Here is a 57390-nt window from a genome sequence, read left to right as displayed (position 1 = left end):
CCGCGTTCGCCACCCGGGCCTGCGCCCGCGCCGCCGCCTCGGGGCCCGAGCCGAACCGGTCGGCGTCCGCCCCGCAGTGCCACTCGCTGTAGCTGACGTCCTGGAACTGGAGCTGGAACGCCCGGAAGCCCAGCGCCCACATCGCGTCCAGCTTGCGTGTCAGCGCCCGCACGTCGGCGTCCGAGGCGAAGCACATCGCCTGGCCCGGGGCCACCGCCCAGCCCAGCGAGACGTGGTTGCGCCGCGCCCGCTCGGCCAGCTCCCGGAACCGGGCCCGCTGCCGCGCCGGGTAGGGCTCACGCCAGCGGGCCTGCCGGTAGAGGTCCTCCCCGGGGGCGTACAGAAAGCGGTTCTGCTTGGTGCGCCCCATGAAGTCGAGCTGCGCCAGCCGCTGCCCGTGCGTCCAGGCGGTGCCGTAGAAGCCCTCGGTGATGCCGCGTACGGCGGTGCCGGGCCAGTCGCGGACGACGGCCGACGCGATTCCGCGGTCGGGGCGCAGGAGCTGCCGCAGCGTCTGCGCGGCGTGGAAGAGGCCGTCCTCGCCGGTGCCGGTGAGGGAGATGCCGCCCCGGCCCACGGACAGCTCGTACCCCCCGGAGGGCAGGGCGTGGCGGTCGCCCCGGCGGACGGGCTCCGTGCGCGCCCGCACGACCAGGGCGCCCGGCCCGGCCGTGTCCGTGATCCGGCGCGCCCCGGCCTGTCGCAGCAGCTCGCGCAGGGTAGCGATCGCATGGGGGTCCCCCCTGCTCGAGCGAAGCCGAGAGCTTGGGGGAGGGTCCGCCTGTGCGTCGGCGATCAGGGCGACCTCGTCCGGCACCGCGACCGGGGCGCCGTTCGCGCGCAGCGACTGCGGGCGCGGCCAGACGGAGAGGTCCGGCCCGGCGGTGTCGGGGGCGGGCGTCGCGGTCGTGCCCGGGGGAGACGGAGCCGCCATGGCGGCGGGCGGGGCGACGAGGCTCCCGGCGACGACGGCGACCGCGAGGGCCACGGTCCGCTTCCCACGCCGCAGTCCCACGGGCCCCCTCCAGATGCGTTCGACCGGCGGAACGAGCCCACCACCCGTCCGGCGAGGGTGTCAACGAGAGTGGCCGTTGTAGCCGAAATGCCGGAATCTTGACTGTGTGGAGGGGAGTGGAATGTGAGCAGAAGCACGATGTCGGGTCCGGGGTGTCTGCCTTCGCGTCGACTGGGTAGGGCTGCGATGACCCGTTGAAGTCCCACCCGACAAGGAGGCCCCCGTGGCTGCGATGACTTTCCTTCCGCTCCCGGCCCCGTCCAAACCCGTGGCGGACCCGTCCGCCGACCTCGACGACACCCGTCACGACGACCCGCGCTACTGCGTTTTCAGTTCCGAGAGCACCCACACCGAACTGCCGCTGACCAGCGAGCCCCCGCTGCCCGACGCCGAGCCCCTCACCAGTGAGCCGCCGCTCGCCGAAGCCGCCCCCCTGACCAGCGAGCCCCCGGCCTTCGTCCCGGACTTCACGAGGATGTAGATGACCGCACCCCGGCCGGCCGACCCGCCTTCCGAGGACCTGTCCCGCCTCGCCGTCCTGCACGGCGTCGCCACTTCCTACAGCCCGTCCCCGGACCGCTCGGTCACGGCCTCGGCCACCGCGGTCACCCTGACCCTGGCCTCCCTCGGCGTGGACGCGAGCACGCCCGGCGCCGTCCGCGCCGCGCTCGCGGCCCGCGAGGGGGAACTGGCCGAACGGCTGCTGCCGCCGACCGTGGTCGGCTGGAGCGGCAGCCCCCCAGCCGCCCTGGCGGCGCTTCCCGAGGGGACCCGGCTGCGTATCGACACCGAGCAGGGCGAGCGCCGCACCGCGGCGGACGGCCTCCCGCCCGGCGTGCACCGGCTGACCGCCACCGCTCCCGACGGCCGCACCGCCACCGCCCACCTGATCGTCGCGCCGCCCCGCCTGCCCGCCGCGCCCGGCCGCTCCTACGGACTCCTCGTCCAGCTCTACTCCCTGCTGTCCCGCCGCTCCTGGGGCATGGGGGACCTCGGCGACCTCGCCGAACTGGCCGGCTGGGCCGGGCGGTCGCTCGGCGCCGGATTCATCCAGGTCAACCCGCTGCACGCGGCCGTACCCGGAGCCCCCACCGACCCCTCCCCCTACCGCCCCTCCTCGCGCCGCTTCCCCGACCCCGTGCACCTGCGCATCGAGGACGTTCCCGAGGCCGCCTACGTCCAGGACCCCGACCGCCTGCGCGTCCTGCTGGAGAGATCCGGCCGGCTGCGCGAAGCGGTGCTGCGGCAGGGCGCGTTGATCGACCGGGACGCCGTGTGGGAGCTCAAGCGGGAGGCGCTGGACCTGCTCGGCGAGGTCCCCCTCGGGCCGGGCCGGCGCGCCGCCTACTGCGACTTCCTCGCCGCACAGGGCCAGGCGCTGGAGGACCACGCGACCTGGTGCGCGCTCGCCGAGGTGCACGGCTCCGACTGGCACCGCTGGCCGACCGGCCTGCGCGATCCGCGTTCGGCCGAGACCGCCCGGGCCCGCAACGGCCTCATGGACCGCGTCGACTTCTGGTCCCGGCTCGCCTGGCTCACCGACACCCAGCTGACCGCCGCGCAGCGCGCCGGGCGCGAGGCCGGGATGCCGGTCGGGATCGTGCACGACCTCGCGGTCGGCGTGCACCCCGGCGGCGCCGACGCCTGGGCGCAGCAGGAGTACTTCGCCGCCGGCATGTCGGTGGGCGCCCCGCCGGACGCCTTCAACGCCCGCGGCCAGGACTGGGGCCTGCCGCCCTGGCGCCCCGACCGCCTGGCAGAGTCCGGCTACGCCCCGTTCCGCGAGCTGCTGCGCGCCCTGTTCCGCTATGCCGGAGCACTGCGCATCGACCACGTCATGGGCCTGTTCCGCCTCTGGTGGGTCCCCCAGGGCCACCCGCCCACCGAGGGCACCTACGTCCGCTACGACGCCGAGGCCATGCTCGCCGTCCTCGTCCTGGAGGCCTCCCGGGCCGGGGCGCTGGTGATCGGCGAGGACCTCGGCACCGTCGAGCCCGGCGTCCGCGAGACGCTGCGCGAGCGCGGTGTGCTCGGCACGTCCGTGCTGTGGTTCGAGCGCGACTGGGACGGCGACGGCCACCCCCTGCCCCCCGACGGCTGGCGCGCCGACTGTCTGGCCACCGCCACCACCCACGACCTGCCCTCCACGGCCGCCCGCCTCACCGGCGAGCACGTCGAGCTCCGCGACAGCCTGGGGCTGCTGACCCGCCCCCTGGAGGAGGAGCGCGCCGAGGCCGCCGCCGACGCGGGGGAGTGGCTGTCCCTCCTGTCCCGGCTCGGCCTGCTGGAGGGCACCGGCGGCGGCAGCGACACCTCGTCGGAGGAGGCCCAGATCCAGGCCGTCCACCGCTTCCTGCTGCGCACCCCGGCCCGCATGGTCGGGGTCTGGCTGCCCGACGGCGTCGGGGACCGACGCCCGCAGAACCTCCCGGGGACCTGGGACCAGTATCCGAACTGGCGGCTGCCGATCGCGGACGCGCAGGGGCGGCCCGTGACGCTGGAGGATCTCGCGGCCTCGCCGCGGCTGCACGCGCTGATGGAGGTCCTCAGGGACGGCGGCGCATGAGCCGGGGGCTCTTACGGCACCCCGGGCGCGCGGGCCCGGTCGGCGTTGGATATTTTGACACCGTGGACAAGAAGAACGCCCTGCGCGCCGGCGCCCTGGCAGCCGGTACGACGCTGATGATGCTGCTCATGTCGTCCCCTGCGAGCGCGCTCACCCGCGACGACGGTGACGACCCCGGCCCGGGCCTGAGCGTCATCGAGACGCTGGGCCTCTTCGTCGTGGCCCCGATCGTGCTGTACCTGATCATCCACGGTCTGGTGATGATCAGCGACAAGTCGCACCAGAAGAAGGACCCGACCAGCTCCAACATCGCCACCAAGGCCGAGGCGAAGAGCGAAGTCAAGGCCTGACCAGCGTTCTCCCCGAGGGCGTCGTCGCGAGCACCGCGACGGCGCCCTCGTCGCGTCGGGCCCCGTCTAGGCCCGGTCCGTCCCCGCCAGCAGGTCCCGCAGCAGATCGGCGAGCTGCCCGGCCCGCCGCGGGCCCAGAGCGGACAGCGCATCCGTCTGGACCGCCAACCCCGCCCCGACCGCCTCGTCGACCAGCGCGAGGCCCTCGTCGGTGAGCGTGACGTGCAGCCCGCGCCGGTCGTGGGGGTCGGGGGAGCGACGCAGCAGCCCTGCCCGTTCCAGCTTGTCCAGACGCCCCGTCATGCCGCCGGTGGTGAGCATCAGCGTCGCTGACAGCTGCCGGGGCGAGAGCGTGTAGGGCTCGCCGGAGCGGCGCAGGGTCGCCAGGACGTCGAACTCTCCGCGCGAGATGCCGAACGCCGCGTACGCCTGCCCCACCCGCTCGCCGATCGCGTGGGAGAGCCGGTTGATCCGGCCGAAGACCTCCATGGCGGCGGTGTCGAGGTCGGGCCGGACCGTCGCCCACTGGCCGATGATCGCGTCGACGGGGTCCTTGCGCGGCTCGGAACGTTCGCTCATGCCCTGAGTATCGGCCGCACCTCGGTCACCCGCAAGAAAGTAGCTTGACGGAAAGTTGCTTAGTGCTAAGCTACTTTCTGCTGACCTACTCAGAAGGGTGTCTCCCATGGCCCTCTCCCGCCCGGCCCTCATCACCCTCACCGCCCTCGCGCCCGTCTCCTGGGGCACGACCTACGCGGTCACCACCGAGTTCCTCCCGCCCGACCGGCCCCTGTTCACCGCCCTGGTGCGCGCCCTGCCCGCCGGTCTGCTGCTGCTCGCCCTCGCCCGGGTGCTGCCGCGCGGCGCCTGGTGGTGGAAGGCGGGGGTGCTCGGCGCGCTGAACATCGGCGCCTTCTTCCCGCTGCTGTTCCTCGCGGCGTACCGGCTGCCCGGCGGTCTGGCGGCGGTCGTCGGCTCGGCCGGCCCGCTGTTCGTGGCCGGGCTCTCGGCCCTGCTGCTCGGGCAGCGGCCGTCGGCGCGCACGCTGGTGACCGGGGCTGTGGCCGCGTTCGGGGTCAGCCTCGTCGTCCTGCGGGCGGCCGGCGCCCTGGACACCCTCGGCCTGCTGGCCGCCGTCGCCTCCACGGCGTCGATGTCCACCGGCACCGTGCTGACGAAGCGGTGGGGACGCCCCGAGGGCGTCGGACCACTGGCGCTGACCGGCTGGCAGCTGACCGCGGGCGGCCTGCTCATCGCGCCGCTAGCCTTCCTGGCCGAGGGCGCCCCGCCGGCGCTGGACGGCCGTGCGCTCGGCGGCTACCTCTACCTCGCCCTCGCGAACACGGCCCTCGCGTACTGGCTGTGGTTCCGTGGCATCGGCCGCATGACCGCCACCCAGGTCACCTTCCTCGGGCCGCTCTCCCCGCTGACCGCCGCCGTCGTCGGCTGGGCGGCGCTCGGGCAGGCACTGACGCCGGTGCAACTGGTGGGCATGGGGCTGGCGTTCGGGGCGACGGTGGCGGGGCAGTTCGTGACCCGGCCGTCGCGGACCCTGGACTACGCCCGGCGGAACGCTCGCACGGAGCCGGCGGACCTGCGGGACGGCCCTGCTGTCGTGTAGCCACCGCAAGTGGCGTGGAGCGTCGAGCAATGACGTGAGCCCGAACCCGACCCGGGACCGGACCTGCGATGATCGGTTCATGCGCGCGGCCCGGCTCCTCTCCCTCGTTCTCCTGCTGCAGAACCGGGGCAGGCTGACGGCCGACGAGCTCGCGCACGAGCTGGGCGTCTCGACCCGGACCGTCTACCGGGACATCGACTCACTGGGCAGTGCGGGCATCCCGGTCTACGGGGACGCCGGGCACCGTGGCGGCTACCAGCTGCTCGGTGGTTACCGGACCCAGCTCACCGGACTGCACGCCGACGAGGCCGAGTCGTTGTTCCTGGCCGGGCTGCCCGGCGCGGCGGACGACCTGGGACTGGGCGAGGTGCTCGCGGCGGCACAGCTGAAACTGTCCGCGGCGCTCCCGACCCCCCTGCGGGGCCGAGCCGACCGGATCCGGGAGCGCTTCCACCTCGACGCCCTCGGCTGGTACCGGGAACAGGACTCCCCACCCGCTCTGGTAGCGCTCGCCCATGCCGTGTGGAACCAGCGGCGCATCCGGGTGCGCTACCGCCGCTGGGCCGAGCCGCAGGAGGTCGAGCGCGAACTCGACCCCTACGGCCTGGTCCTCAAGGCGGGCGTCTGGTACCTCGTCGCAGCGGTGGACGGCGCGGTGCGGACCTATCGGGTGTCGTCGATCCTCCGACTGGACGTCGGGGAGGACGGCTTCGAGCGCCCCGACGGCTTCGACCTGACCGCCCACTGGCAGAACTACCTCACCGCCTACGACGCCCGCAGGCTGCGGCTTCAGGCCTCCCTGCGGATCGCCCCGTCGCTGCTCGCCGCACTGCCGGACCGCCTGGACGCGGCACTGGTCCGCGCCGTCGAAGCCTCGGCAGGTCCGCCGGACGGTGACGGCTGGGTGACAGCGACGGTACCGCTGGAATCGGTCGACCTGGCGGTGCCCATACTCCTGTCACTGGGGCCGGACATCGAGGTGCTGGCCCCCGAGGGACTGCGCTGCAAGATCGCGGAGACGGCGGCGGCCGTGCTCGACCGGTACCGGCCGGCGGACACATCGGGCCGGGACGGTGCCGGCGACCTCAGCAGCAGTCCGGCGGACAGAGTCGCCAGCAGTGCGAGGGCGGCAAGGACCCCGAAGCCGTAGCGCGTGTCACTGTGGTCGGTGACCATCGCGACCAGGAACATCACCCCGACCGTAGCCGCCAGCCCGCCACCGTTCGCCAGCCCGAAGGCCCTGCCCACCGAGGCATCGTCGGCCGAGGCCATCAGCATGGTGCGGGAGGCGATCCGGGCCTGCCCGAAGAAGAACGCGCCCAGTGGCACCCCGACGAAGTATCCGGCGATCCCGAACTGGCTCTGCAGTACCAGGCAGACATCGCAGAGCAGAAAGCCCACGACGGCGATGTGCAGGTCCGCACCGCGTCTGCTGACGATCCGGTAGGCCCCGGCGGCCGCCAGGAAACCGAGGCTCCCGAGGGCGTCCACGAGACCGAAACTCCCTGCGCCCAGGTGGAGTTCACCGATCACAGCCGTGGGCAGCAGGGCGTTGAAGACCGTGACGACCACGCTCCCCTGGGCGTAGAGCAGGATGAAGCGGCGCATCCGCAGCGGCCCACGCGTAGCCGCCCGGACCGGCGCCTCCTCCCTGGCGGCGGTGGCCGTCGGCACCCGGTCCGGGCGACGCCCCACCGCGGCGACGCAGAGCGCCGAGACGATGAAGGTTCCGGCGTTGAACACCAGCAGTGGCACGGCACCGAACGCCTGGACGCACAGCCCGCCGACAGTCGCCGAGAGCAGCATCCCCGCCTGGGTCGCCATCTCGTAGCGGGCGTTGAACCGCCGCAGCCTGTCCGCCGGAATCCGTTCCTTGATCAGCGCGGAGCTGGCCGGGAAGAACAGGGCACCGACCATGGCGAGCGCCAGATTGGCGCCGTAGATCCCGGATCCCGGGGCACCACCGCAGGCCAGCCACAGCGGCAGCCCGAGGGCCAGCGTCGCGCTGGTGACATCGCATCCGATCCACAGAGCTCGTCGGTCGAAGCGGTCGGCCAGCCGGCCGAAGAACGGCGACAGCAGGGCCTGTGGCCCGGCGACGGCGATGAACAGCCAGCCGACGGCCATCATGGTCTGCTGCTCCCTGATCATGAGCAGCGCCCCGACGATGAGCTGGACATTGTTGCCGAGAGCGGTGGCGAAAGCAGCGGGAACAAGCAGCCGCTCGGCGCGGCGGGAGTGGTGGTTGAGGATCACGGCACCACTATCCGAAGGTTCGCTGACATCTTGTGTCAGTGAAGTTTTCGCACGACAGGCTCCCGTCGGGCGACGTCATCCTGACCGGGGTCCGATGGTGTCCCGCCTGGAACCACGGTCGTCACGCCGGGACTTCGGGTGCCTCTCCACGCGAGGTGTGCGGGGGCCGGGCACCCTCGACCGCATGGAGCATCCGTGCGTACTCCGCTGTGGGCGGAGGACAGACGAAGGGGCGCCCGGTGCACCGGACGCCCCTTCTGTCACCGGGGAGGAGCCGCCCGGGTTACTCCCCCGCCGCCGCGTCAGCCCGCTGGGCCCGCAGGGCGCGCTCGACGCCCGCGCGGGACTCCGAGACCAGGCGGCGCAGGGCCGCGCTCGGCTCGGCGGAGTCCAGCCACGCGTCCGTCCTGTCCAGGGTCTCCTGCGACACCTGGACCGTCGGGTAGAGACCGACGGCGATCTGCTGGGCCATCTCGTGGGAGCGGGACTCCCAGATGTCCTTGACCACCTCGAAGTACCGGTCCGCGTAGGGGGCGAGCACCTCGCGCTGGTCGGTCTGGACGAAGCCGCCGATGACCGCCTCCTGCACGGCGTTCGGCAGCTTGTCGGAGTCCACGACCGACGCCCACGCCTCGGCCTTGGCCTCCGCGGTCGGGCGGGCCGCACGGGCCGTGGCCGCGTGACGCTCACCGGCCGCCGTCCGGTCCCGCTCGTACTCGCCCGCGATCTCCGCCTCGTCGAACCGGCCGACCGCCGCGAGCCGCTGCACGAACGCCCACCGCAGCTCCGTGTCGACGACCAGGCCCTCGACGGTCTGCGAGCCGTCCAGCAGCGCGTCCAGCACGTCCAGCTGCTCCGGCGTGCGGGCCGTCGCCGCGAACGCGCGCGCCCACGCCAGCTGGTGGTCGCTGCCCGGCGCCGCCGCCCGCAGATGGGCCAGCGTCGCGTCGGTCCAGCGGGCCAGCAGTGCCTCGCGGGCGGCCGGGTCGGCGTACAGGTCGATCGCCAGCTTCACCTGGCGGTGCAGCGACTGCACGACACCGATGTCGGACTCCTTGCCGATACCGGACAGCACCAGCGACAGGTAGTCGCGGGCCGCCAGCTCCGCGTCCCGCGTCATGTCCCAGGCCGACGCCCAGCACAGCGCGCGCGGCAGGGAGGACTCGAAGTCGCCGAGGTGCTCCGTGACGAAGGCCAGCGACCGCTCGTCCAGGCGGACCTTCGCGTACGACAGGTCGTCGTCGTTGAGCAGGATCACGGCCGGGCGGCGCTCGCCCACCAGCTGCGGCACGGCGGTCAGCTCGCCGTCGACGTCCAGCTCGATCCGCTCCCGGCGGACCAGCTTGCCGCTCGCCTCGTCGAGGTCGTAGAGGCCGACGGCGATCCGGTGCGGGCGCAGCGTCGGCTCGCCCTTGGCGCCGGCGGGCAGGGCCGGAGCCTCCTGGCGGACGGCGAAGGACGTGACGACCCCGTCGGCGTCCGTCTCGATCTCCGGGCGCAGCACGTTGATGCCGGCCGCCTGGAGCCACTTCTCCGACCACGTCTTCAGGTCGCGGCCGGAGGTCTCCTCCAGCGCGCCCAGCAGGTCCGACAGGCGCGTGTTGCCGAAGGCGTGACGCTTGAAGTACGCCTGCACACCCCGGAAGAACTCGTCCATGCCGACGTAGGCGACGAGCTGCTTCAGGACGCTCGCGCCCTTGGCGTACGTGATGCCGTCGAAGTTGACCAGGACGTCGTCCAGGTCGCGGATCTCGGCCATGATCGGGTGGGTGGACGGCAGCTGGTCCTGCCGGTACGCCCACGTCTTCATGGAGTTGGCGAAGGTCGTCCACGCGTGCGGCCAGCGCGACCCGGGCGCGTGCGCCTGGCAGGCGATGGAGGTGTACGTGGCGAACGACTCGTTCAGCCACAGGTCGTTCCACCACTCCATGGTCACGAGGTCGCCGAACCACATGTGGGCCAGCTCGTGCAGGATGGTCTCGGCGCGCACCTCGTACGCCGCGTCCGTCACCTTCGAGCGGAACACGTACTGGTCGCGGATGGTCACCGCGCCCGCGTTCTCCATCGCGCCCGCGTTGAACTCCGGCACGAACAGCTGGTCGTACTTCTCGAACGGGTACGCGTAGTCGAACTTCTCCTGGAACCACTCGAAGCCCTGCCGGGTCACCTCGAAGATGGCGTCCGAGTCAAGGTACTCGGCGAGGGAGGGCCGGCAGTAGATGCCGAGCGGGACGGACTGGCCGTCCTTCTCGTACACGCTGTGCACCGAGTGGTACGGGCCGACGATCAGCGCCGTGATGTACGTCGAGATGCGGGGCGTCGGCTCGAAGACCCAGACGTTGTCCTGGGGTTCCGGAGTCGGCGAGTTGGAGATGACGGTCCAGCCCTCGGGGGCCTTCACGGTGAACTGGAAGGCCGCCTTGAGGTCCGGCTGCTCGAAGCTCGCGAACACCCGGCGGGCGTCCGGCACCTCGAACTGGGTGTAGAGGTAGGCCTGGTCGTCGACCGGGTCGACGAACCGGTGCAGGCCCTCACCGGTGTTGGTGTACGCGCAGTCGGCGACGACCCGGAGGATGTTGCGGCCCTGGAGCAGCCCGGGCAGGGCGATCCGGGAGTCCGCGAAGACCTCGGCCGGGTCGAGGGAGTCCCCGTTCAACGTCACCTCGTGCACCGCAGGCGCCACCAGGTCGATGAACGACTCCGCGCCGTTCCCGGCCGTCACATCGAAGCGCACCGTGGTCACGGACCGGTAGGTGCCGCCCTCCTGCGCGCCGGAGAGGTCGAGTTCGATCTCGTACGAGTCAACGGCGAGCAGCTGCGCCCGCTGCTGCGCCTCTTCGCGGGTCAGGTTTGTGCCAGGCACGCGGTCATCTCCTCGTTATGGGTGGGTTGCGTCATCTTTCCACGGCGGCTCGGCGTCAGGCGACGACCCGGGCGTCTCCTAGGGATACCCCTCGGGCGGTGAGGGCCCGGGCGAACGCGCGTACCCCCGCGGACTCCCCGTCCCGGTGCCACACCAGGCCGAGCGCGGACTCCGGAACGCCCTCCACCGGCACGAACGTCACGTCCTCGCGCCGGTGGTACGCGGCCGTGGGCCGGCACAGCAGCATCCCCGCGCGTCCGGCAGCGACCTGCGTGAGGCCCTCCTGGAGGGTGGTCACCGCCGGGCCGGGCACGGCGGTCGGGGCGTGCGCGGCACGCCAGTAGGCGGGCGCCGGGGGAGCGGCCGTGACCAGCGGGGCCGCCGCGACCTCCGCCGCGCTCACCTTCTCGAGGGACGCGAACGGGTGGTCCCGGCCGACCGCGATCGTCTGGGGCCGTCTGGAGAAAACCGGTCCCAGCACCAGGTCCGGCTCCTCGACGGGCAGCAGGACGACCGCCGCGTCCACGGTGCCCACCCGCACGGCGCCGAACGGGTCGGCGAGCGGAATCTCCACCAGATCCGTCACACACTCCGGGTGCGCGGCCCGGAACGCACGCACCGCCGCCGTCAGCCGGGTGTCCGCCGTCCCCTGGAAACCGACCCGCAGCGCGCCCTCGACACCCCGGGCGGCGACCCGCGCGTCCTCCACGGCATCCCGCAGCCCGCCGTACGCCGGGCGCAGCCGCTCGACGAACCGTTCTCCGAGCGGGGTCAGGGCGACCCGGCGGCTCGTACGGTGCACCAGCCGGCCGCCCACCCGCCGCTCCAGCGCGCTCAGCAACTGGCTCACCCGGCTCTGCGAGACGTACAGCCGCTCGCCGGTCCGCCCGAAGTGCAGCTCCTCGGCCAGTACCAGGAAGCACTCCAGTTCGCGCAACTCCAGCCCCGCCACCGGCGTTCCCCTCCCGTCTCGATCGATGAGTCCCGCTCATGGAAGGGTGAGAGCTTCGCCGTTGTTCCCGGCCGGGCGGCGCAAAAGGGTGGAGGCATGCCTTCCACGACCTCCGTTGCGGAGACCACCGCCCTCGCGCCGACCCGCCCCTGGCCCGCCGTCCTCGCCCTCGCCACCGCCACCTTCTCCGTCGTCACCACCGAGATGCTCCCCGTCGGCCTGCTCACCCCGCTCGGCGACGGCCTGGGGGTCTCCGCGGGCACCGCCGGGCTCGCCGTCACCCTGCCCGGTCTGGTCGCCGCGGCGAGCGCGCCGCTGCTGCCGGTCGCGGTCCGCCGTGCCGACCGGAGCACGGTGCTGTGCGCCCTGCTGCTCCTGCTCACCGCCGCCAACCTGCTCTCCGCGCTCGCCCCGCACATCGCCGTCCTGCTGGTCGCGCGTGCCCTGGTCGGGGTGTGCATCGGCGGGGTGTGGGCGATAGCGGCCGGACTGGGCACGCGGCTGATGCCACCGCACCGGGCGGGCCGGGCGACCGCGCTGATCTTCAGCGGGATCGCGGTCGCCTCGGTGCTGGGCGTCCCGGCCGGCACGTTCCTCGGCTCGCTCGCGGGCTGGCGCTGGACCTTCGCGGCACTGGCCGGCGTGACCCTGGCGGTGACGGCGGCGCTGTTCCTCGTGCTGCCGCCGCTCCCGCCCGGCACGCCCGTCGGTCCGGGCACGTTCGTGCGGCTGGTGCGCACGCCCGGGGTCGGCCGGGGCCTGCTGGCGGTGGCGCTCCTGGTCACCGGGCACTTCGCGGCGTACACGTACGTCCGCCCCGTGCTGGACCGGGTCCCGGAACTCGGCGCGGGAACGGTGAGCACCCTCCTGCTCGCCTACGGTCTGGCGGGCGTCGCCGGCACGTTCGCGGGCGGCGCACTGGCGGCCCACGACCCCCGCAGGGCCCTGCTGGTCATCGCGGCCGGACTCGGCGCGGTGGTCCTGCTGCTGATCCCGGCGGCGGGATCACTGGTGGCCTCCACGGCCTTGCTGGTCCTGTGGGGCCTGGTCTACGGAGGAGTCTCGGTCTCCGCCCAGAGCTGGCTGTCGGCCGCGGCGCCCCGGGCGCGGGAAGCGGGGTCGGCGCTCTTCGCGGGGGTCTTCAACACGGCCATCGCGCTGGGGGCCTTCACCGGCGGCCGGACGGCGGACGCGCTGGGGCCCGCCGCGGTGCTGGGGGTGGGCGGCGCGCTGGCGCTGCTGGCCGTGCCGGCCGTGCTGAGCGCGGGAACGCGACGTCCGGATCCCGCCGGTGACGCGGCCCCGCGCGAACGAGTCTGATGGGTATGACGACGACCACGTACACGGCACGTGCCATCCCCCCACGCGCCCTGAAAGAGCTGCGCGCGACGGACGACGCGGGCCGTCCCGCCGCCCCCTTCACCGACCCCGAGGGCGACGCGCCCCTGCGCTGCTGCCTGCGCCGCAGCGAGCCGGGCGAACGCATCGCGCTGGTGTCCTACGCCCCCCTGCGCCGCTGGGCCGCGCAGACGGACGTGACCCCGGGCGCCTATGACGAGGTGGGCCCCGTCTTCATCCACGCGGAGGAGTGCGAGGGCCCGGCCGGAGACGTCCTCCCCTTCACCGGGGCCCACCGCACGGTCCGCCGCTACTCCGCGCAGGGCCACATCCTGGGCGGGCGGCTCGTCGAGGAACCGGCCGCCTTCGAGGAGGCCCTGACGGAAGCGTTCGACGACCCGGCCGTGGCACTGATCCACGTCCGGGCCGTCGAGTACGGCTGCTTCCTCTACGAGGTGCGCAGGGGGTTCGAGGAGGGCAGGGGGTTCGCTGGGGGCAGGGACTAGCCCTGCAGCTCCGCCGCCACCAGCTCCGCGATCTGTACGGCGTTCAGCGCGGCGCCCTTGCGGAGGTTGTCGTTGGAGACGAAGAGGGCCAGGCCGTTGTCCACCGTCTCGTCGCGGCGGATGCGGCCGACGTAGGACGGGTCCTTGCCGGCGGCCTGGAGGGGCGTCGGGATGTCGGAGAGCTCGACGCCCGGGGCGTCCTTCAGCAGCTCCGCCGCGCGCTCCGGGGAGATCGGGCGGGCGAAGCGGGCGTTGATCTGGAGGGAGTGGCCGGAGAAGACCGGGACGCGCACGCAGGTGCCGGAGACCTTCAGCTCGGGGATCTCCAGGATCTTGCGGGACTCGTTGCGGAGCTTCTGCTCCTCGTCGGTCTCGTTCAGCCCGTCGTCGACGATGTTGCCCGCGAGCGGCAGCACGTTGAAGGCGATGGGGCGCTTGTAGACGCCCGGCTCGGGGAAGTCGACCGCTTCGCCGTCGTGGGTGAGCTTCTCGGCGTCGGCGACGACCTTCTGCGTCTGGCCGTGCAGCTCGGCCACGCCCGCGAGGCCGGAGCCGGAGACCGCCTGGTACGTGGCGACGACGAGGGCCTCGAGACCCGCCTCGGCATGCAGCGGACGCAGCACCGGCATCGCGGCCATGGTCGTGCAGTTCGGGTTCGCGATGATGCCCTTGGGGCGGTCCTTGATCGCGTGCGGGTTGACCTCGGAGACGACCAGGGGCACCTCCGGGTGCTTGCGCCACGCGGAGGAGTTGTCGATCACCACGGCACCCTGGGAGGCGACCTTCTCGGCCAGCGCCTTGGACGTGGCACCGCCCGCCGAGAACAGCACGATGTCGAGGCCGGTGTAGTCGGCGGTCGAGGCGTCCTCCACCGTCACGCCGTCCAGCTCCGACCCCGCGGAACGGGCCGAGGCGAACAGGCGCAGCTCGGTGACCGGGAAGTTCCGCTCCGCGAGGATCCTGCGCATGACCGTGCCCACCTGTCCGGTGGCTCCGACGATTCCGACCCTCACGGTGACTCCCTCTCCTGCGTCTCTTCACGTACTCGTTGCTTGGCCGAGGCTTTTCCATCATGCGGCCGACCACGGCCCGCCTGTCCACTTCTTTCCCCGGTCTGCCCGGAGAGTGGGACGGCTCGTCCCACTCCATGGTTGCGGACCTGCGGTGTCGACCCCGCTGAGCTGGAGGAATTCGTCCGGCAGGGGTCGTGCGCCGCAAGCTCGCCTGCCCATGGCGGTCCCGGCCACACGGAAGTGTGATGTACGCCTCGGCCGACCGCGACCGCGACCGGATCCGGGCGGGCCGTCGCGGATCCCGGCGGACCGCGTCGGAACCAGGCCGAAAGACCACCGAACGTTCCGGGCCGTCCCGGCGTCGTAGGAGAAACACGGCTAGGGGGGTGGCTTGTGCTGTTGCGCGGGAGGGCCCGGCGCGCCCGGGAGGCGCACGCCGGGTCCGGCGACGTTCCGCCGAGACAGGGCGATCGCCGGAGCGAGACCGATCCGCTGGACGCGGCACAGGAGCGCCGGGTGCGGGCGGTGCTCGCGCTCGGCGGGGTGCCGCAGGCGGACCTGCCGGACGGGGTGCAGCAGGTCCGCCTGCGGCTGCTGGAGCGGGCCGCGAGCGGCCGGGAGGCGCCGCGGGACGTCTCGGCGTGGGCGGCGGTCGTAGCCTCCAACCTCGCGATGGACTGGCACCGGGCCAAGCGCCGCCAGGAGCGGCTCGGGGAGAGGCTGGCCGCCCTGCGCCAGACGGAGCATCCCTCCGGCGAGGACAGCAGTGTGCTGTCCGTCGCCGTCACCCAGGGCCTGGACGAGCTGCCCGACGCCCAGCGGCAGGTCGTCGTCCTGCGCTTCTACGCCGACCTGCCGGTCCGGTCCATCGCCGAGCAGCTCGGCATCCCGGAGGGCACGGTCAAGAGCCGGCTGCACACGGCGGTACGGGCCCTGCGCGCCCGCCTGCACGAGGACGAGGTGGTGTGACGTGACCGCCCAACAGGACCAGACCGGGCACGACGGGACCGATGCGCTGATGGCGGCGATCACCGGCGAGGCGCCACCGCGCGAGGCCCGCGCGAGCGAGACCTTCATGACCGAGTACCGGGCCGCGACCGCCGACGTGGCGTTGCTGCGCGAGCAGCTGGGCCTCATCGCGCACGCCCTCGCCGGGCCCCCGGAGGTACCCGCGTCCGAGACCGGCGGCGCCTCCGTGACGCCGCTGCCGGCGCGCCGTAAGCGGCCCGAGCCCCTGGCCGTGGCTCTGAAGGGCCTCGTCGCCGCCGTCGGGGCCAGTCTGGTGATCGGCATGGGCTGGCTCGTCGTCCAGAGCGGCGACATGAGCGCCGGGAGTGATCAGGGCGGGTCGTCCGCCGCCGACAGCTCCGCAGGCCGGCCGCAGACCGAAGGGGGCGCCAAGCTCGGCCACGCCGGGTACCTCGCCTGCGCCCGGACCGTGGTCGAGGGCACCGTCGCCGAGGTCGAGACCCTTCCCGGTACCGGCCAGGACCGGATCACCCTGGACGTGACGCGCTACTACAAGCCCGACAAGGGCCGGGCGCGGATCACCTTCCCCATGGAGACCGGCGCCGAGCCCTCGCTCCGGGACGGTGAACACGTGCTCGTCGGTTTTTCCGCCGGGCAGGCCCTGCCGGACATGTGGGCGACGGGGGAGAAGGAGATCGCCCGTGACCGGGCGTGGATCACCGACGCGCTGCCCGCCTCACGCACCCTCCCGTGCCCGTGAGCCGCAGCAAGAAGGGGCGGGCGCCCGTACGGACGCCCGCCCCATAGCTGCCGTGGTGCCGCTACGGCAGCACCTTCTCGATCTTCACGCTGCCCAGGCCCGCGACCGTGCCGCGCGCGTTGACCAGCTGGACCTGGCCGAAGAACTCACGCCCCTCGGGAGCGGCCGCCGCGGCGGTGACGCTGCCCGAGACCGTCGCGGAGTCACCCGAGCCGAGCTTCACCGGAGCCGACCCGTCGACGGTGACGCTGCCGAGGGAGGGGGAGAAGAACACGTCCCGGTAGTCGTACTCCGTGGCGCCGGCCGGCACCGAGTAGCCGACGACCTCGATCGAGTACTTCCCGGCGGCCGGGGCCGGGATGGAGACCGACTCCTCCGAGTCGCCGTCGGCGGAGCTGCCGACCTGCGTGCCCGACGCGTCGTAGACGGCGAGGTCCAGGTCCGCGGCGTTGTCCGAGACACCGCCGATGGCGACATCCAGCGACTTGGCGCCCGCGGGCACCTCGACCGTCGTGGTCTGCGTCTCGCCCTGCTTGATCGAGGGGCGGGCCGCCTTGGCCGAGCCCAGGGGGCCGCCCACCAGCTTGCCGTCGAGCGCGGCGAAACCGTTCGTCACCTTCCAGGAGGCGGCGGCCGGGGTGCCGACCTTCGCCTCGGGCACGGTCACGGTCTCCGGGTCGAAGACCGCGCCGAGCACGGCGACGTCCAGCTTGTACGGGTTGTCGAGCAGCGGCGACGTACGGCGCGACTCGACCTCGATCTCCCAGACGCCCGGCTGCGGGTCGGCGTAGGAACGCACGTCCGGACGGCAGGTGTTGGCCGGGTTGTCGTAGTTCGGGTAGCAGTTGACCGTCGAGGACGGGTCCGACGGCGTGCCGTACGGGTGGATGGAGATGAACCGGGTCTGGCTCTTGTCCTTCAGCCCGCTCATCGCGACCTCGAGGGTCTTGGCGCCCTCGGGGACGGTGACGAAGTAGTGCTGTGTGCTGTTGCGCTGCACCGAGCCCGACGCGGAGAAGGTGTGCTTCAGCGGCGCGGCGACGACGACCGTGCTGAGGACCTGCTCGTCGATGCCCTCGGTCTTCGGGTCGTCGACCTCCAGGATCGCGCTCTTGAGGCCCGCGGACTTCGGCGCGGCCTGGACCTTGACGGTCACCGGCTGGTTCAGCGGCAGCTTCACCTCGTCGGAGCCGACGATGCGGAACGTGCCGCCCGCGTTGTTCTCGAAGTGCAGCTCGTGGCGGATCGCCTTGTCGGCGCCGGACGTACGGGTAAGGGTGATCTCGTACGTCTTCTTCTGCCCGGCCTTCAGGCCGCCCTCACGGTCGTACAGGCCCGTGCCGAAGCCCGGGGTCTTCAGGAACTGGTCGATCGCGGTGTCGACCGGAGCCTTGACCGAGTAGGTGTGGGCGGTGGCGTCGTCGCGGATCGCGTCCCAGGCGTCGGGGATGTTCATGAGGCCCACGCCCTCCTCGTACGCCTGCACACCCTTGATGTGGTCGGCGGTGGAGGTGAGGGCCGTGCGCAGGGTCGCCGGCGTGAGGTCGATCTTCTTCTGCTTCGCGGCCGAGATCAGCAGCGCCGCGGCGCCCGTGGCCTGCGGGGAGGCCATCGAGGTGCCCTGGAGCATCGAGTAGCCGGCCGGCAGGGAGTAGCCCGCCTCGGCGACCGGGGAGCCCGGAAGCCAGGTCTGCGTGGTGTTGATCGCGGCACCCGGGGCGACCAGGGTCGGCGTGAAGCCACCGTCCTCACGCGGGCCGCGCGAGGAGAACGGCATCATCGCGTACTTCTTCTCCACGACCGAGCCGTAGTTGGCGGCCCAGGTCTCCTTGGAGACGGACGCGCCGACCGAGATGACCTTGTCGGCCAGGGCCGGGTCGCCGATGGTGTTGGCGCCGGGGCCGGAGTTGCCCGCGGAGATCACCAGCTGGACGCCGTAGGTGTCGATGAGGCGCGTGTACAGCTCGGCGCGCGCGTTGTTGCCGTCGTTGAGCGCCGGCAGGCCGCCGATGGACATGTTGACGATGTCGACGCCGCGCTTGGTGACGAGGTCGATCATGCCCTCGGTGAGCGCGACGTTGGTGCAGCCGCCGGACCAGGTGCAGGCGCGCGAGGACACCAGCTTGGCGCCGGGAGCGGCACCGTCCATCTTCCCGCCGAACAGGCCGTTGGCGGCCGTGATGCCGGCGACGTGCGTGCCGTGCTCGGACTCGATGACGCCGATGTTGACGAAGTCGGACTTCTTGCCGACCCAGGAGCCGCCCAGCGGGTCCATCGGGACGTCCTTGCGGATCTCCACGACGAACGGCTGCCGCTCGGCGACGTCGGTGGCCGGGTCGTCGGTGCCGAAGTACCCGACCTGGTGGCCGTCCTTGTACGGCTTCATCGGGGCGTCGTCCGCGAAGTCGTTGTTGTTGTTCAGGTCGACCCGGACCGTGCCGGCCTTGGCGTCGTACAGCACGCCCCAGACGTCGGTGGTGTCGCCGTCGCGGTTGGCGTCGCCCTTGGCGTCGCCGCCCGTGGTGTACGACTCCTTGAAGAGGCTGACGGCGTACGAACCGGCCGGCGCCTTGTACGACTGGCCCTGGTAGCTGAAGGCCGGGCCGGACACGGCCGAGACCATCGGGCGCCAGGTGCTGTCGTTGTCGATGATCGGGTCGGTCGCCGTCACCCAGTCGACGATCTTCCGCTCGCCTGTCGTCGTCTTCTGCAGCGCCGGGTGGCCGAGGTCCACGCCGGAGTCCAGGATGCCGATGGTGACGCCGCGGCCGTCGGCCTTGGGGTGGTCCTCGACGAAGTCGACCGCGCCCGTCTCGAACGACGGGTTGTACGGGTTCTCGGCCGGGGTCTTCTTCCCCGGCGCCGGGTACGTCCCCTTCGCGGCCTTGGCGCCCTTCGCGGTGTCCGCGCTCGGCGTCGGGTCGTCCAGCGGGATCTCCTCGCGCAGGTCGATGCCGTGCACGGAGGACAGCTTCGCGGCGGCGGCGATCGCCGAGTCCGCCTTGGCGGTCGGGACGGTGGCCCGGACGTAGCCCAGCTTGTCGTCGGCCCGGCCCACCGAGCCGCCCTTGACCGCGTCCAGCTGCCCGGCGACCTGCTCGGTCTTCCCGGGCACGGTGGCGATCATCATCGTGACGGTCTTGTCGCCGTCGGCCTTGGCCTCCGCGAGCAGGTCCGCGTCGTCCGAACCGAGCTTGGCGTGGGCGGACTTGACGCCCGGGTCGGCCGGGGCGTCCGCGCCCGGCCCGTCGGCGGAGAAGGCCATCGGGATCGGCCCGGCCGCGGAGAGCGCGGCCACGAGACCGGCGGCCACGGCGATGCGGGCCACGCGTCTCGGGCCCGATATCTGATCGCGCGGGGTGGGAGGGGTCATCGGCATCCCTTGTAGGTAAAGGAACGAGCGGGAAGCGACCGAGGCCCGATCGGTCCTGGTCGCAGATGGTCCGAACGGCGAGCCCGGACGATCGCACAGCCTTACGCAAGGTGAAGTCCTTTGGGGAGTGTTGACCCAAACGAGATGGATGTATGGGGAAAACCCGCGATGCGATTTGTGGACATCAGTCCCGAAGGTGGCGAAGAAATCGGTTAACGTCCCGGAGTGCGACAGAAGTTGAGGGTGGCGGCCTACGCCATATGCGTCCGGGACGGACAGATCCTCCTCGCCCGCTCGCCCGCCTGGGACGGCACGCTCGAGTGGGTCGTGCCGGGCGGCGGCATGGAGCACGGCGAGGATCCCTACGACACCGTCCGGCGGGAGGTGGAGGAGGAGACCGGGTACCGCATCGAGGTGACCGGGCTGCTCGGTGTGAACTCCTCGCAGCACGTCTTCCGCAGCCGCTTCGGACCCCCCGTCGACCATCACGGCGTCCGGCTCGTCTACGAGGGCCGGATCATCGGCGGCGAACTGCGCAACGAGGTGAACGGCTCCACCGACCTCGCCGCCTGGCACGACCTGGACGCGGTCCCCGGGCTGGTGCGGATCTCGATGGTCGACATCGCGCTGCGGATGTGGCGCGAACGCCCGGCCACCGGACGGCTGGCCGACCTGCAGAACTAGGTGCAGTACCCCGGAAGATGAACGACGCGTGACCGGCTCCGGGCCGTATCCGGAGCAGGCGGCGACGCGCAGGGTAGTCCAAGATCCACGTTCGGTGATCGGCGCTGCGCGTTGCCGCCTCGTTCACGCCCAGGTCATCCCCGCTGCCAACGATCCAGTACGAGCGGGGTGTTCACGTCGTGAACGCCCCGCGACCACTGCCGACGCGTTCGCACTCGGGGAGAGAAGCGCATGTCGCGCACACGCTCAGTCGCCGGCTCCGGCCAGGGCATCCACCGTCGTTCCGTCCTCGCCGCCACCGGCGCGGTCGCCCTGGCCGGGGGTGTCGGCTACGCGCTGCGGCCCAGCGACAGCCAGGCCGCCACGGGCACTCAGCAGGCCACCGAGGCCGTCGCCGCCTCTTCGCGGCAGGCACCGGCCGCACCACTGGCCCCCTACACCAAGGGCACCACCGTGGCGTCCGTCGCCGCCCCGCGCGGCGGCTCCGGCTACCGGCGCCTGGGCGACGGAGCCGGCTGGCGGCGGGTCGTCCGCTCCGACCTGGCCGCGCCCAAGCCCGGCCGGGCCGGACGCCGTACCGCGCTCGCCGCGTTCGTGCAGCTCACCGACCTGCACATCATCGACGCCCAGCACCCGCTGCGCCTGGAGTACCTGCGCTCGGCCGACATTCACGCCTGGCGGCCGCACGAGGCGCTGACCGTGCAGGGCGCGATCGCGCTCGTGGAGCGGATCAACGCGCTGCGCGGCGCCCCCGTCACCGGCGCCCCGCTGCACTTCGCCATGACCACCGGCGACAACACGGACAACAACGCCAAGTCCGAGCTGGACTGGTACCTGAAGATCATGAGCGGCGGGCGCATCACACCCAACACCGGGGACGCGCGCCGCTACGAGGGCGTCCAGAACAGCGGCCTCAAGCAGTACTGGCAGCCGGACGCCGCCGTCCGCGACAGCGACAAGCAGGCAGGCTTCCCCCACCTCGACGGCTTCCTGAAGGCCGCGATCCGCGAGGTGCGCAGCCCCGGCCTCAACCTGCCCTGGTACTCGACCGTCGGCAACCACGACTCCCTGCCGATGGGCTGCTACGGCTCGCACGGCGACTCCTACCTCACCGAACTCGCCGTCGGCGGCAAGAAGCTGATGAACGTGACCGCGGCCGAGGCGCAGCGGCTCCAGACGCAGATCAAGAAGGCCCGGGACCCCAAGGGCGTCAGCTACCACGACTTCCTCAAGTCCCATGCCCGCTCCATGCGTTCGGTCACCCCCGACGAGCGGCGCGCCCCCTTCACACCGGCCGAGTATCTGAAGGCGCACCTGGACCCGGCCCACCGCGGTCTCGGCCCGGCCGGACACGGCTACTCCTCCGCCAACCTGGACGCGGGCACCCAGTACTACTCCTTCCGCATCTCCGACGACGTGATCGGCATCAGCCTGGACACCACCGACTCCGGCGGCCACTACGAGGGCTCCATCGGCACGGCCCAGCTGAAGTGGCTCGACAAGACGCTGCGGGACAACAAGGACTCCTACGCGGTGGTCTTCAGCCATCACACCAGCAAGACGATGACGAACCTGCGCAGCGACCCGGCGAGGCCCGGCGAGCGCCGCCACGACGGCCAGGAGGTCCTCGCCCTGCTCGGCGGCCACCCCCGGGTGCTCGCCTGGGTGAACGGGCACATCCACAAGAACGTCATCACCCCGCACGCCCTGGCGAGCGGCGGCTCCTTCTGGGAGATCTCCACGGCCTCCCATGTCGACTTCCCGCAGCTCGCCCGGATCATCGAGCTGACCGACAACAAGGACGGCACCATCTCCCTGTTCACGACCCTGGTCGAGTCCTCGGCCCCGCACCGCACGGACTTCTCCGACCTCTCCCAGACCGGCCTCGCGGCCCTCTACCGCGAGCTGTCCCTCAACGCCCCCGGCGCGAGTACGACCCTCGGCGGAGACCCGGAGGACCGCAACACCGAGCTGGTGCTCAAGAAGGGCTGAAAGCCGCTCAACCGTCCCGCGCCGATCAACCCCGGCCGTGCGGCCGTGGTCCCTCCTCCTGGCACGACACGACACGACACGACACGACACGACTCGACAGGTTGTGACAGGGGGAACGGGGACATGAACAGACGAGCGCGTACGGCGGCCCTGACGGCGGCGACGGCGGTGGCCCTGTCGGTGGCCATCGCGGCTCCGGCACTGGCGGCGGCACCGGCCGGTGCGTCCGGCGGTCATGAGGCGACCCGGCGGGCGATGCGGGCCGCGGTCGCCGACGGGGTCCCGGGGGCGACGCTGACGGTACGGCAGGGGCACGGCACCTGGGCCGGTACGGCAGGCGTCGGCAACATGGACACGGGCAAGCCGCGTTCGGTCCGCGACCACTACCGGGTCGGCAGCATCACCAAGACGTTCGTCGCCACGGTCGTCCTCCAACTGGAGGCGGAAGGGCGGCTGTCGCTCGACGACACGGTGGAGCACTGGCTGCCGGGCGCCGTGCGGGGCAACGGCCACGACGGCGGCCGCATCACGGTCCGGCAGCTCCTGAACCACACCAGCGGCGTCTTCGACTACCTGGAGGATCCGGACTTCCAGCAGACCTACATGACCCCGGACGGCTTCATGAAGCACCGCTTCGACGAGGCGGCCCCCGAGGACATGCTCGCCGTCGCGATGAGGAACCGGCCGTACTTCGAGCCCGGAGCGTCGTTCGCGTACTCCAACACCAACTACCTCCTGGCCGCCCGGGTGATCGAGAAGGCCACCGGCAACGACTACGGCGAGGAGATCGACCGCCGGATCATCGCCCCCCTGCACCTGACGTCCACGTCGGTCCCCACCACCCGGGTGACGCTCCCCCGGCCCAGCAGCCGGGGCTACTCCAAGCTGTCCCGGGAGACGACGGGCCCGACGTACGACGTCACGGAGCTGAACGCGCGCATGGCCTACGGCTCGGGCCAGATGGTCTCCAGCTCGGCCGACCTGACCCGCTTCTACTCGGCCCTGCTCGGCGGCAGGCTGCTCCCGACGGAACAGCTGAAGAAGATGAAGACGACGGTCCCCTCCAGCCGTGAAGGCAGCCGCTACGGTCTCGGCCTGGTCGACCGCAAGCTCGGCTGCGGCGTCCACGTCTGGGGCCACGACGGCGGCATCTACGGCTCGATCTCGGACGCGGTGACCACCGGGAACGGCCGGCACTCCCTCGCCGTGAACTTCAACGGCGACTGGTCGGGGAGCACCGACGCGATCGTCGAGGCGGAGTTCTGCGGTGACGGGGTGAGCGGTCCGGCATGACAGCTCGTCATGGCCCGGGGAGAACAGGGACATTCCGACGCCCCTTCGCTGGACTGCACGGCCGCCCGGCGAGGGGGTGACGCGCCCCGCCTGCACGCCTGCCCGGCTCAGCGGCCTGCGGCCGGAGAAGGGTGAGGCCGGTGAAGGGAGCAGATGGGCGGCTGCCTCCTCTGCCGACCTGGGGAGGCGCGCGTGGGGGCGGCCCAGGCGCTCCGATTGCCGCCCCCTGTCCAGCCCCCTGGGGCTCCGCCCACTCGGCGATGGCCGCTGAGCCGTGGCCGGGACGGGAGTGGCCCGGACGGCTGCTTCGGAGGCGGCCGTCGGGGGACGCCGAGGAGGGGCCGCCGGTGTGCCCCGGCGGCCCCTCCTCTCCCCTCCTGGTGCTGCCACGGTTCGTCACTACCGGGGCAGCACCACGACAAGTGCCGCCGGTTCCCGGTCGACCGAGGCCATCAGGGCCGTGCGGATCACCGTCGCCTGCTGTTCCGGGGAGTCGCGGAGCTTGCGCGGCGTGATGTGGACGACCGTGATCCCCAGTCGTTCCAGGTGCTCGCGCTTGCGGGCGTACTCGGACCACAGGGCGTCGTCGTCCTGCCGGGGCGCCCGGGTGTCGAGTTCCACCGCCACCGCCTGGTCGGGCCAGTACGCGTCGAGTCCGCCGAGGTAGGGGCCGCCGGGCAGGCGCAGGTCGACGTTCCAGACCGGGTCGGGAAGGCCGTACTCGCCGATCATGCGGTACAGGCGGTCCTCCGCGCGGGCCCGGCCCTCGGCGAGCAGGGACTCCACCGCGTCCACCACGTGCGGGCGGCTCAGCAGCTGGGCCCGGTTCAGCTCACGGACCACCGCCGTCGGGTCGCAGTGGGCGCCCCGGACCGCCTCCGTGAGCAGTCGGCGTACGGTGACGGCGTCGGCCAGTTCGGCCACCGCGTCGGCCAGCGCGCGGGCCACCGGTGCCACCGGCACCCCGGTGACCTGGTCCGGGTCGGGCACGACGGGCGTGCGGACGATGCGCGCGCAGCCGGTGGAGCGCAGCCGCCGCATCCGCGGGACCAGGACGTCGATCGCGTCCAGGGACGGCAGCGGGGGAGTGGAGGAGAAGCCGTGCAGCGTCAGCGCGGCCAGGCCGGTGATCATCACTTCGGGGTAGGCGGGGGCGTGCGGTCGGCTCGCGCCGGGCTGGGCCGGCACCCCGGTGCCGCGCTCCCGCGCCGCGTACATGAGCACCGCGTGCAGCCGCTCCTCGCTGGTCGGCGGGCCCGGGTGGAGCAGGACCACGCCCGGGAGGAGAAGCTGCCAGGGGCCGCCCGCACGGCACTGCTCGTTCGTCTCGGCCGTGGAGACACCGTGCGCGCGGAGCTGGGCCGTCGTCAGCACGCGGGGGCGGCCACCGCCCGACAGGTCGTGCAGCGGGCGGGGGGAGAGCGGGGCGTTGTGGGTCATGACCCGCAATTTCCCGCGTTCCGACCCACTTTGAACCGCTGTTACAGGTCCGTCGACAATTGCGGACAACCTGGCACTAAAGGACGGATGTTCGGATGCCGAAACCCCCTGGTCCGTTCGGGTGCGGGCCAGGGGTTACGGCTCAGCGGGCACTCGTCTCGTAACGAAGGCGGAACGCCCCGATCTCAGGCCAAAGCTACTGGTCAGCGGCCTCGTCGCACGCCTGTCCACGCAACGCCCGTGCCAGGTCGTCACGGGATTCCAGCACCAGCCGGCGCAGCGCCGGGGCCGCCTCCTTGTGGGCGTCCAGCCACGCGTCCGTGGCGTGCAGCGTCTCCTGGGACTGCTGGAGGGAGGGGAACAGGCCCTGCACCACGTGCATGCCGATCTGGATCGACCGCTCGGCCCACACCCGCTCGATCGCCGCGAAGTACTTACCGGCGTACGGCGCGATCAGCTCCCGCTGCGAGCCCTGGGAGAAGCCCGCGATGGTCGCCTCGACCATGGCGTTGGACAGCGCGTCCGACTCCACGACCTGCGCCCACGCCTGCGCCTTGACCGCCTCGGACGGGCGGGCGGCCAGGCAGCGCACCTGGTGGCGCTTGCCGGACGCGGTGTCGTCCCGGGTCAGCTCCTCGGCCAGCGCCTTCTCGTCCACCACCCCGTGCGCGGCCAGCGGCTCCAGGAACACCCAGCGCAGCTCCTGGTCCAGGTCGAGGCCTTCGACCGCCGCCGTGCCCGCGAGCAGGTCCCGCAGCAGCTCGAAGTCCGCCTCGGTGGTGGCGGTCCGGGCGAAGAAACGCGCCCAGGCGAGCTGGTGCTCGCTGCCCGGCCCGGCCGCGTACAGCTCGCGCCGGGCGCCCTCGGCGAGCAGTGCGGCGGCCGTCTCACGCCGGGTGGGCGCCGTGTAGTGCGTGACCGCCGACTCGGCCCACGCGTGCAGCATCTGCACGACGCCGATCTCGGACTCGCGCCCGCCGAACCGCAGCACCAGGTCCACGAAGTCCCGCGCCGGGAGCAGCGCGTCACGCGTCATGTTCCACAGCGCCGACCAGCACAGGGCGCGCGCGAGCGGGTCGGTGACCGCGCCCAGATGCTCGCGCAGGGTAGCCAGCGAGGTCTCGTCGAAGCGGATCTTGCAGTAGGTCAGGTCGTCGTCGTTGACCAGGACCAGATCGGGCGCCTCGGCACCGGCCAGGTCCGCGACGACCGTCCGCGCGCCGTCGACGTCGGTCTCCACGCGCGCGTAGCGCTCCAGCGCCCCGCCGTCCGTCACCCGGTACAGGGCCACGGCCACCCGGTGCGGCCGCAGCTCCGGATGCGACTCGGCCGCCTCCTGCACCACCGCCAGCTCCTCGACACGGCCGTCCGCGTCCAGCAGCACGTGGGGGGTCAGCGAGTTCACCCCGGCCGTCTGCAGCCAGGACCGCGACCAGGCGCTCATGTCCCGGCCGCTGGTCTCCTCCAGCACCGACAGCAGGTCACCGAGGCGCGTGTTGCCGTAGGCGTGCCGCTTGAAGTAGCGCCGGGCGCCCTCCAGGAACGCCTCCTCACCGACGTACGCCACGAGCTGCTTGAGTACCGAGGCGCCCTTGGCGTAGGTGATGCCGTCGAAGTTGAGCTTGGCGTCCTGCAGGTCGCGGATGTCCGCCGTGACCGGGTGGGTGGAAGGCAGCTGGTCGGCGCGGTACGCCCAGGCCTTGCGGCGGTTGGCGAAGGTGATCCAGCCGTTGCCGAAACGGGTCGCGCCGACCAGGGAGAACGCACCCATGAAGTCCGCGAACGACTCCTTCAGCCACAGGTCGTCCCACCACTCCATGGTGACCAGGTCGCCGAACCACATGTGCGCCATCTCGTGCAGGATGACGTTGGCCCGGCCCTCGTAGGAGGCCTGCGTCACCTTCCCGCGGAAGATGAACTCCTCCCGGAACGTCACCAGCCCAGGGTTCTCCATCGCGCCCAGGTTGTACTCGGGCACGAACGCCTGGTCGTACTTCCCGAACGGGTACGGGAAGTCGAAGTGGTCGTGGAAGAAGTCCAGGCCCTGCTTGGTGACCAGGAACACGTCGTCGGAGTCGAAGTAGGGCGCGAGGCCCTTGCGGCACAGGGTGCCGAGGGGGATCTCCAGCGTCGTGCCGTCCGCGAACGTACGCGCGTAGGAGTCCGTCACGTAGTGGTACGGGCCCGCCACCACACAGGTGATGTACGTCGAGATCGGCTTGGTCTCGGCGAACCGCCACACCCCGTCGGTCTGCTCGCCGGCCCCGTTGCTCCACACCGTCCAGCCCTCGGGGGCCCGCACCTCGAAGCGGTAGGGGGCCTTCAGGTCGGGCTGCTCGAAGTTCGCGAAGACCCGGCGGGAATCGGCCGGCTCGTACTGCGTGTACAGGTACACCTCGCCGTCCTCGGGGTCGACGAAGCGGTGCAGGCCCTCGCCGGTGCGGGAGTAGGCGCACTGGGCGTCGACCACCAGCTCGTTGTCCGCGGCCAGGTCCTCCAGCGTGATCCGGGAGCCGTCGAAGACCTCTCCCGGGTCCAGATCACGGCCGTTGAGCGAGACGGCCGTCACACTCGGCGCGATCAGGTCCGCGAAGGTGCTCGCCCCGGGCTCGTTGCAGCGGAAGCGGATCACCGTGACCGAGCGGAAGGTGCGGGGCCCGTCCCCCCGGTCCTCCCCGACCGCGGACCGCAGATCGAGGGACACCTCGTACCCGTCGACGCTCAGCAGGGCGGCCCGCTCCCGGGCCTCGTCGCGGGACAGATTCTCACCGGGCACAGGCGGCACTCCTCAGATGTCGTGGGGTACGGCTGAACAGGACCGATCCTGCCACGCGCACCTGACACGGGGCAGCCGGGAATGAGGCGAGCGCTCACCGGCGTTGCCGGAGAAACGGTTGCCTTTCGAGGAGAGACATGTCGGACAAGACCCCCGTCGACTTCTGGTTCGACCCGCTGTGCCCCTGGGCCTGGATGACCTCCCGCTGGGTGCTGGAGGTGGAGAAGGTCAGGGACATCGAGGTCCGCTGGCACCTCATGAGCCTCGCCGTCCTGAACGAGAACAGGCTGGACGAGCTGCCCGAGGAGTACCGCGAGCTGCTGGAGACCAAGGCGTGGGGCCCTGTCCGGGTCGTCATAGCGGCGCAGCAGGAGCACGGCCCCGAGGTCCTCGGCGATTTCTACACCGCGCTCGGCACCCGCATCCACAACCAGGCCGAGGGCCCCGGCAAGGAGACGGTCGCCGCCGCCCTGAAGGACGTGGGCCTGCCCGAGTCCCTCCTGGAGCACTGGGACTCCACCCCGTACGAGCCGGAGCTGCGCGCCTCCCACAAGGAGGGCATCGACAAGGTCGGCCAGGACGTCGGCACGCCGGTCATCGCCGTGCCCGGCCCCGACGGCGAGCAGATCGCCTTTTTCGGCCCGGTCGTCACCCCGGCCCCGCAGGGCGAGGAGGCCGGCCGCCTCTGGGACGGCACCCTCGCCGTGGCCTCGGTCCCCGGCTTCTACGAGATCAAGCGCACCCGCACCAAGGGCCCGGACTTCTCCAACCTGTAGGGCTCACCGCGAGGCGTCGGCTCCCGGGTTCTGCAACTCCTCCGGGAGTCGGCCCCCGCCGGCCTGATGATCCCAGGGCTGATACCACCGGCAGCCCGCGGCGGTGCAGCGCCACAGGTCCGTGCGGTTGGTCCCCAGGGCCTTGCGCTCCTCGGGCTTGAGCGGCGTGAACACCTGCGTGCCGCTGCCCTTGCAGGTCGGGCAGTGCTTGTCCTTGAAGAACATCAGCTCCTCCTCGCGATCACCGCCAGGTCCGGGAAGTCGGTCACGACCGCATCGACCCCCATGCGGTAGTACAGCGCGTATTCGGCGAACGCGTCCCCGAAATCGTTCGCTCCGCTCCCGCGCCGGAACCGCTCCGGCAGGAACTGGTTCTCCGCGCGGAAGGTGTACGGCCCGATCCGCAGCCCCGCCGCGTGCGCGTCCGCGACGAGCGAGGTGCCGACGAGCGACGCCTTGTCCGGCCCGATCCAGTCCGCGTACGCGGCGATCTCCGCCAGGCCCGCCGGCGTCATCATCTCCTTGTAGGTCCTCCCGGGCAGGTCGTACGGCCCGCCCGTCGTCCCCAGCGCCTGCCACAGCGGCACACCCAGGCCCGTCATGCGCTGCAGGCTCGTCGGCTCGAAGGACTGCACGACACACTCGCGCCGGCCGAGCCGGTTGCGCCGGATCGCGGCCGCCAGCTTCGGCTCCAACGGCAGTCCGAGGGAGCGGAAGTACGTCGGGTGCTTGGTCTCCGGGAACACCGCGACCGTCCGGCCGTGCTCCCGTGACAGCCGCCGCGCCAGGTCCACGACCTCCTGGAAGGTCATGACCTCCGCGCGCCCGTCGAAGACCGTGTTGCGGTTGCGGACCGCGGGCAGCCGTTCCACCGCCCGTAGCGTCTTCAGCTCGGCCAGCGTGAAGTCCTCCGTGAACCAGCCGGTGACCGGCCGCCCGTCGACCGTCTTCGTCGTACGGCGGTCCGCGAACTCCGGGTGCCGGGCCACGTCGGTCGTCTGGGAGATCTCGTTCTCGTGCCGGACCACCAGCACATGGTCCTTCGTCGGCACCAGGTCCGGTTCGATCCAGTCGGCGCCCGTCTGCACGGCGTACGTGTACGAGGGCGCCGTGTGCTCCGGGCGCCAGCCGGCCGCGCCGCGGTGACCGATGACGACCGGGCCGCCGCCCGTGCGGGGTTCGGCCGCCGCTGCGGTGCCCGTCGCGGCCGTGGCGGTTCCCGCGGCCGCCGCCAGCAGGAGGGATCTCCGTCCGAGCTGCATGCAACTCCCTTTCGTCGATGGCATGTTCACAGTCGGGCCCGTGCTCGGGCCGGCCGGTCCAGGTGCTCCTCGTGCCCCGTCGTGTGTGGGTTCCACGGCCGGTGGGCGGCCCGTGGTGCCGAAGGCCGCCGCCGTGACCACGGACGTGCCCCCATGGACACCGACGTACATGCGGCTCTCCTGCCGGTCCTCAGGTCAGGCAGTGCGCGAGCGGCTCCCCGCGCGCCCAGCGGCCCACCTCTTCGGCGGCGATCCGGGCGGCCTTCTCCGCGACCGCCCGTGACGCCCCCGCCGGCCGGACAGGAGGTTGATGGCCTCCAGGAAGCTGGTCACGACCGTCAGCGGCGTGACCTCGGCCATGCGCAGCCGCCCGGCCATCTCCAGCGTGGACGTGGACTTCAGCGTCTCTACCCGTCGTCCCGGTCGCTCCGGCCGGTCGGCCTCGAAGACCCGGCGGCGAGGGCGTGGAAGCGCCGGCGGTCGTGTACGTGCGTGTCCATCCGTACCTCCGCGTGGAGCCTGGTTGACACCCTCGGTCGACTCGTCAACCGAGGGTGTAACGGCTGCGGTTGGGCGTCAATCCCTCGCGCACGGGAAGATATCGGGACACAGTGAGAAGTTCACCTGCTTCATCAAAGATCCGGCTGCGACGGCGTGGGAGGTTCCGGATGGTGGTGGACCGTGCAGGCGAGGGGGAGGGCGCGGACACGGGTGCGGGCTGGCTGGGCGTCGACCTGCGCACACGGAGCGTCCGCGCGCCGCTCGTCACCGCCGACGGCACGGTCCACGGCAGCGGCTCGGCCCCGCCGACGGGACGGCGGGACGGTGGGACGGCGGGCGGCAACCCCGTCGGCTGAACCGGGATACTTCCGCCTCATGAGTACGACCCTCCTGCTGGTCCGCCACGGACAGAGCGTCTGGCACGCGGAGAACCGCTACGCCGGCATCAGCGACATCGACCTCACCGACACCGGCCGCGACCAGGCCGACGCCCTCGGCCGCTGGGCCGCCGCCCACCCCGTCGACGCGATCTGGACGTCCCCGCTGTTCCGGGCCGTCGCCACCGCCGAGCCCGCTTGCCGCGCCCTCGGCCTCACCGCTCAGAGCGAACCCCACCTGCGCGAATGCGACTTCGGCGTCGTCGAAGGCCGTACGCTCGCCGAGTTCGAGGCCGAGGACCCCGAGTGGGCCGCGGCCTACCGCGCCGACCCCGTCGAGCACTCCTTCCCCGGCGCCGAGGACCCGCTGGCCGTGGCGGCCCGTGGCGTGCGCGCCCTGCGGGACATCGCCGCGGCCCACCCCGGTGAACGCGTCCTGGTCGTCGCCCACAACACCCTGTTGCGGCTGGTGCTGTGCACCCTGCTGTCGATCCCGGTGAGCGAATACCGCAGAGTGCTCCCGCGACTGCGGAACGCGGCGATCAGCGAAGTGCGCATGAACCCCGACGGTTCCGCCGCACTCCTCTCACTCAATGTGCCCTGCGAGGCTCATGTGCCGTAGCACCATGGGCACATGACGCAGATCGACACATCGGTGCCGCACTCGGCCCGGATCTGGAACTACTGGCTGGGCGGCAAGGACAACTACCCGGTGGACGAGGCGGCCGGTGACGCGTACACCGCCGTCTTCCCCGGCATCGTCACCATCGCCCGCGGCAGCCGCGCCTTCCTGGGCCGCAGCATCCGGTACCTCGTCCAGGAGGCCGGCGTGCGGCAGTTCCTCGACGTCGGCACCGGCCTGCCGACCGTCGACAACACCCACGAGGTCGCCCAGCGGCTCGCCCCGGACGCGCGGATCGTCTACGTGGACAACGACCCGCTGGTCCTCGCGCACGCCCGCGCCCTGCTCACCTCCACCCCCGAGGGCGCGACGGCCTACGAGCCCATCAGCCTCTTCGAGCCCGAGGAGATCCTCGCGGCGGCCGGCAGGACCCTCGACCTCACCCGCCCCACGGCCCTGATCCTCAGCGGCATCCTCGGCCACGTGGCCGACTACGACCAGGCCCGCGACCTGGTCCGCCGCCTCCTGGCCGGACTGCCCACGGGCAGCCACCTCTCCCTCAACGAGGGCTCCCGCGGCACCGACCCGGCCTACGAGCGTGCCCAGGACGCCTACAACGAGACGGGCGCGGTCCCGTACTTCCTGCGGCCGGTCGAGCAGATCGAGGCGTTCTTCGAGGGCCTGGAACTGGTCGAGCCGGGCGTGGTCCCGGTGCCGCTGTGGCACCCCGAGCCGGGCGCTGCCACGGACCCGATCGGCCAGCACGGCGGCCTGGGCCGCAAGCCGTAAACGCGGCGAACGGACAGAAGCCCCCCGCGAGTCACGTCCTCGCGGGGGGCTTCCTCTTACCGCCTGCCGTGCGTGAAAGGTGAGAAGACGATCACGAGGCAGGACGCTTCACGGCCTCAGGGGGCCAGCAGCAGCACGTCCGCCCTGGACTTGGCGGCCTCGTGACGCCGGGCGACGTCCTGCCAGTTGACGACCTGCCACATCGCCTCGATGAAGTCGACCTTCTGGTTCTTGTACTGCAGGTAGAAGGCGTGCTCCCAGGCGTCGAAGACGAGGATCGGGGTGGCGCCCTGGCCGACGTTGCCCTGGTGGTCGTAGACCTGCTCCACGATCAGCCGCCCGCTCAGCGGCTCGTAGGCGAGCACGCCCCAGCCCGAACCCTGCGTGGTCGCGGAGGCCTTGGTCAGCTGCGCCTTGAAACCGGCGAACGACCCGAACGACTCGACGATGGCGTCGGCGAGCTCCCCCACACCGTCGGCGGCCAGCGGCTCACCGCCGCCGTCCTTCGGGCCGGTCATGTTCTGCCAGTAGATGCTGTGCAGGATGTGCCCGGAGAGATGGAAGGCCAGGTTCTTCTCCAGCCCGTTGACCGACCCCCACGTCTCCTTGTCCCGCGCCTCGGCCAGCTGCTCCAGGGTGTCGTTGGCGCCCTTCACATAGGCGGCGTGGTGCTTGTCGTGGTGCAGCTCGATGATCTCGGGGCTGATCACGGGGGCGAGCGCGGAGTAGTCGTAGGGCAATTCAGGCAACGTGTAGACGGGCATGAGCGGGATCCCCTCCGGACTCTTATTGCAACAGACTTGCAAGTACACGCTAGCAGCAAGAGAGGTGATGTTCGGTAGGCGCGCGGAACAGCGGTGCGCAGTGGACGGGGGCGACCTACTATCGGGTTTCGTAGGGGAAGGGGGCAGCCATGGGGCCCGAGATCGCCGAACTCGCCAGAACTGCGGGAACGACGATGGTGACGCTGATGGCCGGCCAGGCCTGGGAGTCGGCCCGCGAGGGTCTGGTCTCCCTCTGGCAGCGCTTCCAGCCCGACCGTGCGGAGGCCGTCGGCGGCGAATTGGAAGCCAGCCGCGAGGACCTCCTGCTCGCCCAACGGACCGGTGACGCCGACACCGAGTCCGAACTCACTGCCGAGTGGCAGGCGCGGGTCCGCCGACTCCTGATCGCCAGGCCCGAAGTGGCTGACGAACTGCGTCGCATCCTGGCGGAGTTGAGCCCTGGGGCCGCAGAGGCACACTCGGTGACCGACATCCGGCTGCGCGCCGAGGCCTCCGGCAGTGGCCGGGTCTACCAGGCCGGACGCGACCAGCACATCACCGAACGATGAGCGAACTCGGCGCCCGGGCCTCCGGGCAGGGACGGATCTTCCAGACCTCCGGCGACCAGTACATCGAGGAACACCACCATAACTACGGTGCCGGTGCGGGCGGCCCGCTGTTCGGACGGGTGGCCGGGCCCCCGGCGGATGCCGGGCCGACCGCTCCCGACTCCGTACGGATGCCGCTGGTCGGCCGGGCGCCGGGCATCCTGCGCGACCGTGAGCAACTCCGCGAGACGCTCGGCGCGGCCGTCGCCGGATCCGGCGGTGAGGTGCACGTCGTGCACGGCATGGGCGGCTGCGGCAAGACCGCGCTGGCGTACTGGCTCTTCAACGAGGCGGTACGCGAGCACGGGCGGGTGGGCTTCTGGGTCAACGCGTCCGAGCGGATGTCCCTGCGGGCAGGGATGCTGGCGGTGGCGGGGGACCGTGGCGCGGCGACGGAAGAAGTGGCCGCTGCTGCTGCCGGTCAGCGGGCTGCTGCTGATTTGGTCTGGCACTACCTCGAAAGGTCCGTCGAACCCTGGCTGCTCGTCCTGGACAACGCGGATGATCCGACGGTCTTGGAGTACGGTGCGTGGCTCCGGCCCAGTGACCGCGGCACGGTACTGGTCACGACCCGCCATGCCACGTCGCCGATATGGCGGGGACCGAGTGTGACCCGACATTCGCTGGGCGTCTTGCCGCTTGAGGACGCGGCCCAGGTCCTGTGCGACCTTGCACCGGATGCGGGGGGCCTGGAGTCGGCACGGAAGGTGGCCGCGCGTTTGGGCCGACTACCGCTCGCGCTAACACTGGCTGGGTCCCATCTTGCCCATCAACTTCTGGAGTCGTGGTCCATGGACGAGTACGACCGCAAGCTTGGTGAGGAGTCGACGGCGATCGTGGACGGAGGCGCGGCCGGAAACGGCGGCGGACAGTCACGCCATCTGGTGGGTCGGACATGGCAGATATCCCTGGACGCGCTGGCGGCACAGGGATTGCCGGAGACGACGACGTTGTTGCGGCTGTTGTCGTTCCTGGCGGCGGATCCGGTGCCGTTGAGTGTGCTCGCGTCAGTGGCTCGGGGCGAAGTCGTGGCCGAAGAGTTGGAGCCCGGTCTGACCGCAGGGAAGTTGGAGCCCGCCTTGCGTGCGCTGCTTGATCACTCGCTGGCCGAGCTCGTTGAGGCGGGTGGGGAGCGGTGCGTGCAGGCACATGGAGTGTTGCTGGACAGCGTGGCCGCAGGGATACCAGAGGGACAGCGCTTTGTTCTGGCGGATGCGGCAGCCGAGTTGTTGACAGCCACTCTGCCCAAGAGGGGCACTGAGTCTGGGGCCTTGAACCGACTCGCCGTGCTCGCGCCGCACGCCATAAAACTGTTCGAGAGGTCGCCAAGTGAGCGGACTGCCATGTTGGCGGTGCGGACGGTATGGCAGGTGTTCGACTCAGGAGGCTTCGCAGCGGCCTTGGAGCTTGCTCCCGAGGTTGCGCGGCGTAGCGAGACAGTCATGGGTGCGCAGCACCCGATCACCCTGGATGCTCAACACGTGGAAGCCATGGCCCTCAACCGCATGGGTCACTATCCCGAGTCCGAGGCGCTGCACCGCTCAGTTCTCGGTAGCCGCGAACTTGTCCTGGGGCCGGATCACCCTGACACGTTGCGCAGTTGCTACAGCCTGATTTGGCCGCTCTTCCTGACGGGGCGGGGCGAGGAAGCCGAGCTCTGGGCTCGACGGGCCCTTGAGGGACAGCGGCGTGTGCTGGGGGAGGAGTCTCCGGAGACGCTGTACACCTGGGCGAATGTAATCGAACTGCTTCCGCACATTGGAAAGGGGCAGGAGTTTGTTCCCGAGGCAGATGAGCTTCTGGGCGCTTGCGAGCGTGTCCTGGCCTCGGACCACCTGACGACACTGATCGCCCGGCACAACTACGCTGAAGGCTTGAGGGTCCTGGGGCGTTACGAAGAAGCCGAGCCGCTGGCTCGTCGGGTGCTTGACGACCGCATCCGCCTCCAGGGGCCCGATCACCCTGTGAGTCTCGCCGCACTGTCGCTCGTAGCTCGGATTGCGCACGGAATGCATCGGTATGACGAGGCCATCGCGATACTCAAAGAGGTCATCGAGCGTCGCGAACGGGTGCTCGGACCAGGGCACCCGTTCATCGTGGACAACCGTGTGTGGCTCCTCGAATGGCAGGCTGGCGCCCGCCGTTGATCAGTTTCTGGCGGCCCTGGCCCGCTGCCACCCGTACCCCACCGCCGCCAGGAGCAGCACCATCCCGCCCGTCGAGTACAGCTGTACCCGTGTGTCCGGCTCCCGGGCCATCAGGACGAAGACCGCGGCCATGCCGGCCAGGGCGACCCAGGTCAGCCACGGGAACGCCCACATGCGCACGGCCAGCTTCTCGGGCGCCTCGCGCTCCAGGCGGCGGCGCAGGCGCAGCTGCGAGACGGCGATGAAGATCCAGACGACCAGGATCACCGCGCCGATCATGTTCAGCAGCCAGGCGAAGACGTCGTTCGGCCGCCAGTAGCTCAGCAGCACGCACAGGAACCCGAACACCGAGGACGCCAGCACGGCGATCCGCGGCACTCCGCCCGAGACCCGGCCAAGACCCTTCGGGCCCTGCCCGCGCTCCACCAGCGAGTAGGCGATGCGGGAGGCCCCGTAGACGTTGGCGTTCATGGCGGACAGCAGGGCGACCAGGACGACCACGTTCATCAGCTGGCCGGCGCCGGGGATGCCGAGCTCGTCGAGGGCGGCGACGTACGGGCCCTTCTCGACGACCGCTTCGGAGTCCCAGGGCACGAGCGTGACGATGACGGCCATCGAGCCGATGTAGAACAGCGCGATGCGCCACATCGCCGTGCGGACCGCGCTCGCGACGCCCTTGACGGGGTTCTCCGACTCGGCGGCCGCGATGGTGACCGTCTCCAGGCCGCCGTAGGCGAAGACCGACGCGAGCAGGCCGATGACCAGGCCCTCGCCGCCGTTCGGCAGGAAATCGGTGAGGTGGCTCGCGCCGGGCGAGTCCGTGCCGGGCAGGACGCCCGCGATCGCCAGGACGCCGAGCACCAGGAACAGGGTGATGGCGCCGACCTTCAGCGCCGCGAACCAGAACTCGAACTCGCCGAAGTTCTTCACGGCGGCCAGGTTCGTGCCGCAGAAGACGACCATGAACAGCGCCACCCACGCCCACTCCGGCGTGCCCGGCAGCCAGCCATGGACGATCTTCGCGGCGCCGATGCCCTCCAGGCCGACGGCCGTGCACAGCAGCACCCAGAAGGACCAGCCGGCGGTGAATCCCGCCCAGGGGCCGATCGCCCGCTCGGCGTGCGCCGAGAACGACCCCGACGAGGGATACGCGGCCGACATCTCGCCGAGCATCCGCATCACCAGCATCACGAGGGCACCGGAGAGGGCGTAGGCGACCACGATCGACGGACCGGCCGCGGCGATACCGGCACCGGAGCCGACGAACAGACCGGCCCCGATCACCCCGCCGAGGGCGATCATCGACAGGTGGCGCTGCTTCAGGCCGTGGGAGAGGGAGGCGTCGTCCGCGGTGGGCGGCGTCCCCGTGGTGGTACTGCTGGGCATGGGCCGACTCGTCCTATGCGTGAGAGGCGTACGAGGGCAAAAACGCCGCCAGTCTCGGATGCCTCTCCGCCGGACGAAGAGGCATCCCACCATGTGGACGGTCGTGTCGCTCTGTGTGGCTAGGCGGCGACCGGCGTGTAGTGCGAGGCGTCGCCCTCGATGACGTAGCTCTCCTTACCCTCGATCCCGACGGGGATGTCCCCCGCGACGGTGACCCGGTGCAGGCGGCGCGGCAGGCCGTCGTAGTTGTCGATGGCGTAGTGCTGGGTGATGCGGTTGTCGAACAGGACGAGCTGGTTCGGCGACCAGCGGTGGCGCAGGATGTTCTCCGGCCGGGTGACGTACGCCTGGAGCAGGTCGAGGATCTTGCGCGACTCGCCTGCCGACAGGCCCACGATCCGCTGGGCGAAACCGCCGATGAACAGCCCGCGCTCGCCCGTCAGCGGATGCACGCGGACCACCGGGTGGACCGTGCGGTACTTGATCGAGGTGAACTGGGCGCGCCGGGCGGCCTGCACCTCGTCGACGTCCTCGTCCGGGACGGCGTAGTCGTAGTCGTTGGTGTGCTCGGCCCACAGCGTGTCGGCGAGGTTGCGCAGCGACTCGGGCAGATTGCGGTAGGCGGCGGCCGAGCTGGAGATCAGGGTCTCGCCGCCGTACGGCGGGATCGTGATGCTGCGCAGGGTGCTGGCCTGCGGCGGGTTGAGGACGAAGGTGACGTCGGTGTGCCAGTTGTTGGCGGCCCGGCCCCCCTCGCTGTCGACAGGCAGGACGTTCGGGGCGTCGGCGACTGAGGACACCGTCGGGTGGGCGGTGGTGATGTCACCGAAGTGGCGGGCGAAGGCCTGCTGGCCCGCGTCGTCGAGGCCCTCCGCGTCGAAGACCAGGGCCTTGTGGGCGTTGAGCGCATCCCGCAGGGCGGTGTACGTCTCCTGGTCGAGGGGCCGGGTGAGGTCGACGCCCTCGACTCGGGCGCCGATGTTCGCGGTGACCTTGTGGATCTCGATGGCCATGACGGGTTCCTTCCGGAGGAGGGGATCAGAGGAGGGGGTCAGACGAGGGCGGGGGCGATGGCGTGCTGGTTGGCGGGACGTGGGAGGCCGTAGCGCTCCCGCAGGGTGCGGCGGGCGCCGCCGTACTCGGTGCGGAGCAGTCCCCGGGCGCGCAGGATCGGGACGACGTGGTCGACGAAGGCCTCCAGGCCGGACGGCAGCACCGCGGGCATGATGTTGAAGCCGTCCGCGGCGCCCGAGTCGAACCAGAGCTCGATGGTGTCGGCGACCTGCTCGGGCGTCCCGGCGAAGGTGAGGTGCCCGCGGCCGCCACCCAGCCGCCCGATCAGCTGCCGCACGGTGAGCCGGTCGCGCCGGGCCAGCTCCACGACGAGCGTGTAGCGGCTCTTGGCGCCCTCGATGGCGCTCTCCGGCGGCAGGTCGGCGGGGAGCGGGCCGTCCAGCTCCAGGGTGCCGGGGGCGAGTTGCAGCAGCCGCTCCAGGCGGTCCACGCCGTGCGCGTGCACGATGTGGTCCTCCAGGAGCCGCTCGTTCTCCAGCGCCTCGGCCTCGGTGGAGCCGATCACCGGGACGATGCCCGGCAGCACCTTGATGTGGTCGGCGTCCCGGCCGGCGGCGACGGTGCGGGACTTGAGGTCGGCGTAGAAGGCCCGGGCGTCCTCGATGGTCTGCTGGGCGGTGAACACCGCCTCCGCGTACCGCGCGGCGAACCGCTTGCCGTCCTCGGAGGAGCCGGCCTGCACGAGCAGGGGGTAACCCTGGGGCGTGCGCGGCACGTTGAGTGCGCCCTCGACGCTGAAGTACCGGCCCTGGTGGCGGGGCGGGTGGATCTTCGCGTCGTCGCCCCACACGCCCGCCGCCTTGTCGGCGACGATCGCGTCGTCCTCCCAGCTGTCCCACAGCTTCAGCGCCACGTCGAGGAACTCGGCGGCCCGTGCGTACCGCTCGGCGTGCGCCGGCTCGGCGTCCAGACCGAAGTTGCGGGCGGCCTCGGCACCGGCGGTCGTGACGATGTTCCAGCCCGCCCGGCCGCCGCTGAGGTGGTCCAGCGTGGCGAACTTCCGCGCCAGGTTGTACGGCGAGTTGTACGACGTGGAGGCCGTGGCGATCAGGCCGATGTGTTCGGTCGCCGTCGCCAGGGCGGTCAGCAGCGTGACCGGCTCCAGTGCCCCGGCGGGCCGCTGACCCACACTGCCCCACAGCTGCGGGCCGTCGGCGAGGAAAAGCGAGTCGAAGGTGCCGCGCTCGGCGATCCGCGCGAGCCGTACGTAGTGCGCCAGGTCCACGTGTGCGTACGGGTCGCTCTCCGGCAGCCGCCACGACGCCTCGTGATGGCCGGTGTTCATCAGGAACGCGTTGAGGTGGAGCTGTCTGCGGGTCATCGATGGTCCTCCGTGACACCGAGCGCGGCCAGCAGCCGCTCCCGGTATTCGCCGAGCAGGGGGTCGCGGTACGACCGCGGGTGCGCGCGGTCGATGGTGAGGTCGAGGCCGATCCGGCCCTTCTCGAGGACGAGCACCCGATCGGCGAGCACGATCGCCTCGTCCACGTCGTGGGTGACCAGCAGCACCGAGGGCCGGTGCCGCTCCCACAGCTCCCGGAGCAGGCCGTGCATCCGGATCCGGGTGAGCGCGTCCAGCGCCCCGAACGGCTCGTCGGCCAGCAGTAGTTCCGGCTCGCGCACCAGGGACCGGGCCAGGGCGGCACGCTGGGCCTCCCCGCCGGACAACTGGCCCGGCCAGGCCCGCTCGCGGCCCTTCAGCCCCACCTCCTCCAGGGCCTCACGCCCCTTGCGCCCCGCGTCCTTGCCCTCCGCGCCGAGCAGCACGTTGTCGAGGACCCGCCGCCAGGGCAGCAGCCGGGAGTCCTGGAAGACCACCGACACCCGCTCCGGCGCCGTGAGCTGTCCGCTGCCCGCGACGCCGTGGTCGAGTCCGGCGATCGCCCGCAGCAGGGTGCTCTTGCCGGAGCCGCTGTGCCCGAGAAGGGCGGTGAGCTGTCCGGCGGGCAGGTCGAGGTCGATGCCGTCGAGGACCGTGCGCCCGTCGAACGAGCGGGTCAGGCCGCGCAGTTGGACGGCGGGCCGGGTCAGCTGCTCAGTGTGCGGCGCCATGACAGCACCCTCCGTTCGACGATGCGGACCGCGCTGTCGGAGATGAGGCCGAAGATGCCGTAGACGACCAGGCCGACGAGGATGACGTCCGTCTGGCCGTAGTTCTGCGCCTGGAACATCATGTAGCCGAGGCCGCTGGTGGCGTTGATCTGCTCCAGCACCACCAGGCCCAGCCAGGAGCCGGTCACGCCGAGCCGCAGCCCGACGAAGAAGCCGGGCAGGGCACCGGGGACGACGACCTGCCGGATGAACTGGTACTTCGACAGGCCCTGCACTTCGGCGAGTTCGACGAAGCGGCTGTCGATGCCGGACAGCGCGGCGTGCGTGTTGAGGTAGATCGGGATGTAGACGACGATCGCGATGATGGCGATCTTGAAGGTCTCCCCGATGCCCAGCCACAGGATGAACAGCGGGATCAGACCCAGGGTCGGGATCGCCCGGTTGAGGTTGACCGTCCCGTCGATCAGGGCCTCGCCGGTCCGGGTGAGCCCGGAGGCCAGCGCGAGCAGGATCCCCACGGCCAGACCGATCGAGAAGCCGGTGGCCGCACGCTGCAGCGATGTCAGGATGTCGTCCGGCAGCGTGCCCGCGCTCCACAGCCGGCTGCCCGTCTCCAGCACCGTCCACGGCGCCGGGATCGCGCCCGGGTCGAGCAGCCCGGCGGCGGAGGCGGCACTCCACAGCGCGAGGACGGCGGCCGGCCCGGCGAGCCGGGTGGCGGGCAGCCGCTTGCCGGGAGCCAGCCGCCGGCGCCTGCGCACCGGGTGCGCCCCCTCCACCGGGGCGAGCACCACGGGAGCCTTCGAGGTCGTGTGCGTTGTCGTGGTCACGGCGGTCACCTCCGGTACTCCGCGGGCACGGCCTTGGCCGCGAGGGACTCGAAGCGGTGGTCGAAGAGCCCGGAGACGTCGAACTTCTTCACGAAACCGCCCTCCGCGAGCAGGTCGGCGGTCTCCTGCTCCCACGTGATGGCCTCGTCCCAGCGGGGCGGGAACAGCGGCTTGTTGGCCAGCGCGGTGATGGCCTTCGCCTGGGGGAGCGTCAGGTTCTGCGTCCCGACGTAGAACTGCTCGTTCCACTCGTCGGGGTGCTCGTAGGTCCACACCTGGCTCCTCGCCCAGTACGGGATGTACGCGGCGATCGCGGCGGCCTTCGCCTTGTCGTTCAGCACCGAGACCGGCGCCCACAACAGGTTGAGCAGGTCCACCACGTCCGTGGTGATGGTGCGGGCCGACTTGTACTGCGCCAGATATGCCGGCGCCTGGGTGTTGGCGAGCGGGGCGATGTCCACCTGCCCGGACTGCAGGGCGGTGAGGAACTGGTTGCTGGTCAGCGGCACCAGCTCCACGTCGTCGTACGCCAGACCGGCCTTCTTCAGCGCCCGCAGCAGGACCACGCCCTGCGCCTGGCCCTGGGAGAAGGCGAGCCGCTTGCCCTTGAAGCCGGCGACCGTACGGATGTCGCTGCCCGGCTTGGTGGCGAAGAGATAGTTGGGCTTCCGGGTGATGTTGATCGCGACGATCTTCGCGTCGAAGCCCTGATAGTGCGCCTGGATCGGCGGAATTCCCGCGTTGTTGGCGACCTCGAGGGACTTCGCACGGAAGGCGTTGATGACATCGGGGCCCGCACCGATGTTCAGCCAGTTGGCGACCTTGAACGGCAGGTCCCGGAACCCGGCCAGTTTGAACTGGAGTTGCTGCGCGTTCTGGTACGAGGCGATCTTCAGGCTCGTGCCGGCGGGAACCTTGGACGCCAAGGGAGCGTCGGAGGCCTCTTCGGCGGCGGCACTGCTGTCCGCGCAGCCGCTCAGTCCCGCCGCCGCGGCCGTCACGCCGAGCAGTGAGGTCAGGAACAGGCGCCGGTCGAGGCCGGGCAGGGGAGGAGAGGGCATGGGAGGACTCCCTGGGTATGGAAGGCGGCACGGCACGCGGAATTCCGGACAGGAATAGCCGGGCAGGGGAATTCACGTGAAATTCACACGGGGAAGAAGAAGGCGCTCCGTGAACGGGCGCCTGGGCGCGTCAACGGGTCAGCAACAGAGAGTGCGACAGCTCGTGAGCGGGGTCATGAACAGGATGTTCCTGGTCGACAGCCCGTCCTGTCAACATTCCGAGTTTCTGAATTAAATAGCCTCAGGTGACGCGGCCAGCGGATCCCGATAGAGAACGTCGAGCGCCACCGAGCCGCCGGCCACGGCCAGTACGGAATCCGTGAAACTGATCGGAGAGACGGTCCCGGCCCGGTCCGCTCCGACCTCTTCCCGCAGCGCGGCCAGACAGTCCGCCCGGTGCATGGCCCCGATCTCCGTCACGACCACCCGCTCCGGGTTGAGCACGTCCAGCAGCAGCCCGACCGCACGGCCCACCCGCCGCGACCGCTCCCGCAACAGCCGCCCCGCCACCGGGTCACCGGCCGCCGCGGCGGACACCACATGCATCGGGTTCACCCCGTTGACGACCCCCGCCTCCCGGGCCAGCCGGCACAGCGTCCGCTCGCTCAGCTCGACCTGGAGGCAGCCCACCCGGCCGCACGCGCAGGGCTCCGTGCCGCCCGGCACCGGCAGATGGGCGATCGCCCCCGCTTGCGAGCGCGGACCGTGGTGCACCTCGTCATGGGTGGCGAACGCCGAGTCGACCACGTTGCCCGCGAACAGGTGCAGCACACTGCGGCTGCCCCGCGCCCGCCCGAACAACCGCTCCGCGTTCACCAACGCCCGCGCGTGCCCGTCGACATGCACCGGCAGCCCGGTACGCGCTCCGAGCACCTTCCGCACCTGCACCTCGCGCCAGCCGAGCAGTTGATGCTCCACGACGGTGCCCGAGTCCCGGTCCACCCAGCCGCCCGCCGCGAACCCGACCCCCAGCGCCCTGCCGCGGGGAGAACCGGCGAGCAGCGCCGCCAGCGCCTCGGCGGCCCGGCCCAGCACCCGCGCGGGCTCGGTGCCCACGTGCTTCACCTCGGTGCGGGCCACCACCCGCCCGCGCAGATCCAGCAGCGCGACCGTGGTGTACGGCACCGCCACGTGCACGCCGCCCACCACGAACCGGGAGTCGTCCAGATCGACAGGAAGATGCGGCCGGCCCACGCCCTTGGAGCGCCGCGGCGCGGCGGACTCGCGGATGAGCCCCAACTCGGCGAAGCGGGCACAGTAGTCGGTCACCGACGCCGGCGACAGGCCGGTCAGCCGGGCGATGGTGCTGCGCGCGACCGGCCCGTGCTCCAGCACGGACCGCAGGACGACGCTCGCGCTGGTGCGACGCCGGTCGCTGTCGGCGACACGGGGGATGGGGGACGTCAGAAGGGGAGCCGCGGTACGGGGCATGGGAATCTTCCTGGAGGCCGGTCCGACACTGCGCCGTTTCGATCGGCGAGCCGGATCCCTCCGTCCCGCCTCACCGAGGGCGGCGACAGGTGGCCGTGCCCTGGCGTCGCAGGTCGACGTAGCGACGCGACGAGAAGTACCGGGCCTGGGCAACCATGTCCGCGACGCTAGCAAAACGGCCCCGGGCTGCCCAGACGGCGACCGACGGGCGAGACGGCCCAGCCGGTGCCGTTGGGGGAAACCTACAGACGCCCGAATCCCGGCTCCCGTGTCGCACGGCACCCCATCACCGTGACGGGCATCACGCCTGACTCGCTGTAACCCGCATCCTTTGTTCGAAGCCGACCAACGGCCGGTCCACGCCTTTGTCGAGCGCTGACGGTGATCGGGACGAGGGTGCTGGGATAGCGTCACGGTGTCCCGACCGGCCCTCACCCTCGCGGAGTCCCCATGAGCACCGCTGCCGCCACACCCGCTCGCACCGGACAGGTCCTCGCCGACCTGCTCCCTGCCTCCCGAGTCCGGGACGCGGCCCTCGTGCTCGGCGGCGCCGCGCTCACCGGCCTCGCCGCCCAGATCTCCGTGCCCGTGCCGGGCTCCCCGGTGCCGGTGACCGGCCAGACCTTCGCCGCGCTGCTCGTCGGCACGTCCCTCGGCGCCGGCCGCGGCTTCCTCGCGCTCGCGCTGTACGCCCTGGCCGGCATCGCCGGTGTGCCGTGGTTCGCCGGCGCCACCTCCGGTGTCGCCCCCTCCTTCGGCTACATCCTCGGCATGATCCTCGCCTCCACCGTCGTCGGCGCCCTGGCTCGCCGCGGCGCCGACCGCTCGGTGCTGCGCACGGCCGGCGCGATGCTGGTGGGCGAGGCGATCATCTACGCCATCGGTGTGCCCTACCTGGCCCTCGCCACCGGCATGTCCGCCACCGCCGCGATCGCGGCCGGCCTCACGCCGTTCCTCATCGGCGACGCGCTGAAGGCGGTCCTGGCCATGGGCGCCCTGCCGACGGCGTGGAAGTTCGCGCACAAGCGCTGACACCGCAGGCGTTGCCGAGCGCCGACGCCGTAGGCGTTGCCGGGAGGCCCGCCGGGGGCACGATGCCCCCGGCGGGCCTCCCGGCGTATGTGCTCGCCCAACAGCCGTCGGATTCAGCCCTCCTGAGCCCCCGGCCGCCGCCGTTGCGACCACCACATTCCGGCCACGCCCGCCGCGAGCAGCGACGCGCCGGTCGCGCCCAGCGGCAGCAGATCGCGGGCCGGACCGGTCTTCGGCAGCTCCTTCCCGCCCGGCCCCGCCGGCTCGTTGTCGGTGCCGAGCAGCAGGGGCGTGGCGGGGGCGTCGGGCGACGGGTTGCTCGTGCCGAACGGCACCGGGCCCTGCTGCCAGAACGTCTTCTTCCCGTCGCTCGTCTGCACGGGCAGGCAGATCTTCCCGGTCTTGCCGAGGTCGAACGTCGCGTCGACGGCGAACGACTTCGACTTACCGGCCGTGAGATTGTCGATCGGGCATGCGAATCCGCTGTTCGAACCTTCCGGAAGTGCCTTCTCGGGTATCGCTGAACAGCCCTCGACACCCTTGACGACAAGCCCGTCGAAACCGACGACCAACAGCCTGATCTTCCCGCTGTCCTTGCTCCCCTCGTTCTTCACCGTGGCGGTAATCGCCGTTTTTTCGGAACTGTTGTCGACCGAGATCTTTGCGGGCAGTGACGTGGTCGGCTTCACCCCTGCCGGGGCGGCGTCAACCACCTTTCCCCCCTTGCTGCTCGCGGGTCCATCGTCCTCCGCGCCGGCTGTTCCGGAAAGGATCATCACCGCCGAGAAAGATGCCATGACCAGCGATCCCGTGACCGCTGTCGAACGACGAGAACTCATGTTCGTCCCCCCTTGCGTCCCCCTGGGCTGCGCCTGAATTCGCAGCACTGAAAGAGGTACCACAAGATTTCCCCGCACTATCCTGGTACGGCACGAAGTGTGACCGTTGTGTTTCACTGGAGACGGTCACGGCGTCGTGGAGGGGGTGCAGCGAATTGCCGGGGAATGTGAACAGCGGTGGTGTCCCAGGGGTATTGGTGGCGGGACGTTATCGGTTGGTCGAGAGTATCGGCCAGGGGGGAATGGGGCGGGTGTGGCGAGCCGTCGACGAAATACTCGACCGGCTGGTCGCCGTCAAGGAAATGCGGATCGACGGACTCGACGCGGAGGACAGCAGGACCCGCCGTGAACGCACCCTGCGCGAGGCCAGGGCGACGGCCCGGATCGACCACCCCAACGTCGTACGGGTCTACGACGTGGTCGACGAGGGCGAACGCCTGTGGATCGTCATGGAGTTGGTGGCGGGCCGTTCCCTCGAACGGATCCTCGCGGAGACGGGCCCGCTGAGCCCCGGCGAGACGGCCCGCATCGGACTCGGTCTGGTCGCCGCGCTGCGGCGGGTGCACGAACGAGGCGTACTGCACCGCGACATCAAGCCCGGCAACGTCCTCGTGGAGCACGCGGACGGCGTGGCCGGATCCGAACGTGGCCACGGCAGCGGTTCCGGCCCCGGACGGCGCGTCGTCCTCACGGACTTCGGCATCGCGGCGATCCAGGACGCCAAGGCGCTCACCATGGTCGGCATGCTGGTCGGCTCGCCCGACTACATGGCCCCCGAGCGTATCTCCGGCCGCCCCCAGGGCCCACCGTCCGACATCTGGTCCCTCGGTGCGACGCTCTGCGCTGCCCTGGGCGGCCGCTCCCCGTTCTCCCGCGACACCACACTGGCGACCCTGCACGCGGTCCTGTACGAGGAGCCGGAACTCCCCGCCGGCGCAGGCCCGTTGCGGGACATCCTGACGTCCCTGCTGGCCAAGGAACCGTCGGCCCGTCCCGACCTGGAGGCTCTGCGGACGGCACTGGAGCCGGTGGCGTTCCCGGCTCCCACACCCACGGTGGCGGTGGGGCCGGGGCCGGGGCCGGGGGACTCGGAGCGGGGGCGGGAGCCGGAGTCGCGCTCTGCGGCGGGTGAGGGGGCCGCGCCGGGCCAGGGGTCGGGGCCCGTGGCGGGCGCGGAGCCGGCGCTGCGTCGGGGGCCGGAGTCCTCGGTGGGGGAGAAGTCCGCACCGCGCCGGGAGCCGCGCCCCCGCCCCGCACCCACGAAGACGTCCGCGAGTTCTCAGGCCCCCGTCTCGCTCACCCGCGCACAGGCGGAGACCGAGTGCCGCCCCCACGCCACACCCCTGCCCATGCCGCCGGGCGAGCTCCCCGGGCCGGCCGCCCCGGCCACTCCCCGTCCCCGCCCACACCCCCGGCACCGTCGCCGCACGGCGCTCACCGCCACGGCGACCGCCCTCGCCACCGTCGGCACCGTCGCGGCGATCCTGCTGGCGACGTCATCCGGCTCCCCCGGCGACAACGACGGGGCTCCCCGCGCGGGCTCCTCGGCGCCCACCCCGGACACCACCGGAGCCACGACCGGGGACACCACCGGAGCCACCACCGGGGGTACCCCCTCGCCCACCGTCGAGGGCACCGCCAGGCCGCAGAACCTGCCGCCCGGCACGCACCGGGAGGCCGGTGGTTTCGCCTGGGCGACACCCGACGGCTGGCGGCGGGACGTGAAGACGGGCGCGGAGGTGCACTACACCTCCCCGGACGGCTCCCAGGAGCTGGTCGGCAAGTCCTCCCTGGCCCGCGGCGACCTGCTGCAGACCTGGCAGACCTCGGAAGCCAACGCCCACCAGGGCCAGGACTACCGCAAGATCCGCCTGGAGGAGACGACGTTCCGCGGCCACCCGGCGGTGGTCTGGGAGTACACGTTCACGCTGAAAGGCGTCCACTGGCACGCCCGCCTGCTCGGCTTCAACGAGACCGGCAAGTCGTACCAGGTCAACACGTGGTACGAGGCCGGGACCGAGCAGGAGGCACTCGCCACCTACGAGAAGGTCAGGGACAGTTTCACGGTGCTCTAGGCAGCCTCGGGCAAGCGTGTGCAGACGAAGCGGGGGCCTGCGGCGCGCCACAGCAGCACGCACCACAGGCCCCCGCTCACGAAGAACGGCGAGCGGCTGAAGGATCAGCCGGCCGACACCTCGTTCCGCTCCTCACCCTGCACCTGCGGGGCGTCGGCGGCCGGACGCCCTCCGCGCACCCCCTTCTTCACGAAGGCGATGACGAGCACCACCGCCGCGACGAGCAGCGACAGCAGGATGGTCTGACGCCCGTCGTGCTCGGTGTCGGTGAGCATGTAACCCAGGATGAACACGATCAGCGCGGCAGTCGCCCAGGTCAGGTACGGGTACAGCCACATCTTCACGACGAGCTTCTCGGGCGCCTCGGCCTTGATGATCTTCCGCATGCGCAGCTGTGAGAAGCAGATCACCAGCCACACGAACAGGGCGACCGCGCCGCTGGAGTTCACGAGGAAGAGGAAGACGGAGTCCGGGAACTTGTAGTTGAAGAACACGGCCACGAAGCCGAAGGCGACCGACGCGAGGATCGCCGTGCGCGGCACGCCGTTGGAGGTCGTGCGGGCGAAGGCCTTCGGCGCGTCACCGCGCTGGCCGAGGGAGAAGGCCATGCGGGAGGCGGTGTAGAGGCCGGAGTTCAGACAGGACAGCACCGAGGTCAGCACGATGAAGTTCATGATCTGACCGGCGTGCGCGATGCCGAGGGAGTCGAGCGCGGCGACGTAGGAGCCGTCCTTGGTGATGGCCTTGCTGTCCCACGGCAGCAGGCACACGACGACGGCGATCGAGCCGAGGTAGAAGACGGCGACACGCCAGATGATGCTGTTGGTGGCCTTCGTGACGGCCTGCCGCGGGTTCTCGGACTCACCGGCGGCCAGGGTGGCGATCTCGCTGCCCATGAAGGAGAAGACGACGAGCAGCACACCGGTGAGGATGGCGCCGGCCCCGTTGGGCAGGAAGCCGCCGTGCGCGGTCAGGTTGCTCACTCCGGCCTGGTCGCTGTCCACGCCGGGCAGCAGTCCGAACACGGCCAGCCCGCCGATGACGATGAACGCGGCGATCGCGACGACCTTGATGCCCGCGAACCAGAACTCGAACTCGCCGTAGGAACCGACGGACACCAGGTTGGTGGCGGTCAGCACCAGCATCACGATCAGGGCCCAGCCCCACTGGGGCACGGCCGGTATCCAGCCCTCCAGGATCACCGCACCGGCGGTCGCCTCGACCGCCAGCACGACGACCCAGAAGAACCAGTACAGCCAGCCGATGGAGAAACCGGCCCAGGACCCGAGGGCCCGGTCGGCGTGCGCGGAGAAGGAACCCGAGGTGGGGTTGGCGGCCGACATCTCACCGAGCATCCGCATCACCAGCACCACGAGCGTGCCGACGAGGGCGTACGACAGGAGGATGCCGGGCCCGGCGGTGGCGATACCGGAGCTGGAGCCCACGAAGAGGCCGGCGCCGATGACACCGCCGATGGCGATCATCGACAGATGCCGGTTCTTGAGCCCGGCCTGCAGCCCGGAGCCCTCGGCTCCGGGTTCTCCGGGGCCTCCGGGGTCGTTTCCGGTCTTGTTCAGAGTCGGCTGCGAGGTCATGGAACGGATTTCCTTTGCGCCGGGGAGCTGTACTTCCGTACGGAACCGCGTGAGCCGCACGAACGGGGTGTTTCGCGGCATGGCGGTGTACGGGGGGCTCGCACGAGCGGTGTACGAGCCGGTCCAGTGAATCGGAGGCGAACGAATAGGAGAACCTTTGAATCCAGATTGTTACTTGAGGTTTTCCTGAGGTTCCGTAATGGGGCTCACGCTCGCCTCGGGTTTTTGTGAGCGCCACCCCGCGCGCCTTCCCCGAAACACCCGTGTCACACTCGTCCCATGCGCGTGTACCTCGGCTCGGACCATGCGGGCTACGAACTCAAGAACCACCTCGTCGAGTGGCTGAAGGCGGCGGGTCACGACCCCGTCGACTGCGGCCCGCACATCTACGACGCCCAGGACGACTACCCGCCCTTCTGCCTCCGCGCGGCGGAGCGCACGGCAGCGGACCCCGACGCCCTCGGCGTCGTCATCGGCGGCTCGGGCAACGGCGAGCAGATCGCCGCGAACAAGGTCAAGGGCGTCCGCGCGGCCCTCGCCTGGAGCGAGGAGACGGCGTCCCTGGGCCGCCAGCACAACAACGCGAACGTCGTCGCGGTGGGCGCGCGCATGCACTCGCAGGACGAGGCCACGAAGTTCGTGGAGACCTTCCTCGCCACTCCGTTCTCCGGTGACGAACGCCACATCCGCCGGATCGACATGCTGTCGTCCTACGAAACGACCGGCGACCTTCCCCCGATCCCGCCCCATCACCCGCAGCAGTAATCCGCCGGCCCCTGCGCTCCGGCCCGGAGCGGCCGGACGGGCGCCCCTGGGGGGCGGGCGAAGCTCCCGGGGGGAGTGAGCCGAAGTCCCTGAGGGGGTGGGCGACGCTCCCGGGGGTGAGCCGAAGTCCCTGAGGGGGTGGGCGACGCTCCCGGGAGTGAGCCGAAGTCCCTGAGGGGGTGGGCGACGCTCCCGGGAGTGAGCCGAAGTCCCTGAGGGGGCGGGCGAAGCTCCCGGGAGTGAGCCGAAGTCCCTGAGGGGGCGGGCGAAGCTCCCGGGAGTGAGCCGAAGTCCCTGAGGGGGTGGGCGACGCTCCCGGGGGTGAGCCGAAGTTCCCGCGGGAGTGGGGCGAACCTCCCGGGGGGTGAAGGCGAAGCCCCCGAGGGGTGCAGGGGACGCAGTCCCCGCCGGGGCCCGGGGCGGAGCCTCGTGACTCCAGCCTCCTGGGAAACCGTGTCGGGTGGGTGGGCGGGAAACGCTGGGGTCCGGGGCGGAGCCCCGTGGCCTCGGCCTCCTGAGGAACCGTGTCGGGCGGGCGGGCGGGCAAAACCCGGGGCCCGGGGCGGAGCCCCGCGACCTCAGCCGTCTGACGACCGTAGGCCCGGCGGGCAACGGCAACGATCCAAGGGAGAACCGTGCCGGAAGGCCACACCATCCACCGCCTCGCCCAGGACTACGCCGCCGCCTTCCTCGGCACAAACCCCCGCACCACCAGCCCCCAGGGCAGATTCACCCCCGCCGCCACCCTCCTCACCGGCACCGAACTCACCCGCACGGAAGCCCACGGCAAGCACCTCTTCCTCGGCTTCCGCGACACCGACTGGATCCACATCCACCTCGGCCTGTTCGGCAAGGTCACCTTCGGCCCGGCCCCCGAGCCGCCCCCCACCGGCACCGTCCGCCTCCGCCTGGCGAACGACACCGCCTACGTAGACCTCCGGGGCCCCACCACCTGCGCCCTCATCACGCCCCCGGAGAAGCAGGCGATACACGACCGCCTCGGCCCCGACCCCCTCCGCGACGACGCCGACCCGGACACCGCCTACCGCCGCATCACCCGCAGCCGTACGACGATCGCCGCCCTCCTCATGGACCAGAAGGTCGTCGCCGGCGTCGGCAACGTCTACCGCGCGGAGGTCCTCTTCCGGCACCGCATCGACCCGTACCGCGCGGGCAAGGACATCACCCCCGCCGAGTGGCACGCCATCTGGACCGACCTCGTCGACCTCATGCACGAGGGCGTCCGCAACAACCGCATCGACACCGTCCGCCCCGAACACACCCCGGAGGCGATGGGCCGCCCACCGCGCGTGGACGACCACGGAGGCGAGGTGTACGTCTACCGCAGGGCCGATCTGCCCTGCCACATCTGCGGCGGCGAGATCCGCACCGCCGGCCTCGCCGCCCGCAACCTCTTCTGGTGCCCCGCCTGCCAACGCCCCTGAAACGGACGGGCGTCCGTCAGAACCCGTGCGGCAGCCACGGCGGCACCGCCGTCCCGAACCCGAGCGACGCCTCCGCCAGCGCCCCCCGCCGGACCTCCCGCACCCGACCCGCCGCCGCCAGCGAGGCCAGCGACACACCCCCGAGGTACGCCGCGCCCAACTCCCGTACGGACAGGGCGACATCCGCCGCATCCGCCGTACGCTCGCAGGACGCCCCCTTCGGGTCCCCGGTCAGCCGCCAACGCCCCGCGTTCCAGGGGCAGAACGCGTCCTCCACCTCGAACACCACATCCACGGGAGTCTGATACGTCCGCGCCTCCAGTGCGGCGCCCACCTCCACCGGCCGCACGTACAGCGAGTCCTGGAACCGCGGGTGACACCGTCGCTGGTCGGACACCAGGTACTGCCAGGCGTCGTCCACCGGACGCGACCGCACGGTCACCTTCGAGGTCAGGTCGATCCCGAACAGGAAACGCCACAGCGCCGCGTCCGCCGCCGGGTCCAGCGCCGCCAAGTCCTCGACGATCACGTTGCCGTCGGACCCGGACAGCTCCCATTTGGGCTTGACCCGGAACCGCGCGTACCCGACCGTCTCCCCGTCCCGCTCGGCGAGCACGCACTGCAGGGGCGACGCCCCCGCCCGCTCGCTCTCCGGATCGAGCACCCCAAGCCGTTCCCAGCCGGGCCGCCGGGCCAGCATCCCGGGCCGCTGCGGAACCAGCCGGGCGTACAACGCCTCGCACACGTCGAGCACATCGGCCGGCACCGCGTACCGCACCCGTACGTCGTCCGTACCGTCCGGCACCGACAGTGCCACCCGGGTCGTGTCCATCTCGGCGGCCAGCGACAGGGCCGCGTTGCCGTAGCCGAACCGCCCGTAGATCGCCGGCTCGGACGCCGTGAGCACGGCCAGCGGCTCACCCCACGCACGCACATCGTCCAGCTGCCGCCGCATCATCGACGTCAGCAGGCCGCGCCGGCGGTGCGTGGCGGCCACGCTGACCATCGTGACGCCCGCCACAGGCAGTGACGCGCCGCCGGGCACGGTCAGCCGGAAGCTGAACGCCCCGGCCGTCCCCACACACTCGTCCCCGTCCCAGATGCCGAGGGAACGGTCGCACTCGGTCAGCGAGCGCCACAACTCCCGCTCCTCGGCGGCCTCCGGCACCCCTCCGAAGCCCCGGACCAGGGTGCCGTACCACTTGTCCCAATCGTCCTGCCGCAGGACCCGCAGACCGGGCGAAAGGCCGTTCGCGTCAGTTGCCATGAGCCATGCCTACCAGGGCGATGCGGGGCGGGCGAGGCAATTTCTGCCGGGCGGCGGTGGGGCGGAACACGGTGAAGTTCACTGTGATGTCGGCCCTCGGACGGGGGACAAGTAGGACCTCCCGTGCCAAGGGGCTGGTCCGATGGATAGGGTCCCGAACTAATGGCATCAGGACGAGAGCGGCGCGCGGAAGCCGAGACGTTCACGGCCCGGTTGAAGAAACAGTGGCACCGGGTCCGCGTCGGCGTGCGCCGGGCCGCCGTGGACTACTTCCGCGGCAACGGCTCGGACTGGATCGCCCTGGCCGGTCTGCTCCTGACCGTCCCGCTGATCGCGGCGGCCACGCTGGGGAACTCGGTGTGGTTCTCACCGGCCGCTCTGGTGCTGCCCGTCGTCGTGGGCGGTCTGCTGCTGCGGCCCGCCAGCCTGCTCGGCCTGTACGCGGCGGCGGCCACGGCACTGATCGTGGAGTCGGTGCGGCTCGGCCCGTACACGGAGGGCCCGTCGAGGGTCACCCCGGGCGTCGTGCTCGTGGTCGCGGCCTGCGGCTTCTTCGGGCTGCTGCTGGCCCAGTTCCGCAGCCGGGTCGGCGTTCCCTGGCGGCGCGGCGGCACCATGCTCTTCGACCTGCGCGAACGCATCCGGGTGCAGAGCAAGCTGCCCGACCTGCCGGACGGCTGGCACCGGGAGATGGCACTGCGCCCGGCGGGCGGCCAGTCCTTCTCGGGCGACTTCGTGGTGGCGGCGCGTACCAACGGCGGCCGTACGCTGGAGGTCGTCCTCACCGACGTGTCCGGCAAGGGCATGGACGCGGGCTCCCGCGCCCTGCTGCTGTCGGGCGCGTTCGGCGGCCTGCTCGGCTCCCTCCCGCCGCACGCCTTCCTGCCCGCCGCGAACGGCTACCTGCTCCGCCAGGACTGGGACGAGGGCTTCGCCACCTCCATCCACCTGGTCCTCGACCTGGACTCCGGCGACTACGAGCTCTACTCCGCGGGCCACCCGCCGGGCCTCCAGCTCAGCGCCGGCACCGGCCGCTGGGAGGAGAAGGCCGCCGAGGGCCCGCTCCTCGGGGTGTACGACGGCGCCCAGTTCGACCCGGTGAAGGGTTCCCTGCGGGCCGGGGACGTCCTGATGCTGTTCACGGACGGCCTCGTGGAGACCGCCGACCGCGACATCGTCGAGGGGATCGACCGCCTCACCGGCGAGGCCGACCGCTATGTGGCCGGCGGCTTCCAGGGTGCCGCCTGGCATCTCATCGAGGCCGTGGCCAAGGACGTCAACGACGACCGGGCCCTGCTGCTGATCTGCCGCGAGGGCCCGACGGCCGCCGCGAACCGCTGAGACACTGGAGCGGTGAGCGAGACGACCCGTATGACCCTGGCCCAGGTCGAGGCCACCGCCCGCGCCGCGCACACCGGCCAGACCGACAAAGCGGGACGGCCCTACGCGGAACACCTCCAGGCCGTGGCGGAGGGCGTACGGGCACGGGGCGGCGACGAGGAACAGATCGCGGCGGCCTGGCTGCACGACGCCGTCGAGGACGACGCACTCTCCGCGCAGTGGCTGCGCGAGGCCGCCCTGAGCAGCCGTACGAAGGACATCGTCCTCGCGGTCACGAAGAGGGCGGGGGAGCCGCCGGAGGCGTACGCCGCGCGGATCCTCGCCACGCCCGGAGCGCTGCTGGTGAAGGAGTCGGACCTGGCGCACAACGCGGACCCGGTGCGACTCGGAGTGCTGGACTCGGCGACCCGCAAACGACTGACCGAGAAGTACGCACGGATGCGCGCCCTTCTCGGTCTCGTCGGATAACGCTGCCTCGCAGGTCAGGCGTTGACCTTCTCGCGCTCGCGCTCGCGCCGTTCGGCGCTCTGGCGTTCGCGGGCCTGCTCGGCCGGGTCCCGCTTGAAGGCCCAGTCCATCTTCGGCTCCATCGCGAACCGGAAGACGCGCTGCACCGGCTTGGTGCACAGCACCGTCACGACGGCGGCCGCGAGGACGGTCACGAGGATCTCACCGGCCGGGTGGTGCAGCCAGGACGCCTCGAACCAGCCCTGGTAGTCGCCGGCCTTCACCAGGAAGCCGTGCAGCAGGTAGCCGTAGAGCGTGCCGGCGCCGAGGGCGGTGAACCACATGTGGCGGCGCGGCACCCAGGCGAAGAAGCAGGCGGTCAGCACCAGGGAGCAGCCGAACATGGCGAGCACCATGACCGGGCCGGTCCACCACGGGGCGCCCAGCTCCTGTGCGGCGTCACGGTGGTAGAACCACGCGGTGTTCATGCGCGGCACCGCCCACCAGCTGAAGGCCAGGGCGGCGGCGAAGACCGGCACCGACGCGATACGCACCGAACGGCGGCGCACCATGTGGAAGTGCTCGGGCTTCATGATCAGGCCCAGCACGAAGAACGGCAGGAACTGCAGGACGCGCTGCAGGTCCAGGTCGTCGCCGATCTCGGGGGTGACGGTCGCCAGCATGGCGAGACCCAGCGCGAGCGGCAGCGGCCAGCGCACCAGGTTCCAGATGGGGGTGGTCAGGCGCCAGATGAACAGCGCGACCAGGAACCAGGTCAGGTACCAGGGGTCGAGGAGGCTGATCTCCTGATGCGGGTCGTTGTCGATGACCCGCTTGAAGAGCGGATAGGCCGTCTCGAAGATGATGTACGGCACGGCCACGCCGGTGATCAGGCGCTTCAGCCGGTCGGGCCGCATGTCGAAACTGCGCGAGAAATAGCCGGAGATGAGGATGAACGCCGGCATGTGGAACGCGTAGACGAGCTGGTAGGCGGCCTCGAGTATCCGGCTGTCGCCCTTGAGCGGCTCCCAGGCGTGGCCCATGGCGACCAGCACGATCGCGAGGTACTTGGCGTTGTCGAAGAACGCGTCGCGTTGCTTGCCGTTCTGCTTCTTCTGCGTGCTCTGCGGCGAGCGGGGGCTCGGCACTCCGTCGGCCGGCGACTGTGCCGGGGGAAGTGGCGCCCTGCGGTCGCCGTTCGGTCGCAGCGAGTTCGTCACAGACCCTCCCACCAGGAGCTCGGGGAGACGATCCGGGACCTCGCTGCGCGTGCGGGGGACGAGGCAGCGTGGAACATCTGAGGCACCCTAGCGTTCCCCGCAGGTATTCGTAAAACGCCGGACGTCATTCCTGGCTATTCGCTGCGAGTACCCCGGATTACGGGTAGTTGACGTCACTGTCGGCGTGATGGCCAACACATCGCCCAGTGGCGGATTGTGTGCACTGCTCCGGCCCTGCTTATCCGGATACTTCCGGACTAAGCGGCGCATAAGACCAGCAGGCGACTCCAGTGGAATGTCCACTTCCGTCCCTCTTCGGGGCGTGCCCCGCAAGGGGGTTGATGGTCCTGTGGCAACAATTCGAATTAGCTGCGAACGCGTTGTGTGGAGATGGAAACGAACCGGCCGAATTCCCTGCGCGGGTGGCTCGTCGAATTGCCGTGCGACTGCTCGGAGTCGGGTCCCCACGCGCGGGCGGCTCACTCCCGAGCGGGCGACACGGGTGTGGTCGATGTGTCAGCACCCGCATAGCCCGGCCGTGTTGGTGGCACGATGGTTCTGGCGGGGTGCGCGGTCGCGTCCCCGGGCCGGGAGAGCGGACCGACCGAGGGTGTGATCAGTTGTGGCCATTTCACTGTCTGTGGTGCTGCTGTTGGCGATCATCCTTGTGGTGTTGCTGAGAGGCGGATCCATCAAGGCCGGTCCCGCCATCGTGGCGGTCCTCTTCGGCTTCTTCCTCGCCTCGACCGGCATGGCCGACGACATCCAGCGGTTCCTCAACTCGATAGCGGAGACGATCAACTCCATCAGCTTCTGATGACCGGGACGGCGAACCCTCCCGAGCCCTGCGCCACGCGCCTCCGGCACGGGCGGTTACGCTCGCCCCGACCACAGGACGGTGCGTGACGGGGGGAACGTACGGGGATGACGCTGCGCGATTCCGACCCGGCGGAGGTGGGCGGCTACCGGATCGAGGACCGTCTCGGCTCCGGCGGCATGGGCGTGGTCTACCTGGCCCGCTCGGCTTCCGGCCGCCGCCTCGCGATCAAGGTCGTGCACAGTCAGTACGCCGACGACGACGAGTTCCGCGCCCGTTTCCGCCGTGAGGTGGCCGCCGCCCGCCGGGTCAGCGGAGCCTTCACGGCCCCCGTCGTGGACGCGGACGCCGACGCCACGTACCCCTGGATGGCCACGCTCTACATACCGGGTGCGGACCTCGGCACCCACGTCCGCGAGCACGGCCCGCTTCCGCTGCCCCGCCTGCGCGGTCTCGCCGCCGGCCTCGCCGAGGCGCTGCGCGACATCCATCGCGCCGGAGTGGTCCACCGCGACCTGAAGCCGGCCAACGTGATGCTCGCCGAGGACGGCCCGCGCGTCATCGACTTCGGCATCTCCCGCGCCGCCGAGTTCGCCGCCTCCGACGCCCTCACCCAGACCGGCCGCGTCATGGGCACCCCGCCCTTCATGTCCCCGGAGCAGTTCGCCGCCCCGCGGGACGTCGGCCCCGCCGCCGACATGTTCTCCCTCGGCTCGGTCCTCACCTTCGCCGCCACCTGCCGCGGCCCCTTCGACAGCCCGAGCCCGTACGAGACGGCCCTGCGCGTCGTCGAGGGCGAACCGGACCTGACCGGCGTCCCCGACGAGTTGCTCCCCTTCATCCGCGTCTGCCTGGAGAAGCACCAGAAGTCCCGCCCCGCCGCGGACGAACTGTTCACGCTGCTCCGTGAAGGCGGCACCCCCGGAGCCCCCGGCACCCGTGGCACGCTCACCGCGCCCGGCGCCGGCGCACCCCGCCCCGTGCGCCCGTGGCCGGGCGCACGGCCCCCCCAGCCGGCCGGCCCCCCCGGGCCCCACGCGGCCCCCCCCCGCCCCCGCGCCACCCCCCCCCCCCACGATCGGAAGAGCGGCGGGGAGGGG

At 71.4% G+C, this 57390-nt stretch carries 48 protein-coding genes and 1 pseudogene (1 of these 49 only partly in view); 26 read left to right on the top strand and 23 right to left on the bottom strand.

From position 1 onward, the window contains the following. Window positions 1–1015: the beginning of a beta-N-acetylglucosaminidase domain-containing protein gene (locus ABTX60_RS25690; protein WP_352099358.1), read on the bottom strand. Its footprint begins 1877 nt before the window's first position; 1015 of the gene's 2892 nt are visible here — the first part of the coding sequence; it begins with the start codon at window positions 1013–1015; its stop codon lies beyond the left edge, outside the window. Between the two features lie 223 nt (window positions 1016–1238). Between ABTX60_RS25690 and ABTX60_RS25685 the strand changes: the two genes are divergently transcribed. The 3 genes from ABTX60_RS25685 to ABTX60_RS25675 all read left to right on the top strand — a co-directional run bounded on the left by ABTX60_RS25685 (window position 1239) and on the right by ABTX60_RS25675 (window position 3931). Continuing rightward, window positions 1239–1496 carry a hypothetical protein gene (locus tag ABTX60_RS25685; protein ID WP_352099357.1) on the top strand — a complete coding sequence of 86 codons (258 nt, stop codon included), beginning with the start codon at window positions 1239–1241 and terminating at the stop codon, window positions 1494–1496. After that, entirely contained in the window at window positions 1497–3581 is a 2085-nt protein-coding gene (gene malQ / locus ABTX60_RS25680) for a 4-alpha-glucanotransferase (protein ID WP_352099356.1), read from the top strand. Between the two features lie 62 nt (window positions 3582–3643). Then, window positions 3644–3931: a hypothetical protein gene (locus ABTX60_RS25675; RefSeq protein ID WP_352099355.1), complete on the top strand. Its 288-nt coding sequence runs from the start codon at window positions 3644–3646 to the stop codon at window positions 3929–3931. A gap of 66 nt (window positions 3932–3997) precedes the next feature. Here the strand turns inward: ABTX60_RS25675 and ABTX60_RS25670 are convergent, their stop codons facing one another. After that, window positions 3998–4510, bottom strand: a complete 513-nt coding sequence (locus ABTX60_RS25670; RefSeq protein WP_352099354.1) for a MarR family winged helix-turn-helix transcriptional regulator — start codon at window positions 4508–4510, stop codon at window positions 3998–4000. A gap of 106 nt (window positions 4511–4616) precedes the next feature. Here ABTX60_RS25670 and ABTX60_RS25665 point away from each other — a divergent pair, with 106 nt between their 5' ends. Together ABTX60_RS25665 and ABTX60_RS25660 are read left to right on the top strand one after the other, a co-directional pair. Next, window positions 4617–5552 (top strand): EamA family transporter, encoded by a 936-nt coding sequence (locus tag ABTX60_RS25665; protein ID WP_352099353.1) that lies wholly within the window; start codon window positions 4617–4619, stop codon window positions 5550–5552. Window positions 5553–5631: 79 nt separating this feature from the next. Further along, complete coding sequence (locus ABTX60_RS25660; protein ID WP_352099352.1) at window positions 5632–6702, top strand: helix-turn-helix transcriptional regulator; 1071 nt, start codon at window positions 5632–5634, stop codon at window positions 6700–6702. Between the two features lie 131 nt (window positions 6703–6833). On the opposite strand, the pseudogene ABTX60_RS25655 reads toward ABTX60_RS25660, so the two are convergent. The 3 genes and pseudogenes from ABTX60_RS25655 to ABTX60_RS25645 all read right to left on the bottom strand — a co-directional run. Continuing rightward, a pseudogene (locus ABTX60_RS25655) lies at window positions 6834–7808 on the bottom strand (MFS transporter); the annotation flags it as partial. Between the two features lie 283 nt (window positions 7809–8091). Beyond that, the gene (gene pepN / locus ABTX60_RS25650; protein WP_352099351.1) at window positions 8092–10671 is read right to left on the bottom strand and encodes an aminopeptidase N; all 2580 of its coding nucleotides are present in this window, start codon (window positions 10669–10671) and stop codon (window positions 8092–8094) included. 55 nt (window positions 10672–10726) lie between these two features. Further along, window positions 10727–11623: a LysR family transcriptional regulator gene (locus tag ABTX60_RS25645; RefSeq protein ID WP_352099350.1), complete on the bottom strand. Its 897-nt coding sequence runs from the start codon at window positions 11621–11623 to the stop codon at window positions 10727–10729. A 96-nt stretch (window positions 11624–11719) separates the two neighbouring features. Between ABTX60_RS25645 and ABTX60_RS25640 the strand changes: the two genes are divergently transcribed. Together ABTX60_RS25640 and ABTX60_RS25635 are read left to right on the top strand one after the other, a co-directional pair. Next, window positions 11720–12943, top strand: a complete 1224-nt coding sequence (locus tag ABTX60_RS25640; RefSeq protein WP_352099349.1) for an MFS transporter — start codon at window positions 11720–11722, stop codon at window positions 12941–12943. Window positions 12944–12948: 5 nt separating this feature from the next. Further along, entirely contained in the window at window positions 12949–13467 is a 519-nt protein-coding gene (locus ABTX60_RS25635) for a DUF1203 domain-containing protein (protein WP_352099348.1), read from the top strand. On the opposite strand, the gene ABTX60_RS25630 is transcribed toward ABTX60_RS25635, so the two are convergent. After that, window positions 13464–14480: an aspartate-semialdehyde dehydrogenase gene (locus ABTX60_RS25630; protein ID WP_352099347.1), complete on the bottom strand. Its 1017-nt coding sequence runs from the start codon at window positions 14478–14480 to the stop codon at window positions 13464–13466. The genes ABTX60_RS25635 and ABTX60_RS25630 overlap by 4 nt on opposite strands. Window positions 14481–14876: 396 nt before the next feature. Between ABTX60_RS25630 and ABTX60_RS25625 the strand changes: the two genes are divergently transcribed. Both ABTX60_RS25625 and ABTX60_RS25620 read left to right on the top strand, forming a co-directional pair. Beyond that, complete coding sequence (locus tag ABTX60_RS25625; protein WP_352099449.1) at window positions 14877–15449, top strand: RNA polymerase sigma factor; 573 nt, start codon at window positions 14877–14879, stop codon at window positions 15447–15449. Between the two features lies 1 nt (window position 15450). Then, window positions 15451–16209 carry a hypothetical protein gene (locus ABTX60_RS25620; RefSeq protein ID WP_352099346.1) on the top strand — a complete coding sequence of 253 codons (759 nt, stop codon included), beginning with the start codon at window positions 15451–15453 and terminating at the stop codon, window positions 16207–16209. Between the two features lie 61 nt (window positions 16210–16270). On the opposite strand, the gene ABTX60_RS25615 is transcribed toward ABTX60_RS25620, so the two are convergent. Continuing rightward, window positions 16271–19582, bottom strand: a complete 3312-nt coding sequence (locus ABTX60_RS25615; protein WP_352099345.1) for a S8 family serine peptidase — start codon at window positions 19580–19582, stop codon at window positions 16271–16273. A gap of 225 nt (window positions 19583–19807) precedes the next feature. Between ABTX60_RS25615 and ABTX60_RS25610 the strand changes: the two genes are divergently transcribed. The 3 genes from ABTX60_RS25610 to ABTX60_RS25600 all read left to right on the top strand — a co-directional run bounded on the left by ABTX60_RS25610 (window position 19808) and on the right by ABTX60_RS25600 (window position 23551). Continuing rightward, on the top strand, window positions 19808–20266 hold the full coding sequence (locus ABTX60_RS25610; RefSeq protein ID WP_352099344.1) for an NUDIX hydrolase: 459 nt from the start codon (window positions 19808–19810) through the stop codon (window positions 20264–20266). 231 nt (window positions 20267–20497) lie between these two features. Beyond that, the gene (locus tag ABTX60_RS25605; protein ID WP_352099343.1) at window positions 20498–22258 is read left to right on the top strand and encodes a TIGR03767 family metallophosphoesterase; all 1761 of its coding nucleotides are present in this window, start codon (window positions 20498–20500) and stop codon (window positions 22256–22258) included. 123 nt (window positions 22259–22381) lie between these two features. Then, window positions 22382–23551: a serine hydrolase domain-containing protein gene (locus ABTX60_RS25600; protein ID WP_352099342.1), complete on the top strand. Its 1170-nt coding sequence runs from the start codon at window positions 22382–22384 to the stop codon at window positions 23549–23551. Between the two features lie 399 nt (window positions 23552–23950). On the opposite strand, the gene ABTX60_RS25595 is transcribed toward ABTX60_RS25600, so the two are convergent. Beyond that, a complete protein-coding gene (locus tag ABTX60_RS25595; RefSeq protein ID WP_352099341.1) occupies window positions 23951–24991 on the bottom strand; it encodes a hypothetical protein in 1041 nt (346 codons plus the stop codon). 196 nt (window positions 24992–25187) lie between these two features. Beyond that, complete coding sequence (gene pepN / locus ABTX60_RS25590) at window positions 25188–27767, bottom strand: aminopeptidase N (protein ID WP_352099340.1); 2580 nt, start codon at window positions 27765–27767, stop codon at window positions 25188–25190. A gap of 137 nt (window positions 27768–27904) precedes the next feature. On the opposite strand from pepN (ABTX60_RS25590), the gene ABTX60_RS25585 reads away from it, so the two are divergent. After that, window positions 27905–28543 carry a mycothiol-dependent nitroreductase Rv2466c family protein gene (locus ABTX60_RS25585; protein WP_352099339.1) on the top strand — a complete coding sequence of 213 codons (639 nt, stop codon included), beginning with the start codon at window positions 27905–27907 and terminating at the stop codon, window positions 28541–28543. Between the two features lie 3 nt (window positions 28544–28546). On the opposite strand, the gene ABTX60_RS25580 is transcribed toward ABTX60_RS25585, so the two are convergent. Further along, window positions 28547–28768 carry a hypothetical protein gene (locus ABTX60_RS25580; protein ID WP_053671793.1) on the bottom strand — a complete coding sequence of 74 codons (222 nt, stop codon included), beginning with the start codon at window positions 28766–28768 and terminating at the stop codon, window positions 28547–28549. Next, complete coding sequence (locus tag ABTX60_RS25575; protein ID WP_352099338.1) at window positions 28768–29805, bottom strand: glycerophosphodiester phosphodiesterase family protein; 1038 nt, start codon at window positions 29803–29805, stop codon at window positions 28768–28770. Before ABTX60_RS25575 ends, ABTX60_RS25580 begins: the two co-directional genes overlap by 1 nt. A gap of 668 nt (window positions 29806–30473) precedes the next feature. Between ABTX60_RS25575 and ABTX60_RS25570 the strand changes: the two genes are divergently transcribed. Genes ABTX60_RS25570 through ABTX60_RS25560 form a run of 3 tightly spaced genes read left to right on the top strand, consistent with a single transcriptional unit; the run spans window position 30474 to window position 32094 of the window. Continuing rightward, a complete protein-coding gene (locus ABTX60_RS25570; protein ID WP_352099455.1) occupies window positions 30474–30662 on the top strand; it encodes a hypothetical protein in 189 nt (62 codons plus the stop codon). Between the two features lie 19 nt (window positions 30663–30681). Next, entirely contained in the window at window positions 30682–31305 is a 624-nt protein-coding gene (locus ABTX60_RS25565) for a histidine phosphatase family protein (protein WP_352099337.1), read from the top strand. A 12-nt stretch (window positions 31306–31317) separates the two neighbouring features. Beyond that, entirely contained in the window at window positions 31318–32094 is a 777-nt protein-coding gene (locus tag ABTX60_RS25560; protein WP_352099336.1) for an SAM-dependent methyltransferase, read from the top strand. Window positions 32095–32210: 116 nt separating this feature from the next. On the opposite strand, the gene ABTX60_RS25555 is transcribed toward ABTX60_RS25560, so the two are convergent. Next, a complete protein-coding gene (locus tag ABTX60_RS25555) occupies window positions 32211–32858 on the bottom strand; it encodes a superoxide dismutase (protein WP_352099335.1) in 648 nt (215 codons plus the stop codon). A 149-nt stretch (window positions 32859–33007) separates the two neighbouring features. On the opposite strand from ABTX60_RS25555, the gene ABTX60_RS25550 reads away from it, so the two are divergent. Both ABTX60_RS25550 and ABTX60_RS25545 read left to right on the top strand, forming a co-directional pair. Next, window positions 33008–33427, top strand: a complete 420-nt coding sequence (locus tag ABTX60_RS25550; RefSeq protein WP_352099334.1) for a hypothetical protein — start codon at window positions 33008–33010, stop codon at window positions 33425–33427. Next, a complete protein-coding gene (locus ABTX60_RS25545) occupies window positions 33424–35613 on the top strand; it encodes a tetratricopeptide repeat protein (protein WP_352099333.1) in 2190 nt (729 codons plus the stop codon). The genes ABTX60_RS25550 and ABTX60_RS25545 overlap by 4 nt, the downstream gene beginning before the upstream one ends. On the opposite strand, the gene ABTX60_RS25540 is transcribed toward ABTX60_RS25545, so the two are convergent. The 7 genes from ABTX60_RS25540 to ABTX60_RS25510 form a co-directional block, all read right to left on the bottom strand. Beyond that, window positions 35614–36999, bottom strand: a complete 1386-nt coding sequence (locus ABTX60_RS25540) for an amino acid permease (RefSeq protein ID WP_352099332.1) — start codon at window positions 36997–36999, stop codon at window positions 35614–35616. A gap of 119 nt (window positions 37000–37118) precedes the next feature. After that, window positions 37119–38012, bottom strand: a complete 894-nt coding sequence (locus ABTX60_RS25535; protein WP_352099331.1) for a TauD/TfdA dioxygenase family protein — start codon at window positions 38010–38012, stop codon at window positions 37119–37121. A gap of 38 nt (window positions 38013–38050) precedes the next feature. Further along, complete coding sequence (locus ABTX60_RS25530) at window positions 38051–39394, bottom strand: LLM class flavin-dependent oxidoreductase (protein WP_352099330.1); 1344 nt, start codon at window positions 39392–39394, stop codon at window positions 38051–38053. Beyond that, complete coding sequence (locus tag ABTX60_RS25525; RefSeq protein WP_352099329.1) at window positions 39391–40125, bottom strand: ABC transporter ATP-binding protein; 735 nt, start codon at window positions 40123–40125, stop codon at window positions 39391–39393. The genes ABTX60_RS25530 and ABTX60_RS25525 overlap by 4 nt, the downstream gene beginning before the upstream one ends. Next, window positions 40101–40964, bottom strand: coding sequence for an ABC transporter permease (locus ABTX60_RS25520; RefSeq protein ID WP_502992388.1), 864 nt, complete (start codon window positions 40962–40964; stop codon window positions 40101–40103). Before ABTX60_RS25520 ends, ABTX60_RS25525 begins: the two co-directional genes overlap by 25 nt. Beyond that, window positions 40961–42016 (bottom strand): ABC transporter substrate-binding protein, encoded by a 1056-nt coding sequence (locus ABTX60_RS25515; RefSeq protein WP_352099328.1) that lies wholly within the window; start codon window positions 42014–42016, stop codon window positions 40961–40963. The genes ABTX60_RS25520 and ABTX60_RS25515 overlap by 4 nt, the downstream gene beginning before the upstream one ends. A 231-nt stretch (window positions 42017–42247) precedes the next feature. Then, the gene (locus ABTX60_RS25510) at window positions 42248–43447 is read right to left on the bottom strand and encodes an ROK family transcriptional regulator (protein ID WP_352099327.1); all 1200 of its coding nucleotides are present in this window, start codon (window positions 43445–43447) and stop codon (window positions 42248–42250) included. Between the two features lie 450 nt (window positions 43448–43897). On the opposite strand from ABTX60_RS25510, the gene ABTX60_RS25505 reads away from it, so the two are divergent. Beyond that, a complete protein-coding gene (locus ABTX60_RS25505) occupies window positions 43898–44479 on the top strand; it encodes a biotin transporter BioY (RefSeq protein ID WP_352099326.1) in 582 nt (193 codons plus the stop codon). A gap of 113 nt (window positions 44480–44592) precedes the next feature. Here the strand turns inward: ABTX60_RS25505 and ABTX60_RS25500 are convergent, their stop codons facing one another. Next, window positions 44593–45318: a hypothetical protein gene (locus ABTX60_RS25500; RefSeq protein WP_352099447.1), complete on the bottom strand. Its 726-nt coding sequence runs from the start codon at window positions 45316–45318 to the stop codon at window positions 44593–44595. Window positions 45319–45485: 167 nt separating this feature from the next. Here ABTX60_RS25500 and ABTX60_RS25495 point away from each other — a divergent pair, with 167 nt between their 5' ends. Further along, the gene (locus ABTX60_RS25495) at window positions 45486–47393 is read left to right on the top strand and encodes a serine/threonine-protein kinase (protein WP_502992393.1); all 1908 of its coding nucleotides are present in this window, start codon (window positions 45486–45488) and stop codon (window positions 47391–47393) included. A 104-nt stretch (window positions 47394–47497) separates the two neighbouring features. Here ABTX60_RS25495 and ABTX60_RS25490 read toward each other — a convergent pair whose 3' ends face one another. Beyond that, the gene (locus ABTX60_RS25490; RefSeq protein WP_352099324.1) at window positions 47498–48988 is read right to left on the bottom strand and encodes an amino acid permease; all 1491 of its coding nucleotides are present in this window, start codon (window positions 48986–48988) and stop codon (window positions 47498–47500) included. A 279-nt stretch (window positions 48989–49267) separates the two neighbouring features. Between ABTX60_RS25490 and ABTX60_RS25485 the strand changes: the two genes are divergently transcribed. Both ABTX60_RS25485 and ABTX60_RS25480 read left to right on the top strand, forming a co-directional pair. After that, entirely contained in the window at window positions 49268–49753 is a 486-nt protein-coding gene (locus ABTX60_RS25485; protein ID WP_352099323.1) for a ribose-5-phosphate isomerase, read from the top strand. A 635-nt stretch (window positions 49754–50388) separates the two neighbouring features. Further along, window positions 50389–51198 carry an Fpg/Nei family DNA glycosylase gene (locus tag ABTX60_RS25480; RefSeq protein ID WP_352099322.1) on the top strand — a complete coding sequence of 270 codons (810 nt, stop codon included), beginning with the start codon at window positions 50389–50391 and terminating at the stop codon, window positions 51196–51198. A gap of 16 nt (window positions 51199–51214) precedes the next feature. Here ABTX60_RS25480 and ABTX60_RS25475 read toward each other — a convergent pair whose 3' ends face one another. After that, complete coding sequence (locus ABTX60_RS25475; protein WP_352099321.1) at window positions 51215–52465, bottom strand: GNAT family N-acetyltransferase; 1251 nt, start codon at window positions 52463–52465, stop codon at window positions 51215–51217. Between the two features lie 162 nt (window positions 52466–52627). Here ABTX60_RS25475 and ABTX60_RS25470 point away from each other — a divergent pair, with 162 nt between their 5' ends. Both ABTX60_RS25470 and ABTX60_RS25465 read left to right on the top strand, forming a co-directional pair. After that, a complete protein-coding gene (locus tag ABTX60_RS25470) occupies window positions 52628–53806 on the top strand; it encodes a SpoIIE family protein phosphatase (RefSeq protein ID WP_352099320.1) in 1179 nt (392 codons plus the stop codon). Window positions 53807–53836: 30 nt separating this feature from the next. Beyond that, the gene (locus ABTX60_RS25465; RefSeq protein ID WP_352099446.1) at window positions 53837–54274 is read left to right on the top strand and encodes an HD domain-containing protein; all 438 of its coding nucleotides are present in this window, start codon (window positions 53837–53839) and stop codon (window positions 54272–54274) included. A gap of 14 nt (window positions 54275–54288) precedes the next feature. Here ABTX60_RS25465 and ABTX60_RS25460 read toward each other — a convergent pair whose 3' ends face one another. Continuing rightward, window positions 54289–55401, bottom strand: coding sequence for an acyltransferase family protein (locus ABTX60_RS25460; protein WP_502992392.1), 1113 nt, complete (start codon window positions 55399–55401; stop codon window positions 54289–54291). A 694-nt stretch (window positions 55402–56095) separates the two neighbouring features. Here ABTX60_RS25460 and ABTX60_RS25455 point away from each other — a divergent pair. Then, a complete protein-coding gene (locus ABTX60_RS25455; RefSeq protein ID WP_003990237.1) occupies window positions 56096–56290 on the top strand; it encodes a hypothetical protein in 195 nt (64 codons plus the stop codon). 107 nt (window positions 56291–56397) lie between these two features. Then, window positions 56398–57390, top strand: a 993-nt coding sequence (locus ABTX60_RS25450; RefSeq protein ID WP_352099318.1) for a serine/threonine-protein kinase, incomplete at its 3' end; no start/stop codon positions are given.

The sequence above is a fragment of the Streptomyces sp. NPDC126510 genome (assembly GCF_040302345.1).
Classification (GTDB): domain Bacteria; phylum Actinomycetota; class Actinomycetes; order Streptomycetales; family Streptomycetaceae; genus Streptomyces.
Note: the sequence above shows the minus strand (reverse complement) of the source record. Positions and strands in the feature narration are given on the sequence as shown.

Bases quoted from the DNA above. Each gene is read 5' to 3' on its own strand.
- ABTX60_RS25580 (WP_053671793.1), bottom strand. From the start codon at position 28,768: ATGTTCTTCAAGGACAAGCACTGCCCGACCTGCAAGGGCAGCGGCACG.
- ABTX60_RS25525 (WP_352099329.1), bottom strand. From the start codon at position 40,125: ATGGCGCCGCACACTGAGCAGCTGACCCGGCCCGCCGTCCAACTGCGC.
- ABTX60_RS25505 (WP_352099326.1), top strand. From the start codon at position 43,898: ATGAGCACCGCTGCCGCCACACCCGCTCGCACCGGACAGGTCCTCGCC.
- ABTX60_RS25575 (WP_352099338.1), bottom strand. From the start codon at position 29,805: ATGCAGCTCGGACGGAGATCCCTCCTGCTGGCGGCGGCCGCGGGAACC.
- ABTX60_RS25545 (WP_352099333.1), top strand. From the start codon at position 33,424: ATGAGCGAACTCGGCGCCCGGGCCTCCGGGCAGGGACGGATCTTCCAG.
- ABTX60_RS25615 (WP_352099345.1), bottom strand. From the start codon at position 19,582: ATGACCCCTCCCACCCCGCGCGATCAGATATCGGGCCCGAGACGCGTG.
- ABTX60_RS25640 (WP_352099349.1), top strand. From the start codon at position 11,720: ATGCCTTCCACGACCTCCGTTGCGGAGACCACCGCCCTCGCGCCGACC.
- ABTX60_RS25490 (WP_352099324.1), bottom strand. From the start codon at position 48,988: ATGACCTCGCAGCCGACTCTGAACAAGACCGGAAACGACCCCGGAGGC.
- ABTX60_RS25465 (WP_352099446.1), top strand. From the start codon at position 53,837: ATGACCCTGGCCCAGGTCGAGGCCACCGCCCGCGCCGCGCACACCGGC.
- ABTX60_RS25530 (WP_352099330.1), bottom strand. From the start codon at position 39,394: ATGACCCGCAGACAGCTCCACCTCAACGCGTTCCTGATGAACACCGGC.
- ABTX60_RS25550 (WP_352099334.1), top strand. From the start codon at position 33,008: ATGGGGCCCGAGATCGCCGAACTCGCCAGAACTGCGGGAACGACGATG.
- ABTX60_RS25470 (WP_352099320.1), top strand. From the start codon at position 52,628: ATGGCATCAGGACGAGAGCGGCGCGCGGAAGCCGAGACGTTCACGGCC.
- ABTX60_RS25535 (WP_352099331.1), bottom strand. From the start codon at position 38,012: ATGGCCATCGAGATCCACAAGGTCACCGCGAACATCGGCGCCCGAGTC.
- ABTX60_RS25485 (WP_352099323.1), top strand. From the start codon at position 49,268: ATGCGCGTGTACCTCGGCTCGGACCATGCGGGCTACGAACTCAAGAAC.
- ABTX60_RS25475 (WP_352099321.1), bottom strand. From the start codon at position 52,465: ATGGCAACTGACGCGAACGGCCTTTCGCCCGGTCTGCGGGTCCTGCGG.
- ABTX60_RS25660 (WP_352099352.1), top strand. From the start codon at position 5,632: ATGCGCGCGGCCCGGCTCCTCTCCCTCGTTCTCCTGCTGCAGAACCGG.
- ABTX60_RS25585 (WP_352099339.1), top strand. From the start codon at position 27,905: ATGTCGGACAAGACCCCCGTCGACTTCTGGTTCGACCCGCTGTGCCCC.
- ABTX60_RS25555 (WP_352099335.1), bottom strand. From the start codon at position 32,858: ATGCCCGTCTACACGTTGCCTGAATTGCCCTACGACTACTCCGCGCTC.
- ABTX60_RS25540 (WP_352099332.1), bottom strand. From the start codon at position 36,999: ATGCCCAGCAGTACCACCACGGGGACGCCGCCCACCGCGGACGACGCC.
- ABTX60_RS25670 (WP_352099354.1), bottom strand. From the start codon at position 4,510: ATGAGCGAACGTTCCGAGCCGCGCAAGGACCCCGTCGACGCGATCATC.
- ABTX60_RS25560 (WP_352099336.1), top strand. From the start codon at position 31,318: ATGACGCAGATCGACACATCGGTGCCGCACTCGGCCCGGATCTGGAAC.
- ABTX60_RS25570 (WP_352099455.1), top strand. From the start codon at position 30,474: ATGGTGGTGGACCGTGCAGGCGAGGGGGAGGGCGCGGACACGGGTGCG.
- ABTX60_RS25600 (WP_352099342.1), top strand. From the start codon at position 22,382: ATGAACAGACGAGCGCGTACGGCGGCCCTGACGGCGGCGACGGCGGTG.
- ABTX60_RS25515 (WP_352099328.1), bottom strand. From the start codon at position 42,016: ATGCCCTCTCCTCCCCTGCCCGGCCTCGACCGGCGCCTGTTCCTGACC.
- ABTX60_RS25565 (WP_352099337.1), top strand. From the start codon at position 30,682: ATGAGTACGACCCTCCTGCTGGTCCGCCACGGACAGAGCGTCTGGCAC.
- ABTX60_RS25595 (WP_352099341.1), bottom strand. From the start codon at position 24,991: ATGACCCACAACGCCCCGCTCTCCCCCCGCCCGCTGCACGACCTGTCG.
- ABTX60_RS25605 (WP_352099343.1), top strand. From the start codon at position 20,498: ATGTCGCGCACACGCTCAGTCGCCGGCTCCGGCCAGGGCATCCACCGT.
- ABTX60_RS25665 (WP_352099353.1), top strand. From the start codon at position 4,617: ATGGCCCTCTCCCGCCCGGCCCTCATCACCCTCACCGCCCTCGCGCCC.
- malQ (WP_352099356.1), top strand. From the start codon at position 1,497: ATGACCGCACCCCGGCCGGCCGACCCGCCTTCCGAGGACCTGTCCCGC.
- ABTX60_RS25635 (WP_352099348.1), top strand. From the start codon at position 12,949: ATGACGACGACCACGTACACGGCACGTGCCATCCCCCCACGCGCCCTG.
- ABTX60_RS25500 (WP_352099447.1), bottom strand. From the start codon at position 45,318: ATGAGTTCTCGTCGTTCGACAGCGGTCACGGGATCGCTGGTCATGGCA.
- ABTX60_RS25510 (WP_352099327.1), bottom strand. From the start codon at position 43,447: ATGCCCCGTACCGCGGCTCCCCTTCTGACGTCCCCCATCCCCCGTGTC.